We start from the raw sequence: 43,456 nt of genomic DNA on the forward strand, positions 1-43,456 counted from the left end.
GGTGCACCAGCTCCACGGCCTGGGCCAGGAACACCCGCCCCGACGAGGTCGACCGACCGGTCGCCGCCGCGAACTCGACCACAGCGAACTCGGTCACATAGGCACAGCCGTCACCACCGAGCAGCACCTCACCCTCCCCACCCGGCACCCCATCAAGCAACGAGGCGGCGCGGGTCCAGTCATCGACCTCGTGGAAGGAGGCGTACTTCGCGGCGGCCGCGATCTGCAACGCCTCATGGCGCCGTACCTGAATCTGAGAATCCCGAAAGACCTCGAGCACGCTCCCAGGATCGTCGGCCGCGTCGAAAGCGGCTGAGTCTGGAAAGGTCGAAGTCATGAAACCAAGATATCGAGAGGCACCGACAATCTTGACTCGCGTTGTTCACGGCCGGCGACCGAAGGCGTCGAGCAGTTTGGCTTGGTCTGTGGCCTCGGCGGGCACGGTCCCGCTGGGGCCCTGGCCGTATGCCCCGAACGTGAGCATGTCGGGCAGGTGTGGCTCGACCGAGGCCCAAAGGCGTCGAACGACGTCCGGATCGAGCGTCTCGTCGAGGTGGGCGGCGCGCCGGAGATCCCATGCGTGGACGACGAGGTCGACGAGACGGAACCGCAGGAAGGCGCTCGCCGGGATGTCGCCGTTCGGGTGCGGCACAAGCTGATCCGGCCCCGCCGCGCCGAACGCCTCGGACTGGCGAGAAGACGACTCGACGACTGGGTCGTCTCCTAGCTGGTCGGCCTCGAGTTGCGCCTTGGCCGCGTCACGACCCACCCTAGCAAGGAGCAGGGCCGTGAAGCGGTTGCCCACGACGACGTGCTCGACCAACTCCCGGACGGTGACCTCCGACGGTGTCGGACTCGACCAGGAGTCTGGCGGCAACTGTCGTACGGCGCGCTCAAACTCCGCCGCCGCGGCCTCGATCAACTCCACGGCCCTCTTCCTAGTAGGCTGTCGCGGCTAATTCGCTGCTATCGCGGCGCCCGGGCACGCACCTCGCGGCGTTGCCGACGCTCGACAGGCCCACCGGCCTGCCTTCGCGCCGGCGCCTTGCGAGGCACGCACCCGGACACCGCGCTACCACGCGCTTTAGCCGCGACAGCCTACTAGTCACTGAAGGTTTTGACGGTCAATTCGCCTCAAGCACCGCCAAACCTTCAATGACTGCGCGGACGGGATTGAGCGGACGGGATTCGTCAGCACTTCCGTCAAGGGTGCTCGAAGCCGTCCCACCACTCCGCGCGCCGCCGCCAGCACACCGCCCACTTGCCGCCTCGCCCGGTCAGCCGCGAGCCGAGGGCGCGGGCGAGCACGCCCAGCCGCAGCAGCCCCACCACCGCCGACCCCCGGGAGCCGAAGTGGCTGCGGGCGTAGGTGACCTTGCCGGCCAGCACCAGCGGCATACTGCCGCCCGGGCCGCTCGAGGACCGGCCGATCGCGTGGACGACCTCGGCCTCGGGGGTGATGATCGGGCGCAGTCCGAGTCGTCGTGCGCGGGCGCTGAAGTCGGCGTCCTCGCCGTAGACGAAGTAGCGCTCGTCCATCCCGCCGAGGCGGTCCCAGTCCTCCCGGTCCACCAGCAGCAGGCAGCCGGTGATCATGCCGACCTCGCGGACGGTGTCGCGGTCCCAGCGGCCCAGCGACTCGGGGTCGAAGATCCGGGAGTGGTGGAACAGCGTGGTCAGGCCCAGCGCGAAGCAGGTCATGCTCCACAGCGATGGCAGCCCCCAGCACGACGACCGCTCGGTGCGGCCGTCGACGGTCAGGGTGCGGCCGCCGTAGAGGCCATGGCCGGGGTTCTTCTCCGCGAACTCCAGCAGGTTGCGCAGCGCTCGCGGTCGTGCCTCCATGTCCGGGTTGAGGAGCAGCACCCACGGGGCGCGGGAGTGCCGGGCGCCGAGGTTGACGGCGGCCGCGAAGCCGAGGTTGGTCTCGCTGCGGATCAACGTCACCTCCGGATGCTCGGCGGCGACCAGGTCGGCGCTGCCGTCGCGGGAGGCGTTGTCGACCACCACGATCTCCGCCTCGCGGCCGTCGAGCGCGGCCGGCAGCGAGTCCAGGCAGCGGCCGATCCAGTCGGCGCTGTCGTAGGTGACCAGCACGATGCCGACGTCGGCGCTCACCGGACCGAGCCCCGTTGACGCAGGACCCGGGCGGGCACCCCCGCAGCGAGTACGCCGGCCGGCAGGTCGCGGGTGACCACCGACCCGGCCGCCACCACCGTGCCGTCGCCGATCCTCACCCCGGCCACCACCGTGACGCGGGTGCCGAGCCAGGTGTTGGCGCCGATGTGGACGTCGGCCTCGCGCTTGGGCAGGTCCATGACGGGGCCGTCGCCGGCGTCGAAGTCGTAGTCGGAGGCGGTCACGAACACCTCGGGGGCCAGCAGCGCGTGGTCGCCGATGACGATGCGGCCGGTGGAGTCGCCGGCCCACAGGTAGCAGCCCTGACCGATCTGCGCACCCGCACCGAGGGTGATCCGGCCGCCGTTGCGGACCGAGACCGTGGGGGAGAGCCGGCTGGCACCCTGGTAGGTCACCTCGGCGGCCTCCGCGCCGTCGTACCCGAAGAAGTTGCCGACCCGGGCGAGCTGTCGCCAGGTCGCGGTCCGGAGCAGCCGGGACGCCGCGGCGCTGCGGCCGTGGCGCTGGCTCATCGACCGACCCCGGCCGCGAGTGGCGCCACCCGGGTCGTCTCGTCGCGGCTCCAGGCGGGCGCGGCGCCGGTCCGGAGCAGCCGGCGTGCCCGCAGTCTCGCGGCGCCCTGAACCGCCACGAAGACCAGCGCAGCGACCGACAGCCGGGGATCGGCCCGGACGACCTGGCGCCAGGTCGGCGGTGGCGTGTCGAGCAGATGGCCCGCTCGCGCCAGCTGCAGGTTGCCGAGCGCGATCCTGACCTGTCGGTGGTACGTCGAGCGCAGCGTCCGGGGGACCCGGATGGTGAAGGTCGCGCCGGCCGGGTTGACCCGCTCCGCCGGGGCGAAGAGCGCGTAGACGAACCCGTCGTCGGCGATGACCTCGGGGAACCGGCCGAACCGGGCCCGGCCCTGCTCGGAGAGGCCGTAGACGCCGGCGCCGAGGGTGTGGTGCCGCAGATAGCCCAGGTGGGAGCGGAACCGGAAGAACATCCTGCTGCCCGGGCCGCAGCCGGTGGTGTCCAGCACCGGCCGGGGTGCTGCCGCCGCGGCGCCGGCAGCCAGCGCGTCGATCACCGCGCGCAGGCTGGCCAGGTCGATGCCGACGTCGGCATCGAGGTAGATACGTGGGAAGACCGTGGCGGCCTGGTCGCCGGCGTTGAGGGCGGCGATCTTCGACGCGGTGGCGATCTCGACCACTCGGGCGCCGGCGTCTCGCGCCAACTGGGCGGTGCCGTCCTGGCAGCCGTTGCAGACCACCACCACCTCGAGCTCGCCCGGATCGGTCAACAGGACGCGCAGCGTCTCGCCGATCACCGCCGCCTCGTCGTGGGCGGGGATGACGACGCTCGCGCGCGGCCGCGTTGAACTCATCGAGACTCCCGGTGGGCTGGGACCACGAGCCTAGGAAGCACGAGCAGAGGTGCCGCCGGGTCGCCGCTCAGATACCCAACCTGGGGGAGGGGACTACCGGTCCCAGACGATGCGGGCCTGGCGTCAGCCGCCCACCTGCGGCTGGGGGATGCGTGCGCCGCGGCCGTCGACCGCCTGCGGGTTGTAGCGGTAGTTGTTCTCCCACTGCGTCCAGCCCGGCCCGCTCGAGACGTACGTCGCGCCGTGCCCGGTATTGGTGAGCCGGTTGTTGATCGCACGCATGTTGCGGTAGCTGTTGCCGAAGCCGGCCTGCAGGATCAGCTGGTAGCCCTCGCCCTCGAGCAGGTTGCCCTCGATGGTGGTGTTGGTGATGTCGCCGGCGTAGGGCTGGATGAACAGCGCCCCGGTGGCGTTCTCCGTGTCCTCGTCGAACCGGTTGTTGCGGATGACCAGCTGCCGGTCCGCCCGGCCGGTGAAGTCCCTGACGGTGAAGGCGCTGGAGTGGTTGCCGGTGGTAGCGGCGTCGCCGTCGGCGACCAGATCGGTGACGTAGTTCTGCTCGATGAGCGCATCCAGGGTATCGCCGGTGCCGAGCAAGGAGATGCCGCTGCCGAAGCCGTGGATGTAGTTGCGCTGCAGGTCGGCCACGCCCTGGAACGGCCCAACCCAGGCGGCCTCGGCGGGGCCGGCGAGCAGCGAGCCGTCGAACTCGCTGTCGCGGATGGTCACCGTGGTGCTCGCCTCACCACGCCAGTCGGAGGTCGACACCGTCGGGGAGCCCTTGCCGACCGCCCCGGCCTGGGGCTGGATGCAGCTGCGCTCGATGGTGACCCCGCCGTTGGAGAGGTAGAGCTCGCCGGTGATCCGCTTCTCGGAGATCACCGTGCCGGCGTCCGGTCGGTCGGGACCGGTGTAGACCGGCAGGCTGTCGCAGCTGAGCCCGAAGGGCGCCAGCCCGACGTTCTTGGCGTTGAGGGTCCAGCCCGGGCTGGACGTCGAGGTGCTCGCGCCCTGCGTCGAGGCCGGGCCGCCGCCCGCCGTCCGGACGACGACGTCGACGTTGAAGCTGGCTCCCGGCCGGGTCCGCCTCGGGAACTTGCCCGGCTTCATCGCATAGACGGCCGCGCGCCGTCCGGCGGAGAGCGGGCCGCTGGTCACCCGGCCGGTGAAGTAGCCGTCGTCGAGCGAGTAGCGGCCGGTCTTGGTGGCATAGGAGACGACGTACGTCCTGCCCTTGGTCAGCCGCACCGGCTTGTCGAAGCGGGCGGTCTGCAGCCCGGTCGCCGTCTCGTTGGCGAACCTCACCCGGGCCAGTCGCTTCCCCTTCGAGGTCCACAGCGTGGCGCGGTGCGGGCCGTCGTTGCCCGGGGCCTTGTAGATCTGCACGCCGACGGCCTTCACCGACGCCGAGGTCTTGAACCGTAGCCCGAGCTCGCGCGGGTGACCCCGGCCGGCCACCGGCGTCGTCGGCACCTCCTCGTCGGGGAGCAGGCTGACGCGGGCGGCGGCCGCCCGCGGCACCGGCACCACCATCAGGACGGCCACCGTCGCCAGCGCGGTGAGCAGGGTCGCCAGGAGGAGGGCTGGCGCGGACAGGCGTGCGGTAGCAACGCTGAGGTCGCGGCGCGGGATGTGCGGCATGGGGTCGGCACCTCGGGCGTCGGGGCTGGGGTCTTTGCCACGATAGGGGGCCCTCGGCGATCGCGGGGCCCCGTTATCCCCAGTCTTGGGTACGCCGGGCCGGTCGGCGAAAGAACGGGCGCGAGTCGGCAGAAGTGCTGGTCTCAGGAGCGCCGACTCGGCTCAGCGGTCGTGGAGGCTGAAGTGCTGGAGGTCCTGCAGCGAGTGCCAGGCACCGCCCCAGCCCCAGCCGATGCTCGCGAAGGCCTGCACGACCGGGCCGTCGGGCAGGATCATGCCGGGGCGTACGTCGCCGCGGTCGGTGTAGGAGGTGGCCAGCTCGGGCAGCACGACCTGGGACGCGCCGGTGCCCTTGACGTAAGGGTTCTGGAACGGGTTGACGTCGATGGCCTCGCCGTAGGCGTGCTCCGACCAGCTGGTCGCGCCGCGCGCCGGGCGGCAGTTGAACGCCGAGGTGTTGTTGCCGTCGCCGGTGGGCGGCGCATCGCGCTCGGCCACGGTGGTGATCCGCATCTCCTCGATCGGGAAGCGGTCCCGGTAGAGCTGCCGGAACACCGCCACCACGTCATCGGCGACCTCGGTGCGCACCAGCAGCTCGCCGGTGTGGCGGGCGTCATCGAAGCCCCAGAACGTCAGCCGGATCCACGACAGGTCCTCGCCGGCGACCGGGCAGGCCGGATCCCAGGTCGATCGGGCGAGCACCTCGGCCGGCGCCTGCTCGACCCGCGAGGCGAATCCCGTGCCGGGCAGCTCGGGGAGGGAGTCGGGAAGCGTGAAGCGGCGGTCGACCAGCTCCGGCGGAGTCGGCTGCGGCTCGGCGTACCCCGCCGCGGTCGTGGGCAGCACTCGGGTGCCGAGCCATCCGGGAGGCACCGTGCCAGGCTCGGGCCTGGTAGTGGCCGGTGGCGCCGTGGCTGGCGACGCCGAGGTCGCGGGTGCTGTCGTCGAGGTGGGCGTGGCCGGGGCGCTGGCCGGTGGCAGCGTCACGCTCGGCGCCGCGCCACAGCCGGCCAGCAGCAAGGCCGCGGTGCCGAGCGCCCAGGCCCGCCTCACGGCTCGTCGGGGAAGACCCGGCGCACGATGGCGGTGATGTCCTTGTCGAGGTGATCGACCTTCGACTCCAGGATCGTGAAGCGGCTGTCCATCCTGGAATCGAGGCTGTCCATCTTGAACTCGAGGCCGTCCATCCTGCTGTTCAGTTTGGAGTCGATGCTGTCCATCTTGGACTCAAGGCTGTCGATTCTGCTGTTCAACGTGGACTCGAGGCTGTCGATCTTGCCGTCGAGCCTGTGGGCGAGGCTGTCGATCTTGCCGTCGAGCCTGTGCGCCAGGCTGTCGATCTTCCCGTCGAGCCTGTGCGCCAGGCTGTCGATCTTGCCGTCGAGCCTGTGGGCGAGGCCGTCGATCTTCCCGACGAGCTCGCCGCGCAGACCACCGATCTCGGCTCGCAGCGTGCGCAGGAAGAGCGTGGAGGTCAGCGCCATCATGCCGAAGCAACTCGCGGCGAAGACTCCGATCAGGGTCCAGACCTGCGGATCGCTCATGATGGCCACCTCCTCCCGGGTGCTCGGGCCGATGCCGCCAGTCTCCCATGCTGTTCAGCGCCGAGCCAGCGAACTCAAGCGCCCTGTGGATAAGTACGATGGGCCAGTCACCCACCCCCTGTCGTCCCGCGACCGGGGGCTGTCGTCGTGTTCAGGAGCACCCGTGAGTCTTGCCCAGCTGGCCGATGCCGTCCTCGCCGAGCCGACGCTCGCCGGGATCTGCGAGGACGCCCGGAGCGGCGGCGTCGCCACGCTCGACGTGACCGGCCCCGAGGCGCTGCGGCCGTTCCTGGTCACCGGCCTGGCCCGAGCGGGCCGCACCGTGCTGGCGGTCACCGCGACCACCCGCGAGGCCGAGGACCTCACCGCCGAGCTCGCCGACCTGCTGGACCCGGCCAGTGTCGCCTACTACCCGAGCTGGGAGACGCTGCCGCACGAGCGGCTCAGCCCGCGCTCGGACACCGTCGGCCGCCGGCTCGCCGTGCTGCGCCGGCTCACCCACCCCGACGAGACCCCGATCCAGGTCGTGGTCGCTCCGGTTCGGTCGGTGCTGCAGCCGCAGGTCAAGGGCCTCGGCGACCTCGAGCCGGTCGCCCTCCGATCCGGCCAGCAGGCACCGCTCGAGGAGGTCGTACGACGTCTCGCGGACGCCGCCTACAGCAGGGTCGACCTGGTGGAGAAGCGCGGCGAGTTCGCGGTCCGGGGCGGCATCGTCGACGTCTTCCCACCGACCGAGGAGCACCCGCTGCGGGTGGAGTTCTGGGGTGACGAGGTCGAGGAGATCCGCTCCTTCTCGGTCGCCGACCAGCGGGCGATGGAGACCAAGGCGAGGCTGTGGGCGCCGCCCTGCCGCGAGCTGCTGCTCACCGACGAGGTGCGCCGCCGTGCCAGAGCCCTGGGCGAGCGGCACCCACAGCTCATCGAGCTCACCGACAAGATCGCCGACGGCATCGCCGTCGAGGGCATGGAGTCGCTGGCCCCGGTGCTGGTCGAGGAGATGGAGCTGCTCGTCGACCTGATGCCGGCCGGCACCCAGGTGCTCGTGCTGGACCCGGAGCGGGTACGACGCAGGGCGCACGACCTGGTCGCCACCAGTGAGGAGTTCCTGGGAGCCTCCTGGGCGGCGGCCGCGAGTGGTGGCCAGGCGCCGATCGACCTTTCCCAGGCGTCGTACTGGTCCCTCGGCGACGTCCGCGCCCACGCGCTGGAGCGCCGCCAGGGGTGGTGGTCGATGAGCCCGTTCGGCCTCGCCGAGGCTCTGCCCGGCTCGGGGGCGACCGAGCCGTCGGCCGACACCGCGGGCGTCCCGGTCCGCACCCTGCCGCACACGAGCGTCGACCCCTATCGCGGCGACGTCGAGAAGGCCATCGCCGACCTGGACGGCTGGCGGCTGGCCGGCTACCGGACGGTCGTGGTCCACCCCGGCCACGGCCCCGCCCAGCGCACCGTCGAGGTGCTCGGCGAGCACGACGTGCCCGCCCGCCTGGACGACGTACCCGCCGCCGACGTGGTCACGGTGACGACCGGCGCGATCGGGCACGGCCTCGTCGACGAGGTCGCCAAGCTCGCCGTCGTCACCGGCGAGGACATCTCGGGCCAGAAGTCCTCGACCCGCGACATGGCCAAGATGCCGGCCCGGCGCAAGAAGCAGATCGACCCGCTCGAGCTCAAGCCCGGCGACTATGTCGTCCACGAGCAGCACGGTGTGGGCCGGTTCGTGGAGATGAGGCAGCGCGAGGTGGGCGGCGCGGTCCGGGAGTATCTGGTGCTGGAGTACGGCGCCGCCAAGCGCGGCGCCCCGCCGGACCGGCTCTACGTGCCCGCCGACGCGCTCGACCAGGTCACCAGGTACGTCGGCGGCGAGGCGCCCAGCCTGGACCGGCTCGGCGGCGCCGACTGGGCCAAGCGCAAGAGCCGGGCGCGCAAGGCGGTGCGCGAGATCGCCGCCGAGCTGATCAAGCTCTACGCCGCCCGGCAGGCGACCCAGGGCTACGCCTTCGGCCCCGACACGCCCTGGCAGCGCGAGCTCGAGGACGCCTTCCCGTTCACCGAGACCGCCGACCAGCTCTCGACGGTCGAGGAGGTCAAGGCCGACATGCGCAAGTCGATGCCGATGGACCGGCTGGTCTGCGGCGACGTCGGCTACGGCAAGACCGAGATCGCCGTGCGGGCGGCGTTCAAGGCGGTGCAGGACGGCAAGCAGGTCGCCGTACTCGTCCCCACCACGCTGCTGGTCACCCAGCACCTCGCGACGTTCAGCGAGCGGATGAGCGGCTTCCCGGTCAACCTCAAGGGGCTGAGCCGGTTCCAGACCGACAAGGAGGCGCGGGAGGTCCTAGCGGGCCTGGCCGACGGCTCCGTCGACGTCGTCGTGGGCACCCACCGGCTGCTCAACCCGGACATCCGGTTCAAGGACCTCGGCCTGATCGTGGTCGACGAGGAGCAGCGCTTCGGCGTCGAGCACAAGGAGCAGCTCAAGCGGATGCGTACGGCGGTCGACGTGCTCTCCATGAGCGCCACCCCGATCCCGCGGACCCTGGAGATGGCCATCACCGGCATCCGCGAGATGTCGACCATCACCACGCCGCCGGAGGAGCGACACCCGGTGCTGACCTATGTCGGCGGCTACGAGGACCGCCAGGTCGTCGCCGCCATCCGGCGCGAGCTGCTGCGCGAGGGCCAGGTCTTCTACATCCACAACCGGGTGCAGTCGATCGAGAAGGCGGCCGCGAGGATCCGGGAGCTGGTGCCCGAGGCGCGGGTCGCCACCGCCCACGGCCAGATGAACGAGAAGGTGCTCGAGCAGGTGATGCTCGACTTCTGGGAGAAGCGCTTCGACGTGCTGGTCTGCACCACCCTGGTGGAGAGCGGTCTGGACGTCTCCAACGCCAACACCATGATCATCGAGCGCGCCGACACCCTCGGCCTGAGTCAGCTGCACCAGCTGCGCGGCCGGGTCGGCCGCTCCCGTGAGCGGGCCTACGCCTATTTCCTCTATCCCGCCGAGAAGCCGCTCACCGAGACCGCCCACGAGCGGCTCGCCACCCTCGCCCAGCACTCCGACCTCGGCGGCGGCATGGCCATCGCGATGAAGGACCTGGAGATCCGCGGCGCCGGCAACCTGCTCGGCGGCGAGCAGTCCGGCCACATCGCCGACGTCGGCTTCGACCTCTACGTCCGGCTGGTCGGCGAGGCGGTGCAGGACTTCAAGGGTGAGGCGTCCCCGGAGCTCAACGAGGTACGCATCGAGCTGCCGGTCGACGCCCACCTGCCGCACGACTACATCCCCTCGGAGCGGCTGCGGCTGGAGATGTACAAGCGGCTCGCCGAGGTCCGCTCCGACGAGGACGTCGACGCGATCGCCGAGGAGATGACCGACCGGTACGGCGACCTGCCCCAGGAGGTGACCTCGCTGCTGCTGGTCGCGAGGTTCCGGGCCCGGGCTCGGGCTGCCGGGGTGGCCGAGGTGACGATCGCCGGCAAGAACGTCCGGTTCGCGCCGGTCTCTCTTCCGGAGAGCCGCCAGGTCCGGCTGCAGCGGATCTACCCCAAGAGCCTGGTCAAGTCGACTGTCGACACCATCCTGGTGCCACGGCCGGTCTCGGGCAGGCCGCTCGACGGCGTCGCGCTGCTGGAATGGGCGCGTGGCGTGATCGACACCGTGATCGACCCGGTCGACGGATAGGGTCGCGGACATGACGATGGAGGCGTTCGGGGACGAGTTCGGGGACGAGCAGCCGTGGACGCCACCGGCCGAGCGACAGCCCGGCTGGCTCTCGGAGGAGGAGCTTGCCGGGGCTCGCGGCCGGGTGCCGATGCTGTACGTCGAGGCGGTGCCCGTCCGGGTCGATCCCAGTGGCACCATCGCCACTGTCGGGTTGCTGCTGCGCGGCTCACCGACCACCGGCCGGATCACCCGCTCGCTGGTCAGCGGCCGAGTGCTGCACGGTGAGACGGTCCGCGACGCGCTGATGCGCCACCTGGAGAAGGACCTCGGCCCCACCGCCTTCCCGGTGCTGCCGGTCAGCACCGTGCCGGCCGTGGTGGCGGAGTACTTCCCCTGGCCGACCAGCCAAAGAATCGGGCAGAGCTTGACCGACCCGCGCCAGCATGCGGTCTCGCTCGCCTTCGTCGTACCCGTCTCGGGGGAGTGCCAGCCTCGCCAGGACGCCCTGGAGATCACCTGGCTGACCCCGGGCGAGGCAGCCAGCGACACCATCGCCGCCGAGATGGAGGGCGGTCGCGGCACGCTGCTGCGACAACTCCTCCACCACGCGGGCGCGCTGTGAGGTGAGGCGCTAGGTTGGGAGCCATGCGCCGTCTGCTCCTCGCAGCCCCTGTCCTCCTCGCGCTGACTGCCTGCGGCGCCGGCACCGCCGTCTCCGTGGGAGACGAGTCGATCAGCACCGAGCACGTCGACGAGGTCACCCGTGCCTACTGCGACGCCCTCGGCACGGTCAGCAACGGCTCGGCCGTGCCGCTGCAGCTGGTGCGCAGCAGCGTCGTCAACGCCCTCGGCCTGCGCGCCGCCGTGGCCGAGTTCGCGGCGTCGTACGACGTCACGGCCGGCGCCGACTACAAGCAGCAGGTCTCCGCTCTGACCCAGCAGCTGACCCAGTTCGACAGCGCCACCCAGCAGGCCATCATCGACGTCGAGGGCGCCCAGGCCTATATCACCTCGGTGCTGGCCGGCGTCGGCGCCGAGCTGGAGCCCTCCGGCAGCGCCGCCACCCAGACCACGGCGGCGCAGGACGCGCTCAACACCTGGCTGGGCGAGCACGACATCGACCTCAACCCGGTCTACGGCCTCGACGCCGGCGGTGTCCAGCTCGACGAGGACACCGGCGGTCGGTTCGACTCCACCGACGCCAGCGTCTCCCTCGCGGTCAGCGACATCGCCAAGACGGCGCTGGGCGCCGGCGAGGACAGCAGCTCGGCCGCCGCCGCGGCCGCCGACCTGCCCCAGTCGCAGCGCTGTGGCTGATCGCGCCACCGGCGAGGGGCTCGTCGAGTTCCTCGACCTGATGCGGCTGCTACGGGAGCGCTGCGCCTGGAAGGCCTCGCAGTCGCACGCCTCGCTCGCGAAGCATCTGCGCGAGGAAGCGGACGAGGTGCTGGAGGCCATCGACGAGGGCGACCCCGAGCACCTTCGCGACGAGTTGGGCGACCTGCTGCTGCAGGTCTACTTCCATGCCGCCATCGCCGAGGAGGCCGGTGAGTTCACGATGGACGACGTCGTCGCCGGTCTGGCGGCCAAGATGCGCCGCCGCAACCCCCACGTCTTCGACCCGGCCTACGCCGGCCAGCAGTTCACCGTCGAGGAGATCGAGGAGCTCTGGCAGGCCGCCAAGGCGAAGGAGACCCGCTGATGTCTGGAGTGTGAGGCGTACCTGGCGCGCCTCACACTCCAGACATCGAGATCTCAGCCGAGCGCCTTGATCTTCTTCCGTCGTACCGGGCGGTGGCGACCCTGCCCGTTCGGACAGGGTCCCCACCACCGTCAGGCCCAGGCGAGTGCCGCGTCCTCGGGAACGCGGGGGAGCCGGTCGAACCAGGGGTTCTCGCCCGGGTGACCGACGTTGACCACCAGGATCGTCGACCAGTTGCCGTCCGGGAAGAACTCCTTGTCGACGCCGTCCTTGTCGTAGCCCAGGATCGGTCCGGCGGCCAGGCCGGCGGCGCGAGTGGACAGGATGAAGGCGCCCGCCTGCAGTCCGGCGGAGAAGTGGCCGGCGTGGCTGCGAGCCGCCTCGTCGGCCTCGAAGTGGTCCCTCATCTCCGGCCGGATCGGGAAGACGGTCGGGATCTGGTCGTGCCAGCGGTTGTCGACGGCCAGGATCGCGGTCGCGGGGGCGGCCTGGGTCTTGGCGTAGTTGCCCTCGGCGATGTGGGGGAGCAGCCGCTCCTTGCCCTCGGGCGTGCGGACGAAGGCGACTCGCAGGGGCTGGGTGTTGGCCATGGTCGGCGTCCAGCGGGTCAGCTCCCAGATGTCGCGGAGCTCCTCGTCGGTGACAGGAGTGTCGGCGAAGCTGTTGGTGGTGCGGGCGCCGGTGAAGACGAGCTCACGGCCCCGGGCGTCGAGCTTCTCAAGGGTGGTGATGGTCATATCGGCTCTCAACTCCTTTGCAACTAGGATTGTTCCTGTAACTCCTAAAAAAGAAGTAGCACGAGATCGGCATCACTTGCACGTAGGGTTGACGGCATGTCCGCCGTGAGTGACGCCGGTCACGACCGCCGCGAGTGCGCGTCGGGGCTGGCGCGCGCGTTCGGCTTCCTCGGCAAGCGGTGGAACGGCCTGCTCATCAGCGTCCTCATCGAGGGCCCGGCGTCCTACGCCGAGCTCAAGCGGGCGGTGCCCGGCATCAGCGACTCGATGCTCTCCGAGCGGCTCGCCGAGCTCACCGGAGCCGGCCTCTTCGAGCGGACCGTCGACGCCGGCCCGCCGGTCGCGGTCTCCTACCGGCTGACGCCCGCCGGCGAGGCCCTTGCCCCGGCGCTGGAGGCGCTGCGCGCCTGGGCCGACGACAACCTCACTCGCGAGGGCTGCGCCGGGGCGTAGCCGCCGTACGCCGCTCCGCTCGGGAGGCACTAGGCTGGCTCGCGGTCCCAACCCGCCGAAGATGGAGTGCGCCAGTGCCAGCGATCGAAGCCGTCGGAGCCCGCGAGATCCTCGATTCCCGCGGCAACCCCACCGTCGAGGTGGAGGTTCTGTTGGAGGACGGCACGTTCGCCCGCGCCGCCGTCCCGAGTGGTGCCTCGACCGGTGCCTTCGAGGCCGTCGAGTTGCGCGACGGTGACGACAGGTACGGCGGCAAGGGCGTGCGGCACGCCGTCGACGCCGTGATCCAGACGATCGGGCCAGCGATCGAGGGCCTCGACGCCGACGACCAGCGGCTCGTCGACCAGGCGATGATCGACGCCGACGGCACCCCCAACAAGGCCCAGCTCGGCGCCAACGCGATCCTCGGCGTCTCGCTTGCGGTCGCCCGCGCCGCCGCCGACTCCGCAGGCCTGCCGCTCTACCGCTATGTCGGCGGCCCCAACGCCCACCTGCTGCCGGTGCCGATGATGAACATCCTCAACGGCGGCGCGCACGCCGACACCAATGTCGACATCCAGGAGTTCATGATCGCGCCGATCGGTGCGCCGAGCTTCAAGGAGGCGCTGCGCAGCGGTGCCGAGGTCTACCACGCGCTCAAGGCGGTGCTGAAGAGCCGTGGCCTGGCCACCGGCGTCGGCGACGAGGGCGGCTTCGCGCCCGACCTGCCGTCCAACCGAGCGGCGCTCGACCTGATCGCCGAGGCCGTCGGCAAGGCCGGCTACGAGGTCGGCAAGGACATCGTGCTCGCGCTCGACGTGGCCGCCTCGGAGTTCTACCAGGATGGCGCCTACACCTTCGAGGGCGCCGCCAAGAGCGCCGCCGAGATGACCGCCTACTACGCCGATCTGGTGGCGTCGTACCCCATCGTCTCCGTCGAGGACCCCCTCAACGAGGAGGACTGGGACGGCTGGAAGACCATCACCGACGAGCTCGGCTCGAAGGTCCAGCTCGTGGGCGACGACCTGTTCGTCACCAACGTCGAGCGTCTCGGCCGCGGCATCGCCGGCGGCCAGGCCAACGCCCTGCTGGTCAAGGTCAACCAGATCGGCTCGCTCACCGAGACCCTCGACTCGGTCGACCTCGCCCACCGCAGCGGCTACCGCTGCATGATGAGTCACCGCTCCGGCGAGACCGAGGACACCACCATCGCCGACCTGGCCGTGGCCACCAACTGCGGCCAGATCAAGACCGGTGCCCCGGCGCGCTCCGAGCGGGTCGCCAAGTACAACCAGCTGCTCCGCATCGAGGACGAGCTCGCCGAGGCGGCGCGGTACGCCGGCCGGGGCGCGTTCCCGCGCTACACGACGGCCTGACCCTTCCGCAACGTCATGCGGACGGAGCAGCCGGTTGCTCCGTCCGCATGACGTCCCGCGTTTCACTCCCGGGAATCTCACCATCCCTCGGCCAGAATCTGATCGTGGCCGATCAGCGACGCTCCGCACCCCGGTCCGGGGGTGGGCCCCGTGGCCCGGGGCGCCGTACGACGTCCGCGCGTCGCGTCGCCGAGGCCCGTGCGGCCGCCGCAGCGGCTGCCGAGCGGCTGCAGGCCATCAACCCCGCAAGCAATCCCAAGCTCACGGGCCGGGCGGTGGTGCTGGTCCTGGTGATCGCGGTGCTGGTGCTCTCCTTCGCCTCCTCGCTGCAGGCCTATCTCCAGCAGCGCCACAACATCGACTCGCTCAAGGCGACGATCTCCAAGCGAGAGGCGGCCATCGAGGCGCTGCAGCAGGAGAAGGACCGCTGGAACGACCCTGCCTATGTCGAGCAGCAGGCGCGCGTTGACGCCGGCTATGTGATGCCGGGCGAGACGCTGTACGTCGCCCTCGATGCCCAGGGCCACCAGATCGGGGCTGGGGGGGCGCTGAGCGAGCCCGACACGGCCGACGAGCAGACCAAGCAGCCCTGGTGGTCGACGGTCTGGACGTCGGTCGAGCTGGCCGGCGATCCGCCCGCCGAGTCCACCACGGCCTCGGTCAAGAAGATCGACGGGACCAAGGAGTGATCGATCCCGCCGACGAGGCGGCGGTGACCGCGCAGCTCGGCCGGGTGCCGCGTGGCATCCACGAGATCGGCCACCGCTGCCCGTGCTCCCTGCCCGACGTCGTCACCACCGAGCCACGGCTGCCCGACGGCACGCCGTTCCCGACCACCTACTACCTCACCTGCCCGCGGGCCGCCTCTCGGATCGGCACGCTGGAGGGCGAGGGCGCCATGAAGGAGATGGAGGCCCGGCTGCGCGTCGACCCCGAGCTCGCGGCGGCCTACCGCCGGGCTCATGAGTCCTATCTCGCGGCCCGGTACGAGCTCGGCGACCCGCCGGAGATCCACGGCATCTCCGCCGGTGGCATGCCCGATCGGGTCAAGTGCCTGCACGTGCTCGCCGGTCAGTCGCTGGCGCAGGGGCGCGGTGTCAACCCGCTGGGGGACGAGGTGCTCGACCTGCTGGGCGCGTGGTGGGAGGCTGGCCCTTGCGTCGAGGTGCCGGTCTTGCCGCAGGAGAACGAGGAGTGAGCCGAGAATGAGCGCTGTCGCGGCGATCGACTGCGGCACCAACACCATCAAGCTCCTCATCGGCACCTTCCGTGCCGGCATCCTCGATGTCGCCGTCCGGGAGGCGCGCATGGTCCGGCTCGGCCAGGGGCTCGACGCCTCCGGCGTGCTGGCCGAGGAGGCGTTGGCGCGAGCATTCGCGGCCATCGACGAGTACGCCGTGCTCATCGGTGAGCACGGCGCGGACCGGATCCGCTTCGTGGCCACCAGCGCCACCCGTGACGCCGACAATGCCGAGGTTTTCACCGCCGGGGTGCGGCAGCGGCTCGGTGTCGACCCCGAGGTGGTCAGCGGTCAGGAGGAGGCGGCCCTCGCCTTCGACGGCGCCGTCCGCAACCTGCGCTCCACCCCGGACCTGCCGGTCCTGGTCGTCGACATCGGCGGCGGCTCCACCGAGCTGATCAGCGGTTCCGGGAGCGCGCCGGACGCCGCCTTCTCCATGGACATCGGCTCGGTCAGGCTCCACGAGCGGCACCTGCGCTCCGATCCGCCGACCATGGCCGAGATCGCCGCCTGCGCCCGCGATATCGACGACCATCTCGACCAGAGCCTGGTCGACCCTGCCCGGGCGGCCACCGTGGTCGGTGTCGCCGGCACCGTCACCACGGTCGCGGCCGGGGTGCTGGACCTGCCGGCGTACTCCCGTGAGGCCATCGACCAGGCCGTCCTCCCGGTCGCGCAGGTGCACGCACTGGTCGACCGGCTGGTCGCGATGACCGTCAACGAGCGGCTGCAGCTGCCGTGGCTGCATCCCGGCCGGGCCGACGTCATCGACGCCGGCGCGCTGATCCTGAGCCGGGTGCTGCGCCGGGCGCCGGTGGAGTCGCTGGTCGTCTCCGAGAGCGACATCCTCGACGGCATCGCCTGGTCCCTCGCCTGACGCGTTGCCGATGGTGCCGGAGTGCCCCGGGTGGGGGTCGAACCCACACTGTGCCGCTTTTAAGGCGGCTTCCTCTGCCGATTGGGATACCGGGGCGAGCCGACACATCTTCTCAGCCGGGGCCGGGAACGATCGCCGCTGGCCGGGCGTTTCACCCAGTGACGGGGCCTAGGATGACCCCGAACGGGTGAGTCGTCACGGCGGCGGCCACCGTGGCCCCTCCGGAGGAGTGACCAATGCAGAGCAACAACCCGGTGTTCCGTAACGCTGAGGGCTTCAGTCAGAACGCCTACGGCAATGCGACGTACGCCGGCAACGGCCAAGCCCACGCCGGCTTCGGCACCGACCCCAGCAACTGGGGCGTGGGCACGCCCGGCGACACCTACGCGCCGACCGCCCCGACGCGCCGGATGACGATCGACTCGGTCGTGCAGAAGACCGCCATCTCGCTCGGCGTGGTGATCGTCGCAGCGCTGGCGACCTGGATCGTGACCCCCGACGTCGCGACGGCCGTCGACCTCGGCCCGCTCTACACCGCCGCCACCGTCGGCGCGCTGGGTGCATTCGTGCTGTCGCTGGTCAACTCGTTCAAGCGGGTGATCAGCCCGGCGCTGGTGATCGCGTTCTGTGCCTTCGAGGGCGTCGCGCTGGGCGCGCTGAGCAAGTCCTTCGACGCGGCCTTCGGCGGTGGCGTGGTGACCGGCGCGGTGTTCGGCACCTTCGCGGCGTTCGCGGGCACCTTGGCGGCGTACAAGGTCTTCGACATCAAGGTCGGCAACAAGTTCCGGATGTTCGTGACCGCCGCCGTCTTCGGCATGGTCGGCCTGTCGCTGATGGAGCTGGTGCTGAGCCTCTTCGGTGCCGAGCTCGGTCTCTTCGGCTTTGGTGGCCTGGGCCTGCTGACCGCCATCGCCGGTCTGGTGCTGGGCGTGTTCATGCTCGTCATGGACTTCGACTTCGTCGAGCAGGGCATCCGCAACGGTCTGGCCGAGGTCGAGTCGTGGCGCGCCGCGTTCGCGATGACCGTCAGCCTGGTCTGGATCTACACCAACCTGCTGCGCCTCCTGGCAATCTTCAGCCAGGACTGACCGAGCCGCCGACTCGGCTCAGCGGAGGGTGGGGGCCTGGGACTCCACGGGACGGCGCCGACGGTGGCGCAGCGTCACCCACAGGCCGCGTACGCCGGCGCGGGAGCCGGCCACCTCGGTGCCGTCGAGCTCGGTGCCCGCGGTCTCGACCGCCTGAGCGGCAGCCGAGGCCAGCGGCATGACGCCCTCGCCGCGGGCCGGCTCGACGGCCGCCTCCTCGTCGGGGACCAGGCCGAGCGCCGCGAGCGTCGACGGCAGCAGCACCTGGGCCAGCGACCGGTAGCCCTCCACCGAGGGATGGAACTGGTCCGGCCCGAAGAACACATGCGGGAAGTCGCGGAACTCCTGCCCGAGGATCGCGGCGAGCGACACCGTGCGGCCGCCCGCCTCCAGTACGCCGATGGTCTGCGCCGCCGCGAGCCGTCGCGACCAGGTGCGAGCCACCTGCTTGAGCGGCTGCAGGATCGGGCGGACGGTGCCCAGGTCGGGGCAGGTGCCGACGACCACCTCGGTGCCCGACTCCTGCAACCGCTTGACGACGGCGGCGAGGTAGCCGACCGAGCGAGCGGGCGTCATCACGTGCGTGACGTCGTTGGCGCCGATCAGGATGATCGCGACATGGGGCTTGATGTGGAGCGCCAGCCCGGCCTGCCCGTCGAGTTGGGAGGAGCGCGCGCCCACCACGGCGTAGGACCGCAGGTAGACCGGCCGCCCGGACTGCTCGGCCACGCCGGAGGCCAGCACCGCGCCGGGGGTCTCCTCGACCTTGTCCACGCCGTAGCCCGCGGCACTGGAGTCGCCGAGCAGCGCGATCCGCAGCTCCGGACCCTCGTTGTCGCGGCCGTACCATCCGGTCGCGTCATGCACCTGCTTGGTGGCGTTGCCGATCTTGTTGCGGGCCATCTTGGCCTCGGCGAGCAGTACGCCGAAGATGCCGGCTCCGGCGACGCCGAGGCCACCGCCGCCCTTGGCGATACTGCTCACCTTTCCCATGAACACCACTTTACGTAACGGCCGGAACCGAGGTGTCGGACCGGGTCGAAGTGGGCAGGATGGCGGTGTGACAGTGGATCTGCGGCGGCTCTATGTGGACGGCCGCGACGTCGGCACGGTGGAGGTGGCCGCCAGCGCCCGTGCCCGGAGCAAGGGTCTGCTCGGCCGCACCGGCCTCGACGGCGCCCTGTGGCTGGCCCCCGCCAAACAGGTCCACACCTTCGGAATGCGGTTCACCATCGACGTCGCGCACCTCGACAAGGAGGGCCGGGTGCTCGCGGTGACCCGGATGCCGCCGTGGCGGATGGGCGCGGTCCGATGGCGCAGCCGGGGCGTGCTCGAGGCAGCCGAGGGGGCTTTCGCGGAGTGGGGGCTGGCGGTCGGCTCGGTGGTGCAGTGGTGAGATCGACGTACCGTGGAGGTGTAGAAGTGGTCGCCACGGGGTAGGCCCACTCACGACACCCTCGACGTCGTCCCGGGAGGCGCCAGATGTCTGACTCCGTTCGCCGCGTGCTGCTGATCGCCATGCCCCTCAGCTGTGTGCTGGGACTGTTCCTCGCGGTGCCGCCCGGCGCGTCGGCGGCCGAGGCAGACCCGGGCAAGCTGATGCTGGTGTTGGACTCGTCCGGCTCGATGGCGGAGCCGGCTTCCGGCGGCGGCACCAAGATCGACGCTGCCAAGCAAGCACTCGACACGGTCATCGGCCGGCTTCCCGACAATGCGCCGGTCGGGCTGCGGGTCTACGGCTCGAAGGTCTTCAGCCGCACCGACGCCGGCGCCTGCACCGACTCCGAGCGAGTGGTCGACATCGGCACCGGCAACCGTGACCAGCTCAGGTCGGCGGTGGCCAGCTACCAGCCGTACGGCGAGACCCCGATCGGCTACGCGCTGCAGGAGGCCGGCAAGGACCTCGGCGCGGACGGCAAGCGCTCCATCGTGCTGGTCTCCGACGGCGAGCCGACCTGCCCGCCTGACCCGTGCGAGGTCGCCAAGCAGCTCTCCCAACAGGGCGTCGACCTGCGCATCGACGTAGTCGGCCTCGACGTCTCGGGCAACGCGGCGGCCGCGCTGCGCTGCATCGCCAAGGCCGGCCACGGCACCTACTACGACGTCGGCTCGGCCGAGGACCTCGTCGACGCCCTTGCCACCCTCGCCACCCGGGCAGTGCGTCCCTACGAGCCCACCGGGCAGCCGGTCACCGGGGGCACCACCGCCGTCGACGCCGCCACCATCGGGGCAGGCTCCTATGTCGACCAGCTCGGTGGCCCGGGGACCGTCTCGGGGGTGCGGACCTATGCCGTGGAGCGTGCCTATCCCGGCTCAGCCCTGACCGTCTCCGCCAGCATCCGGACGCCCGCGCTCACCAGCGATGAGGCGGGAGTCGGCGACTCGGACGGTCTGAGGATCGAGCTGACCGGTGAGGACGGCTCCTCCTGCGATGCCGACTCTCCGGCGACCATGCGCAGCATGGACAGCTCGTTCGTCGTCGCGACCGTGACGGACGACCGCTGTGCCGACGCCGAGCGGCTGGACCTGGCGGTGTCCCGTGCCGACAGCGGCCAGGCGTTCACCACACCACTGGAGCTCGTCGTCACCGAGGAGTTGCCGGTGGCCGACGAGGACTCCCTGCCGACGCCGACGGCGCCGGCCTGGGTGGCGCCGCCGGGCGGCAAGGCCACCGACAGCGTGGTCGGCGGCACCTCTTTCGCGACCGCCGCCCCGCTCGCCCCCGGGGTCTACCGCGGCACGCTGGTGCCCAACGAGATCCAGGTCTTCAACGTCGACCTCGACTGGGGCCAGCAGCTGACGGCCACGATGACCATCGGCAAGCCCTCCGGAAAGCTGGCTGACGAGCTCAGCCCACACGGCTCGCCGTTCCGGCTCGACCTGTTCAGTCCGGCCCGCAGCGACGCGCGCGCCTTCGCCGAAGATGGGGCGGCGGAGACCTGGTCGCTCTACCCGAGTAGAGGCGGCACCAGCGGCGGGACCACGGCCACCGTCGCCTACCGCAACCGGGCGGAGTTCGGCAATGGCGTCGCCGCCTCCTCCCAGGCGGGTGCCTACGCCGTCACGGTCTCGCTGGTCGACGCCCGCGCCACCGCCTCCTACGAAGTGCCGTTCGTGCTGCGCGTCGGCGTGTCGGGCGAGATCACCGAGGCTCCGACCTTCGTCACCCCCACCCCGTCGCCGACCGCGTCGGCCAGCACCTCCACCGAGCCGTCCGAGTCGGCCAGCCAGACGCCCTCCGCCTCGCCGACGCCCGGCGATGACACGGCGGCCAGCGACGAGAGCTCGGACGACGGCGGCCTCCCTGGCGTGGCGATCGGCCTGGCCGGGGTGGTTCTGCTGGTGGTGCTGGTCGGTGGCTACCTGCTGATACGGCGGACGCGGCCGGCTCAGAAGTAGCGTGATCGATACCAGCGTCGCGCCAGCATCACCGCGCAGCCGAGCAGCAGCACGAGCAGCACCGCGATCACGGGCGTTGCCCAGTCGACGCTGCCCTCGGCGGTCGTTTCGTCGTACTTCGTGGTCGACAGATCGGGGGAGACGAAACCGTCGTCGGGGATCCCCGAGGTCGTGCTGGGGGTCGCGCTGATCAGATCGCCGGCGGCGCCGGACTCGGTCGGCTCCGAGGGTGAGGGAGAGGCCGCCGCCGAAGGCCCGACGGTCATCGAGTCGAGGTCGGGCTGCGCGTTCGGGTCGAGAGTGAGAGTGAAGCGCACGTCGAAGTCCTGGCCGAGCGGCAGATAGTCGGCGCACTTCAGCGTCGAGTGGAGGACCGAGTCGGTGGTGGGCGCCGCGAGTGACAGCGAGAAGGTCCAGGAGCCCGGGAAGTCGATGCCGTCCATGGTCGAGGAGATCGGTTTGCTGCCCTTGGCGCCGACTCCGGCGAAGCCGGTGCCGTCGAAGATGTTCTCGTTGCCGTACGGCGGATAGGTGCCGCCCTCGCCGTACGGGTTGAACAGCTGGATCCGCCAACTCTCACAGCTGCGACCGTAGTAGGGCACCTTGAGGCCGCGCTTGCCCTGGATGGTGGCGAGCACCTCCGGACGCTGACCCTCCTCGGCATCGATCCTGAACCACTCGGTCTGCCCCGGCTTGAGCGTTATCCGGTAGGCGCCCGAGGACACCGGCGGCGCGTCCTCCGGACGCTCGGCGCCGGTCACCTCCGTGCCCGGCGCCAGCCGCAGGATGGTGCTCTCGGCGATCTGGCCCAGTGCCGCCGCCAGGCCCTGGGCATTGTCGGCGGCGTAGAACGAGCCACCCGTCGCCTTGGCGATGCACCTGAGCGCGCTGGTGGCCCGCTGCTGGCCACCCAGCGCCAGTCCGATGGTGTCGACCCGGATGTCCGCGTGCTGTTGGTGGACGGCCTTCGCCGTCTGGCAGGGGGCGGGGTCCGGGGGATGGCAGGTGTCTTCGCCGTCGCTGATCAGCACGATCGCCTTCTGGCCGGTCTCGGCGAAGTCACCGGCGGCCGCCAGCAGCGAACCTCCGATCGGGGTGTCACCGGTCGGGGTCAGCTTCGCGGCGGCCGCGATCACGGCGTCCGCGGAGTCGAGCGCGGGCGGCACCACGAGCTGGGTGTCGGCGCAGGACTTCGACTTGTCGGTGCCGCCGTAGGTCGCGCCGTAGACCCGCAGGCCCAGGGCCACCTCGGGCGGCAGCTTCTCCGAGACCTGTGCCAGCGCCGCCTTGGCTCCGGTCATCAGGCTCTCGGTCGAGCCGTCCACCTTGCGTGCCATCGAGCCCGACACGTCCAGGACGAAGAGCACCTGCAGGCCAGGGGGATCCTCGGCGCGCGCCGGCGTCGTAGAGAGCCCTGCGAAGACGATGGCGCCGGCCACCGTGGGGAGCAGCGCGAGAAGACGCTTCACCACCGGGTCACCGGCTGCCCCATGACTGGCCACTGCGCCGGACGGCCGGGGGAGCGTGGGCGGGGCCGACCAGGCGTGCCGGGTCAGCCCGCCACCACACCACCGCCAACCCTGCCAGGGCACCGATAACGACGGCGCCAGCCAGGCCGGCGCCGAGGGCGCGCTGCAGGTGCAGCAGGACGTAGGCCAGCCACACGCCGAGAAGCCCGAGCGCCAGCAGCAGCCCACAGGCGGCCATGGTGCGCATCCTGCCGGCGCGGGGATCGGAGAAGTCGACGGCGGAGAAGGTCGCGATGGTCGCCGCCGCGATGGCCAGCGCCGCCACCAGGCACTGGGCGCCGATCCAGACCGCCTGGCCGCGCCGGGTGCCGTCGCTCATCACGATGAGCGTGGACTGATGGGTGGCCAGGAAGATGCCCTGCACGATGCCCCCACCCACCAGCCACAGCACCGCCGAGGACAAGACTGCGCGGCCGAAGACCGCGAGCGCGGTGGCCGGCCGGCCCCTCACGACCTCACCGCCACCGTGAGGCTGTTGAGCACGTCCTCCAACCCGGAGTCGTCGAAGGAGCCCGCCGGGGCCTGGAAGCGGACCGAGGACAGTACGTCGTCGGGCATGTCGAGGAAAACCTGGACCAACTCCACCTTCACCGACTGGCCCTGGTAGTTGGACGCCCGCTCGTAGTGGATCTGGTAGGCGTGGTCGACGCCGGGAACGTCGAGCTCGCCCTCGTCGAGCACCTCGAAGTCGGGGCTGATCCCCTCCAGGGTCTTGAGCGCTTCGGGAGCGGCGTCGAATCCGGTGCTGGTCTGCCCGGGGACGCCCATGCTCATGTTGACGAACGGCGGGAAGTCGGTGCCGGAGGTCGGCGCCTGCACCGCCCACTCGTAGGTCCGCCCCTGCGCGTCGAGCTTCTCCTCGGCAGAGGCCGTCCAGTCGGCCGGCACGACCAGCGAGATGCCGTGGCCTGACACTTCCTGTCCGTCGGTGACGGCGTGGAGCTCGAACGGGGTGTCCAACGCCGACTTGCTGGTGTCGCCACCGGAACCGTCCTCACCACAGCCGGTCACGGCCGTGGAGACCACGGCCGTGACCAGGGAGAGGAGCATGAGGCGTTGTAGCCGGTGGGGAATCAGCCGTCGCATACGGAGTTCTCCTGCCAGGACCCCAGAGTGGGGTCGTAGTAGTAAGAGCCGATCAGTGAGTTGTCCACGGTGAGCTCGTGGTACTCCCCGCCGATGTTGACCCAGAGCACCTTGACCTTGCCACCGTACTTGGTCTCCTCCTTGTCGACGGTGTAGTGGTTGAAAGTTATCTGGGAGTGGTTGTTGAGCTGATCGTTGATCGCCTGGGCCTGCTCGGGAGTGAGTCCCTCGCCGGTGGTGATGAAGTTGGCGAGTCCGTCCGAGAGCGCCGTGAGCGCGGAGTCGTCGACGCTGCCGTCGGCCCGGGTGAAGTCGGTGCTGAAGCCGAGGTCGAACTGGTAGCCGCCCTCTGGGCCCTCGCCGAGGACCGGGAGGGTTAGATCCTTGATGGTGGTGTTGCCGCTGATCGGGAGATTCTTGACGGCGCCGGTGTTGAGACCGATGTCGACCTTCCCGGTGACCGTGCCCACCACGTTGCCGGCAATGGCCGTGACCTGGCCGTTCTTGTCGAAGGTGACGGTCGCGGTCACGACCACCTTGGCGTCGCCGCTGGCCGCCAGGGCCGTCACCTCGTCGGGCATCGGGATCCCGAGTTGGGCGGCTGCCGACCTGGTCAGCGCCAGCTTCACCTTGGTGTCGCCGTTCGGGTATTGCTCCGCGCCCAGGGTCACCGCACCGCTGACGTTGCCACTGAGCGGGCCAGCGTCGCCGGAGCCCGTCACCTGGCCCGAGATGTCGAAGTAGGTGTAGTCGGCCTCGGGTGCGTCGGGGCCGGCTCCGACGGCCGCGCCGAACTCGCCGAAGCTGTCCTGGTAGTCGTTGACGAAGGCGTTGGCCTCGTCGAGGGTGTCGAAGGTGTACTGGCTGCCCCAGGCGCCGTCGGCGCCGACGTTGATCGAGAGCGAGGCCTTGGCGTTCTTCTCGCTCTCGCCGGTGTTGACCTCCACGCCGCCGCCACCGCTGAGGGTGTAGTTGGCGCCGACCTTGCCGGAGGTCTTCACCTGATATTGGGTCGAGATGGTGCCGTCGGGGTTGAGTGTCTTGACCTGGGTCAGCGTGTAGCCGGAGTCGCCGGTGACGGTGGCGATGACGGTGACGCTGCCACCGTTAACCTGGTTGTGGCTGGAGACGGTGCACTTGGTCGGGATGTAGCCGGGCACGTCCTCGGAGTTGCAGCCGCCGATGCCGCCGACCAAGCTCGCGAGCCGGCAGTAGGCCCTGTCGACCACGTTTGCCGCGCCGGTTCGCACCGGGGTGGCAACGGTGACGAGCGCGCCGATGATGGCCACGATGACGACGCTGATGCCGATGTACTCGGCAGTAGTGGCGCCGCGCTCTTGGCGCCGGCGGCCGGATCGCTTCTCGAACATGGTGGACGTCCAGTCTCGGGAGGTCATGGTGAACAGGAGTGGCGGATCAGCCTGGCCCGTCGCGCATCACGGTCAGCGCCTTGTCGGTCAGGTCGTTGATCTGGTCGCGGATGTCGGGGACCAGGCCGTAGACGGCGCCGAGGATCGCGCAGATCACCACGAACCCGCCGATGAACTCCACAGTCGTCTGGCCACGGTCATCGCGGCGGCGTCGGCGAGGGTGCATGGCGGGAGTCCTGGTCGGTGGAGGGCTGCCGAGAGGGAGCCCTAGAGGAAGTTGTAGTCGACCAAGGTGCGCTCGGTCTTGAACTTGGCCTTGACGTTGACGGCCTGCGGACATTTCCAATATTCCTCGTTCGGCGTCGTCGGCGTGGGCGGAATGCAGACGATGGCGAGGCTGGCCACGTCGCCACAACTGCCGTCGTTGAGCTCGAAGCCGAGCGAGCCCGCCCAGCACAGGCCACCGGTTGCCTCGACCCTCACCCGGGAGGTGGAGCGGGAGTTGAGGTCGCCGCGGTCGACGAGGTTGTCGCGCTGTCGCACCGTGGCCTGGACCACCCATTTCAGCCCGCCACCGGCGGGGAGCCATTGGTAGCCCTCAAGATCGCCACCGTTGGCCCCGGCGAACTCTGCCGCGGTGGCATAGCCGCCGACCGGCTGGAAGAAGTTCAGGCTGCCGACCGCAGCGGCCAGCGCCGGTGTGCCGGCGGAGGCCTGGAGGAGGGCCAGGGCCTCGACGTGCCACTGTTTGGCCGCCGCGAGGGCGGCGGCGTCGGCGGCGGTGTCGGAGCGGGCGGACTGCTCAGAACCTCGGGCGAGGGTGAACATCCCCACCATGATCGCGAAGGCACCGAGGACCGCGGCGAGAAGGGCCGGGGTGACCTGGCCCCTCTCGCCACGTGAGCGACGCATAGTGCGCACTCTCCTCGATCCTCCGAGACCCTCGTTGCTCAGTCGCCGAAGCTGATGTTGTCGGTGAGGGTCGAGAACACCTTCTCGATCACGCCCTGGGCGCCGCCGAGCACGTCCTCCCTCAGCGCGACGATGGTGCCGATGATGGCGACGATGACGACCATGATGCCGATGTACTCGGCGGTGGTCTGGCCGCGCTCGCTGCGCGGGCGGTTGGCGAGGACGGTGAAGTAGGCGCTGAGCTGGGCGGCGAGGTAGTTCGTCATGGTTTCGTTCCCTTTGGATCGATGTTTTCGGGACCTGGGAAGTCCCCTGCGGACAACTACGAATCTAGGTTCGGGACCGGTCCCGAACGCAGGGCCCGGGGGCCCGATCAAGGGCCCAAGTCGCTCCTGGGCCCAGGGGCCCAGGAGGTCCTAGCGCGCCTATCTCAGTGCTCGGAGGCCGTGCCGAGGAGCAGCGCAATGGCCTGGCCGCGCGAGGTGGCGCCCAGCTTGGCGAAGACGTTGTTGAGGTGGTTCTTGACCGTCTTGGGCTCGATGAACAAGGTGGCCGCGATCTCCGCATTGGTCGCTCCGGTCACCAGTTCACGGCACACCTCGAGCTCACGGGGGCTCAGGTGGTAGGTCGTGGTGGTGCGCTGCCAGCCGTCGGTCTGGGGCGGTGCCGGCGGCGAGAGGGTCGGTGCCGAGTCGGGGGTGACGCCGCGGGCCAACAGCGCCGCCGCGACCGGGCTGAGTCGCATCAGCCCGGCGGCGGCATCACGGACCGCGCGGACGAGCTCCTCGCGGTCGAAGGCGCCGTGCACGAGATAGCCCACGGCGCCGCCGGCGAGGGCGCGCGAGACGATCTCGGGCTCGTCGGAGTGGGTCAGCATCAAGACGTTGGTGAGCCGGACCAGGTCCGGGAGCACGCTCAGACCGTCCACGCCTGGCATCCGAACGTCGAGCAGCGCGACCTGGGGCCGCTCTCTCTCGACCAGTTCGAGCATGGCGGCGCCGTCGGCGGCCTCACCGCACACCTCGATGGCCGGCTCGGCGGTGAGCAGCGCGGTCAGCCCCATTCTCACGATCGGGTTGTCGTCGGCCAGGGCGACCCGGAGCCGTTCCTCAGTCATCCTCGCTCGCCTCCCGGGGGACGCGCAGCGAGACGGTGGTGCCCCGGCCCGGCGCGGAGTCGAGGTCGAACAGGGCGCCCACCCGGGCGGCTCGCTCGCGCATGCCGACCAGACCCAGATGGCCGGAGCGGACGGCCGCGGTGGCGCGGTCGGTGGTCATGCCGGGCCCGGTGTCGCTGACGGTGATCTCGAGCCAGCCGTGCCGGACGGCCCCGGTGATGGTGACGGCGGCCTCGGCGGGAGTGTGGCGGGAGACGTTCTCCAGTGCCTCGTTGACGATGGCGCCCAGCTCGTAGAGCGTGGCCGGGTCGACCCGGCCCAGATGCTCCGATCGCAGGGTGAGGTCACGGCCGGTGGTGGCCTGCCAGCGGTCGCAGGTGGCTCGCAGCAGCTCGTCCACACCCGCGCGGACGTCGGCGCGACGCATCGCCACCAGCAGCTCGCGCGACTCGGCCGTCGCGGTGCGTGCCGCGGTGGCGAGGTCGGCGGCGCGACGCATCGCCAGCTCGGGGGAGGACTCGATCGTGCTCGGCAGGGTGTCGGCCAGCATCGCCATGCCGTAGAGCGACTTGGTGACCGAGTCGTGCAGCTCGCGCGCCAGCCGGGCCCGCTCCTCGGCCACGGCTGCCGTCTCCCGCTCGTGGTGGAGGTTGCTCTCCAGCTCCGCCGCCGCGATGATCGCCGCCCGCATCGCCGCGCCGCCGAACAGCATCGCCACCAGGATCACCGGGGTCACCACCAGGGCCAGGAAGCCCAGGCTCGAGCCGGTCTCGGCCGGCAAACCCCGGGTGACGGCGACCAGCCAGGCCAGCACGTAGCCGGGCGCGAAGAACCAGGCGCCCAATCGGCCCAGACACAACCCGGTGAAGAGGCCGCCGGAGAGCAGCAGGAAGGCCACCGGGCTCAGCGGTCCGGTCGCGCCGAGGAGCCCGGCCACCGCCACCAGGTCGGCCAGGTGCAGCAGCGGGTGGCTGATGGCGGCAGCGGCGAACCGGTGCCAGCGCAGCAGCATGCCCAAGGTGGCCAGCATCCAGCAGGTCATGCACAGCAACAGCACGGGGTGCTGGCCGTCGATCCAGGCCCAAGAGAGCGAGAGCAGGCCGGCCACCAGCCGGACGTCGAGCAGCACCTGGGCCAGGCTCGCGAAGGCGCGGGTACGCAACCAGCCGGGGGTCCGAGCCTGGCCGGCACCGGACCGGGTGGTTGTCCTACGGCGGGCGAGGCGGCTGGGCAGGACGTTCGCGGTCATGTCAGCCCGCCAGTGTGGAGATCGCGATGGAGCCGATCATCAGCATGGCGATGGCCGGCATGATGACCAGGGTCAGCACCAGGCTGATCCGCGGGTTGGCCTTGGCGGCGGCAGTGCGCGCCTTCTGCCCGGCGGTGCGGCGCAGCTCGGTGGCATAGGTGGTCAGGAACTCGGCAATGGGTGCGCCGAGCTCCTCGGCCTGCAGGTAGGAGGTCACGAATTCGTTGAGCGCCTGTGAGGAGGAGCGCTCGCGCAGGTCGCTGAACGCGACCCGGCGAGGGGTGCCGAGGTCGATCTGGCGCAGCACCACCAGCATCTCCTCGCCGACCGCGCCGCCGACCATCGCCGAGACCCGCAACAGCGCGGCCCGGAAGCCGAGGCCGGCGCTGATCGTGACTGCCATGACGTCGAGGAAGTCGGGCAGCTCGCGGTCGATCTCGCCGCCGCGGCGTCTGGCGGCCAGCCACAGCGAGAGCCGGGGGAAGAACCAGCCGAGGATCGGCAGCGGCAACCCGAACACCACGCCCTGGAGCAGCATCAGCACCGCGACGGCACCGCCCAGGAAGGCCCAGGTGGCCTGCCGGGCGATGACCGTCTCGTAGGTCGTCGACTCGGTGGCGCCGGCGGCGGCGATCGCGCGCTGCACGGAGAGGCGGGCCGCCTGGGAGGACCCGGTGACGGCGCGGCTACCGACGACCCGGTCGAGGTAGTGCAGCAGCTTGGCGACCAGGCTGGTGCGCACCCGCTCCTCGGCGAGGGAGAACTCCGCGAACTCGGCGCCCACGCCGGGGTCGCGGGCCAGGGTCCAGCCGCGCAGCGCGATCAGGCACAGCGCCAGGGAGATCAGGGCGAGGACGACACTCATGGCGGCGGCTCCTAGACCTCGACCGCGGCGATCCGGCGGACCAGCCACAGCCCGAAGAGGAAGATGCCGCCGCAGACCAGGAATAGCACCAGGCCGAGGGGGTTCTCCAGCACCGCACGCAGGCCGCCCTCGGAGATGGTGTTGATCAGCAGCAGCATCACAGCGCCCAGGCCGGCCACCGACATCACCGTCGCCTTGGTGCCGGCTAGCAGCGTGGCGACCTCGCGGCGCAGGTCGCGACGGGTCTCCAGCGCCTCGGTGATGCCGCGCAGCGCGGTGACGATCCGGCCACCGGCGCGCAGCTGGATGACCAGCACGTTGAGCAGCACGCTGACCTCGCGGGAGGGCATCCGGCGGCCGAGTCGCTCCAGCGCCTCGTCGAGGGAGGAGCCGACCGCGAGCTCGCGGTTGAGCCGGTCCAGCTCGGACTTCATCGGCTCGTTCGACTCCTGGGCGGCAACGCCGAGCGAGGCGCGCAGCGCCAGCCCGGCCTGGGTGGCATTGGCGAGCAGTCGGGCCAGCTCGGGCAGCTGGTCGATGAAGCGCTGCCGGCGCTTCTCGATCCGGGAGCGGAGATAGCCGCGCAACACGAAGAGCACCACCACCAGCGCGATGACGCTCAACACCGGCCCGGCCAGCTGCCAGGCCGCCAGCCAGACCAGCACCAGTGCCGCCACCAGGCCCACCCCGACCACGCCGACCGTCTGCGAGACGTCGGCCCGGTCGAGCAGGTCACGCAGTCGGCGACCCCAACTGGTGGTGAGCAGGCGACGCTCGGTCCAGGCGGAGATCCGGGCGAAGGCCGAACGCTGGTCGTCGAGGTCCGAGGCGTAGATGACCCGGCGCCGGTCGGACTCGGCCCCGATGATCGCGACTCCGACGACGAAGAGGGCGCCGGTGGCCAGCGCGAGCAGCACGATGGTGGCGATGCTCATCGCGAACTCCTCCAGGCGTCGTACCGCATGGTCACAGGCCTGCCCGGTAGGCGGGCGGCACCGTGGCACCGGCGATGAGGCAGCGCTCCATCAGCTTGGGCGGCAGCGGCTGGGTGACCACCCGGCCGGTCACCTTGCTGGCGCCGTCCCACGGGTCGGCCTCGAACTTCATGAGTGAGTGGCTGCGGTAGTCCTCCCGGTGCTCCGACATCAGCGCCGCGATCTCCACGATCCGGCGGCTGCCGTCGGCGAGGCGGCTCAGCTGCACCACGATGTCGATGGCGGTGTTGATCTGGTCGCGCAGCGTCGCGTCGGGAAGGTCGATCTCGCTCATCGTGCACAGCGTCTCCATGCGCAGCAGCGCGTCGAGGACGCCGTTGGCGTGGATGGTGGCCAGCGAGCCCTCGTGGCCGGTGTTCATCGCCTGCAGCATGTCGAGCGCCTCGCCGCCACGGGTCTCACCGACGATGATCCGGTCGGGCCGCATTCGCAGCGAGTTGCGGACCAGGTCGCGGATGGTGACCTGGCCCTGGCCCTCGACGTTGGGCGGTCGGGCCTCCAACCGGATGACGTGCTGCTGCTGGAGCGACAGCTCGGCGGCGTCCTCGATGGTGACGATCCGCTCGCGCTCGGGGATGAAGGACGACAACGCGTTGAGCATCGTCGTCTTCCCCGAGCCGGTGCCGCCGGAGATGATGATGTTGAGCTTGCCGAGCACCATCGCGCCGAGCAGCGCGGTGGTCTCCTCGTCCAAGGCGCCCATCTCGACGAGCTGCGCCATGGTGTAGGGCTTGGGGAAGCGTCGGATCGTGATCGTCGGCCCGTCCACCGCCAGCGGTGGGACGATCACGTTGACGCGCTCTCCGGTGGCCAGGCGGGCGTCGACCATCGGACTGGACTCGTCGACGCGGCGGTTGACGCCGGCCACGATCCGGTCGATGGCCTGGTAGACCTGATCCTCGGAGGAGAACCGCAGCGGCAGCAGCTGCAGCCTGCCGGCTCGCTCGACGAAGACCTGGTTGGCGCCGTTGACCATGATCTCGGTGATCGTGTCGTCCTTGAGCAGCGGCTCCAGGATGCCCAGGCCGAGCGCCTCGTCGACGGTACGACGCACCAGCGCGGAGCGCTCCCGGTTGGAGAGCAGCGGTCCCTCACGGGTCAGCAGCACCGAGACCACCCGCTCCAGGCGGGCGCGCTTGGACTCCTCGCTCAACGCGGAGAGCTCGCTGAGGTTGACCTCGGTGAGCAGCAGGGTCCGCAGGTGGGCGGCCATGTCGTCGTCGGTGCTGCGCGCCAGTGCGCCGCCGCCGCCGTCGAGAGCGCTGCTGGCGCCTGCCTTCACCCGATTCTTCAGTGACATGGCTCAGAGCCCTCCCCACTCCACGTCGTTGGGCATCGCGGCCGTGCGCCGGACCTGGATGTTGAGCCCGGGGATGCCGATGCCGAGGAAGGGCACCGTGGCGCTGGCCGTGACCGGGGTGGAGTCGGCGGGAGTCGTGGTGTTGAACTCGCCTCCGGTCCAGGAGGTCTCGGTGTCGGGCGCCGGCGGCGGGGCGGAACCCACGTAGACCTTGACCTTGAAGCGCGGATTGGCCTGACGGAGGCCAGCCCCCTCGGCGACGCTGGCCGTGGTGCCCTTGCTGAGTTCGCGAGCGGTCAGCCGGGCGGCCGACTCGGCCTCTACGCCGGCCTGGCCCATGAGATAGAGCTGGAAGATCGCGCCTGCCATGATCGCGGCGATCGGGATGATGCCGATGGTCTCGATCGCGGCGATGGAGCCGCGCTCGTCGCGGTGGCGCCGGGAGACGGGGTTGGTCGAGGAGTGCTGGGTCATGATCACTGGATGCCCCTCAGTTGGTGTAGCGCCCGGTCTGGGTGATGGAGATGTCGCCGAAGGGCACGATCTGCGGCACCTTGACGGTGGCCGCGAAGGTGTCGTCTCCGTGCTCCTCGACCTCGACACGAAGGAATCCGGGCACCCGGTCCTTGGCCGCCTGCTGCGCGCGGGCGAGCCGCGTCGGGCCGTCGTCGTTGCGGCTGCCGATGATCGCCGCGGCATCGGCGGCGCGCCGGCTGCTCACCGTCGCCAGCGCATAGAGGCCGACCTGGAGCATGACCAGCAGCAGCGCCATCGAGATGACGATCCCGAAGACGGTCTCGACGGTGGTCTGGCCGACCTCGTCGAGCCGTCGCCGGCGGGACCGGCCCGCCTTGTCCCGCCGGCTGCGCCTGCCGCGGGCGGCGATCTCGGCGACCGCCTGGTCGGCGTCGGTCCGTGGCCCGGCCGGCGTCGGTGTGACGCTCCTGCCGAGCTGCAGCTCCCGGCCTAGCGCGGTGATCGCCCGCCGGAACGGCGAGTCGCCGAGCTCCAGGGCGGCCGCGGCGTTGGCGATGCTCTCCAGGTGCCTCCAGTCCTCCGGAAGGCCGACCTTGAAGGCGTCGGTGCCGGTGATTCGGCGACCGAGGTCGGGTTGCACCTCGGCCTTGGTGCTGGTGCGGTTGAAGAGGACCTTGACATCGCCGGTCTTGGCGACGTCGAGCCGGGACAGCAGGTCGATCTTCTCGCGGGCCGCGCGCAGCGCCGGCACGTCGGGGGTCACCACCATCACCAGATCGTCGGCCAGGTCCATGGCCACGGCGCTGGCCTCGTTGATCACGCAGCCGGCGTCCACCACGACCAGGTCGAACTGGCTGCGCAGCGCGCCCAGGACGTGGCGGGCGGCGTTGCTGTCCACGTCCTCGGCCTGCTCGCCGTGGTGCGGCGCCAGCAGGATCTTCACTCCGGAGCGGTGGGCGAAGAGCGCCTCTTCGACGTGTCGGGGGGTGAGGCTCTCGGCGACCGGCACCAGGTCGAGGATGGTACGACGGCCGTTCATGTCGAGCAGATGGCGCAGGCCGTGCTGCTGCAGGTCGAGATCGACCAGGCAGACCCGGGATCCCGCGGTGGCCTGGCGAGCCAGCAGTGCCAGGTGGAGCGCCACGGTCGAGACGCCGACGCCGCCCTTGGCCCCGGCGATCACCATGATGCGGCCCTGGGTCTCCGACAGGCCCTGGGAGGCGAGCCCGATGCTGCGCACCCGCCGCTGCCAGTCGTCGAGGGCGGCCAGCTTGGCGTAGACGTCCTCGACGGTCGGGCTGGTCGGCAGCACGCCGCGCACGCCTGCCTCCATCGCGGCGTGCATGAAGTCGGCGGTGGGCTCGTCCTGGAGCAGCACGATGCCCAGGTCGGGGCGGGAGGCGGTGAGCTCGCGGCACAGCGCGAGCACCGAGGAGTCGCCGAGCCCGGCGTCCAGCAACAGGTAGTCCAGCTCCTGGCCAGGGTCGTCGACGACGAGCGAGACGTCGCTGCGGACCTCTACCGCGCCGGCGATCTCCAGGTCGCTGATCTCGGCCAGGGTCGCCACGGTGCGCGCCCGGCGCTCGTCGTCGGCGATGGCTACTAGGACTCTTCCACGCATGATCAGTCGGCTCCTGGGATCTGGAAGGTCTCGGCGTAGGTGCGCTGGTCCGGGGAGACCAGCGACTCGTCGGCGGGTGCCCGCAGCGCCAGCCGCACCTCGGTAGCGAAGGACTCGGCGAAGGTGAGCGCCTTGATCTCGTCGGTGTTGGCCGCGAAGGTGATCGGGATGGCGTCGGTGGGTGCGACCACGCCGTTGGCGAGTGCTCGATTGCGTTGGGTCTGCACGCCGACGTCGATGACCTGCACCCGCTGGGCGACGATCTTGGTCCGGGGGCTGCCAGTGCCGGTGGTGTCTCCCGCAAAGGCGGCCCAGACGTCGACCGTGGCGCCCGGGGTGATCTTGCCGGCCACGCCGGCCTCGGCGTCAACCAGGATGGTGACCGCCCGGGTGCCGCCGGTGATGGATGGCGCCGGGATGACCGTAGAGCTCTGCAGCAGCGTGCCCGACTCGAGCGGCGCGGCGGCGACGGTGCCGCTGAGCTCGGCCGTGGTGCGCATCGCGGTGTCCGGCAGCCACCGAGCCGGCACCTCGATCGTCTCGACGGCGTCGGCGGGGATCGGCTGGTACTGCGCGACGTCCTGGGTCACCACCAACGCCTCGACCTTGTCGCCGACCTGCGTCTCGACGTCGTTGACATAGGACAGCACGGAGAAGAAGACGCCCACCGCGCCCACCGCGGCCAGCCCCATCATCATCGCGCCGCGGCGCTGACGGGGGTTCACGGGCGCCGCCGAGCGGGTCGCGCGGTGCTGGTCACGGGTGTACCTCCTGGGCGGAGCAGAACTGACAGAACTGGTTCATCGCGTCGGCGCACTCGCGGCAGCGACGCCAGGGAAAGGACGTGATCCGGGTGGTGACGGGGGAGAGGTCGGTTGGCACCACGGTCTGCTCGAAGTAGCGGCCGGTGCCCCACCAGCCCTCCATCAACTGGGTCGCCCCGGTCACCTGGAGGGTCTGCGCCAGCGAGGCCGGCGGGGCACCGATCCGCTCCGCCAACCGGCGGTCGCCGGCCTCGAGGAGAGCGACCTGGCCGTTGTCGGGCAGCGCCGCCGCGGCCGCCGTGCCGGTGACCAGCGGCGACCCGAAGCGCATCAGCAGAGTCGAGCTGGGCATCAGCGTCGAGAGCTGGTGACCGAAGCCGATCCCCGGGTAGTCGAGCTTGGCGACCGAGCGGGTCACCCCACGGGTGATCACCGAGTCGAGCACCCAGGGCAGCGCGCTGACGACGGCGCCCGCGTTGAGGCGGGCGGCGGCGAGCGTGCTCAGCACCGTGGCCAGGCCGGCCAGGCCGGTCAGCGGCAGCCGCACCCCGACGGGGAGCAGCCGCGACCGCTGCAGCATCGCCCGCAGCATCCGTAGCCGGCGCTCGCCGGCGGCGCTGCCGTCGTGGAGCAGCAGCACCGTCGCCTCCTCCCACTCCTCGGTGAGGAGCAGGTCGAGTGCACGGTCGAGGAAGTCGTCGGCACGCGGATGCGGCAGCGTGACAGCCTGCCGATGAGCTGGCAGCGACTCCAGCGGCGCTGCCGCGAAGCCACACGTGACGACGTAGAACACGCCACCCCCCGGAAGTGACGACCGTGGACCCGGAACGAGGACCAGCCGGTGTGGCGAAGCCCTCTCGCCGGGGGTACTTCCCAGCGGACCGTGCCGCTACACCTCCCCGGCCGAACATCTCAAGATGTGGACAGCGGGATAGGTTGGCCGCGTGGACTACGTGGACTCGGTTCTGGAACTCGTCGGCGACACCCCGCTGGTGAGGCTCTCGCGCACCCTCGACCGGCCTCCTGGCAGCGACGGGCCGTTGGTGCTGGCGAAGGTGGAGTACCTCAACCCCGGTGGCTCGGTGAAGGACCGGATCGCCACCCGGATGATCGAGGCGGCCGAGGCCTCCGGCGCTCTCAAACCCGGCGGCACCATTGTCGAGCCGACCTCGGGCAACACCGGAGTCGGCCTCGCCATGGTCGCCCAGCAGCGTGGCTACCAGTGCGTCTTCGTCTGCCCCGACAAGGTCAGCGAGGACAAGCGCAACGTCCTCAAGGCGTACGGCGCCGAGGTGGTCGTCTGCCCGACGGCGGTGCCGCCGGAGCACCCGGACTCCTACTACAACGTCTCGGACCGGCTCGCCTCGCAGCCCGGCGCGTGGAAGCCGGACCAGTACTCCAACCCGCACAACCCGCGCTCCCACTACGAGACCACCGGCCCCGAGATCTGGCGGCAGACCGAGGGCCGGATCACTCACTTCGTGGCGGGCGTCGGCACCGGCGGCACCATCTCCGGCATCGGCCGCTACCTCAAGGAGCGCGCGGCGATCGAGGGGAAGGGCGACGTCCAGGTGATCGGCGCCGACCCGGCCGGCTCGGTCTACTCCGGCGGCACCGGCCGGCCCTACCTGGTCGAGGGCGTGGGCGAGGACTTCTGGCCCGAGACCTACGACCGGGAGATCGCCGACCGGATCATCGAGGTCTCCGACGCAGACTCCTTCGCCTTCACCCGCCGGTTGGCCCGCGAGGAGGCGCTGCTGGTCGGCGGCTCGTCCGGCATGGCGGCGTTCGCGGCCAGGCAGCTGGCCGCCGAGCTGGCCGCCGAGGGGCGCACCGACGCCGTCGTCGTGGTGCTGCTGCCGGACTCCGGCCGGGGCTATCTCACCAAGGTCTTCAACGACGCCTGGCTGGCGTCGTACGGCTTCCCGACCGGCACGCCGCGGCCGGCCATGACGGTGGGGGAGGTGCTGCGGGGCAAGGACGGCCGGCTGCCCGATCTGGTGCACACCCACCCGACCGAGACCGTCGCCGAGGCGGTCCAGATCCTGCGGGAGTACGCCGTCAGCCAGATGCCGGTGGTCCGCGCCGAGCCGCCGGTGGTTGCCGCCGAGGTGGCCGGCTCGGTCTCGGAGAAGTCGCTGCTGGACGCGCTCTTCACCGGCGCCGCCAAGCTGACCGACCCGGTCGAGCAGCACATGGACAAGCCGCTGCCGAGCATCGGCTCGACCGAGGACGCCCGGGCAGCGGTCGCGCTCCTGGAGGACGCGGACGCCGTACTGGTGCACGAGGACGGCAAGCCGGTGGGGGTGCTGACCCGGCAGGACCTGCTGGGTCTGCTGGCCACTTTGTGAAGGATTTCACGAGAGTGACCTTGGTCCCGAGATTCGGGGGACCTCGGGCCTTGTGAAAGTTTGCACAAGCGAGCATCGTGGGCTGTCGTGGACAGCATTCTCGACATCGCGCGATGGCAGTTCGGCATCACCACCGTCTACCACTTCCTGTTCGTCCCGCTGACCATCGGCCTGACCGCCCTGGTCGCGGTGATGGAGACGATGTGGCTGCGCTCCAAGCGGCCGGAGTGGCTCCGGCTGACGAAGTTCTTCGGCAAGCTGATGCTGATCAACTTCGCCATCGGGGTGGTCACCGGCATCGTCCAGGAGTTCCAGTTCGGCATGAACTGGAGCGACTACTCCCGGTTCGTCGGCGACGTCTTCGGGGCGCCGCTCGCGGTCGAGGCGCTGCTGGCGTTCTTCCTGGAGTCGACCTTCCTGGGGCTGTGGATCTTCGGCTGGGACAAGCTGCCCCGTGGCCTGCACGCCGGCTGCCTGTGGATCGTCCACCTCGGCACCCTCGCGTCGAGCTGGTTCATCCTGGCGGCCAACTCCTGGATGCAGCACCCGGTCGGCTACGCGTACAACGCCGAGACCGGCCGAGCCGAGATGACCGACTTCTGGGCCGTCATGTTCAACAAGGTCCAGCTGGTCACCTTCCCGCACGTGGTGCTCGCGGCGTACATGACCGCCGGCTTCTTCCTGCTCGGGGTCTGCACCTGGCTCTACGTCCGGCGCCAGGACGACCAGCCGGTCTACCGCACCGGGCTGCGGCTCGGCGCCGTCGTGGCGATCCTCGGCTTCGCCGCCGTCGGCATCACCGGCGACTTCCAGGGCAAGGTCATGACCGAGGTGCAGCCGATGAAGATGGCCGCCGCCGAGGCGCTCTACGAGACCTCCGACTCCTGCGCGCCGTTCTCGGTGCTGACCATCGGCACGCCGGACGGCAAGCACGAGAAGTTCGCCATCACGGTGCCATGCCTGCTCTCCTTCCTCGGCACCGGCACCTTCGACGGCAAGGTGGAAGGCATCAACCAGCTCCGCGAGCAGTACGCCGAGACCTACGGCGTCGACCCGGGCGCCGACTACTACACCGCCGGCGACTACACCCCGATCATCCCGGTCACCTATTGGACCTTCCGCTGGATGATGGGCTTCGGCGCGGTCGCCACCCTCGGCGCCGTCGTGGTGCTGTGGCTGACCCGGCGCGGCCGCACCCCGCGCCCCGGCCGCTGGCTCACCGCGACCGCCGTGGCGCTGCCGCTGTTCGCGCTGCTCGGCAACAGCATGGGCTGGATCTTCACCGAGATGGGCCGCCAGCCGTGGGCGGTCTTCGGGCTGATGACCACCGAGCACGCCGTCTCGCCCGGGGTCTCCCCGTTCGAGGCGTGGGTGTCGATCGTGGCACTGACCCTGGTCTACGGGGTGCTCGCCGTGGTCGAGGTCGGCCTGCTGCTGCGCTTCGTCAAGAAGGGTGCCGACCCCTTCGTCGAACCGCCCGACCCGTCGTTGCGGGGCGCCTCGACCGAGGACGACGACCGCCCGCTCAACTTCGCCTACTAAGAGGACTGGTCATGGAGCTCACCACCGTCTGGTTCATCCTCATCGCCGTGTTGTGGATCGGCTACTTCGTCCTCGAGGGCTTCGACCTCGGCGTCGGCATCCTGCTGCCCGTCATCGCCAAGGGCGACCGGGAGCGGCGCGCCGTCATCAACACCATCGGCCCGGTCTGGGACGGCAACGAGGTCTGGCTGCTGACCGCCGGCGGCGCGACCTTCGCGGCCTTCCCCGAGTGGTACGCCACCCTCTTCTCCGGCTTCTACCTGCCGCTGCTGCTGATCCTGCTCGCGCTGATCCTGCGCGGCGTCGCCTTCGAGTACCGCCACCAGCGGCCCGAGGCCACCTGGAAGGGCTGGTGGGACCGGGCCATCATCGTCGGCTCCTTCGTGCCGGCGCTGCTGTGGGGCGTCGCCTTCGCCAATATCGTCCGCGGTGTGCCGATCGACTCCTCCAAGGACTTCACCGGGACGATCTTCACGCTGCTCAACCCGTTCGGGCTGCTCGGCGGGCTGGTCACGCTGACGCTGTTCCTCACCCACGGTGCGATGTACCTGGCGCTCAAGACCGACGGCGTGCTGCGGGTCCGGGCCCGGGAGATGGCGCTGCGGCTCGGCGTCGTCGCGGCGGTGCTCGCGGTGATCTTCCTGATCTGGACGCAGGTGCTGTCCGGCAACGCCGGCTCGGCGGTCCTCTTCGTGGTGGCGGCGCTGGCGCTGGTCGGCGGGCTGGTCGCGATCTTCGTCGGCCGCGAGGGCTGGGCGTTCGTCGGCACCTTCGCGACGCTGGCGCTCGCCGTCGCGGGGCTGTTCGTGGCGCTCTTCCCCGACGTGATGCCCTCGACCACCTCCGAGCTCTACTCGCTCACCACGACCAACGCGGCCGCGACGTCGTACACGCTGAAGGTGATGACGATCGTCGCCGGCATCTTCACTCCGCTGGTGCTCATCTACCAGGCCTGGACCTACTGGGTCTTCCGCAAGCGGATCTCGGTGCACCACATCCCCGAGGACGACCTCGTTGCGGCCCACTGATCCCGCCGTCCGGCGTGCGCTGGCGGTCGCGCGAGGGCCGCTGGCGGTCGTGGTCGCGCTCGGCGTGGTCGGGGCGCTGCTGCTGGTCGCGCAGGCCTGGCTCGTCACCGAACTGATCCTGGCCGCGCTGCGCGGCTCGGGAGTGCTGCCCTGGGCGCTCGCCGTGGTCGGCCTGTTCCTCGCCCGCGCCGTCGTGGGCTGGGCCGGCGACGTCGCGGCGGCCCGCTCGGCGGTGCGGGTCGGGGCCGGCGTACGGCGCTCGGTGGTCCTCGGCGCGCTCGCCGGCCGGGTCCCCGGCTCCTCGGGCGCGGTGACCGCGCTGGCCACCCGTGGCGCGGCCGCCACCGAGCCCTATCTCACCCGCTACGTCCCAGCGCTGGTCCTGGCCGGGGTGCTGCCGCTCCTGGTCGTCGTCGCGATCGCGGTGCTCGACCCGCTCTCGGCGCTGATCGTGCTGGCGACGCTGCCGCTGATCCCGGTCTTCGGCATCCTGGTCGGCCTGGCCACCCGAGACCGCGCCGAGTCGCAATGGCGCGCCCTGGCCGACCTCGCCGGCCACTTCCTCGACGTGATGCGCGGGCTGCCCACCCTGGTCGCCTTCCGTCGGGCCCGCGCCCAGTCGTCGGTGATCGCGGCGGTGACCGACCGCTATCGCGTCCGGACGCTGGCCACGCTGCGGATCGCGTTCGCCTCCTCGGCGGTGCTGGAGCTGGTCGCCACCCTCTCGGTCGCGCTGGTCGCGGTCACCGTCGGCCTCCGGCTGGCGTCCGGATCGATGGGCCTCGAGACCGCGCTGATCGTGCTGCTGCTCGCCCCTGAGGCCTACTGGCCGCTGCGCAAGGTCGGCGCCGAGTTCCACGCCGCCGCCGAGGGCGCCGCCACCTTCGCCCAGATCTCGGGTGAACAGCCCCAAACTGACACCTCAAACCCTGGTGAACAGCCCCAAACTGACACCTCAAACCCTGGTGAGCGGTCGCAAACTGACATCACCGTGGTGGAGGCGTCGCTGACCTACCCCGGTCGCCTGGTGCCGGCGCTGGCTCCGGTCTCGCTGAGCGTCCCGGCCCACGGCGTGACAGCGGTCGTGGGCCCATCCGGCTGCGGCAAGTCGACACTCCTCGCCGTGCTGGCCGGCCTGCGCGAGCCCAGCAGCGGGTACGTCGTCGGGCCGGCGCGCGACCAGATCGCGCTGCTGCCGCAGCGTCCGGTCTTCGTCGCCGGCACCGTGGCCGACAACCTCCGGCTGGCGCGGCCGAGCGCCGCCGACCAGGAGCTGTGGCGCGTGCTGGACAGCGTTCGACTGACCGGTCGGATCGCCGATCTGGATGCCCCGCTGGGCGAGGACGGCCTCAGCCTCTCCGCCGGTGAGCGGGCGCGGCTCGTGCTGGCGCGGGTGATCCTCTCCGAGCGGCCCTGGGTGCTGCTCGACGAGCCGACCGCCCATCTCGACCAGGCCACTGAGCAGGTGATCGTCGAGGTGGTCGCCGAGCTGGGCCGGACCCGAGGGGTCGTGCTGGTCGCCCACAAGCCGGCTCTGGTCGACTTGGCCGATCAGATCGTGGAGTTGAGTCCGCCGGCGAGCCGTTCGGCACCGGTGTCAGGATGCGTCGGCTCACCGCGATCTGAGCGTCAGTTTGGGACTGCTCACCATGCCCCGGGGCGTCAGTTTGGGACTGCTCACCGCGATTCGGCTGTCAGTTTGGGACCGGTCGCGGGGAGGGGGAGGGGTGGGCTGGGGCTGGGGCTGGGGCTGGCCACCCTGCTGGGTGGGCTGGCGTCGACCTCGGGGGTGGCGCTGACCGCTACCGCCGGCTGGCTGATCGTGCGGGCCTCGGAGGGGCCGGGGGTGCTGATGCTGATGGTCGCCATCGTGGGGGTGCGGACCTTCGGCATCGCCCGGCCGGCGCTGCGCTATGTCGAGCGGCTCCGCTCCCACGACGCCGCGCTGCGGCTGCTGGCCGAGCGCCGGGTACAGGTCTACGACGCCGTGGTGCCGCTCACCCCCGGCCGGCTGGGCAAGCGCCGCGGTGACGTCCTCGCGGCGGTCGTCGACGACGTCGATGCGGTGCTCGACCGCGAGCTGCGGGTCAGGCTCCCGGTCCGCAGCTTCCTGGTCACCGCCGCGATCGCCATCGCCGTGAGCTCACTGCTGGAGCCGCGAGCCGGGCTGATCGTCGCCGCCGTCTGCGCGGCGGGCGCCGTCGCCTACCTGCTGGCCAGGACTGGCGCCCGGCAGGCCCAGGCGACCGCGGTCGCCACCAGGGCGCTGGTCTCCGAGCGGGTCGCCGACGCCGTCCAGGCCGCCGACGAGTTGCGGATGTGGGGCGCGGAGCCAGCCACCATCGCGCGGATCGAGGCCGCCGACGACGGCAGCGCCCAGGTCACCAGCGCCCGCTGGCTGGGCGCCGCCCGGGCGGTGACCCTGCTCGCCGCCGGCGCGGGGGTGACGGCGATGGCGGCGACGATGGCCACCACCGCCACCGGCCCGATCCTGGCCCTCCTCGTCCTCACCCCGCTCGCCCTGGCCGAGCCGCTGGCGAGCCTGGCCGACGCGGGCGCCACCGCCGCCCGCGCCGAGGCGGCCGAGCGACGGCTTCACGAGCTCGAGGCCACGCCGCCGGCGGTCACCGACCCCGCCACCGCCAAGAGCGCCGAGGGCACCGTCATCGAGCTCCACCGCCCCAAGGTCAGGCAGGTCCTCGACGACCTCGACCTCACCGTCGCCGAGGGCGAGCACGTCGCGGTGGTCGGCCCCAGCGGCTCGGGCAAGTCGACGCTGGCGAGCCTGCTGCTGCGGTTCACCGACCCTGACGAGGGCACGGTCAGCCTTGGCGGGGTGCGGATGACCGAGCAGCGGGCCGACGACGTCCGGGAGCACGTCGGGCTGGTCGACGACGACCCGCACGTCTTCGCCTCCACCGTGGCCGAGAACGTCAGGTTCGCCCGGCCCGGCGCCGACGACGACGAGGTCAGGCGGGCGCTGGCCAGGGCCCACCTCGACCAGTGGCTCGACGACCTGCCTGAAGGCATCGACACGCGGCTCGGCGACGGCTACGCCCAGATCTCCGGCGGCGAGCGCGCCCGGCTCGCGATCGCGCGCAGCCTGCTCGCCGACCAGCGGGTGCTGGTGCTCGACGAGCCCACCGCCCACCTCGACGCGGCCACGGCGGCGGCGCTCGCGCGTGAGGTGATGGAGGAGGAAGATCGCAGCGTCGTGTGGATCACCCACGGCACGGCGGGTCTCGACCTGGCTGACCGCCTCGTCACCCTGGAGAGAACATGATCAAGGTCTATCTGCTCGACGACCACGAGGTGGTCCGCGAGGGCCTGCGCGCCCTGCTGGTGGCCTCCGGTGGCATCGAGGTGGTGGGGGAGTCGGGCTCGGCCGTCGAGGCGGTGGCCCGCATCCCCGCCCTCAAGCCGGATGTCGCGGTCCTCGACAACCGGCTCCCCGACGGCTCCGGGATCGAGGTCTGCCGCGACATCCGTGCCGTCGACCCCGGCCTCAAGGCGCTCATCCTGACGTCGTACGACGACGACGAGGCGCTCTTCTCCGCCATCATGGCCGGTGCCTCGGGCTATGTGCTCAAGGAGATCGGCAAGCAGGATCTGGTCGCCGCGATCCGCAATGTCGCCGCCGGCTACTCCCTGATCGACCCCGCGCTGACGCAGAAGGTGCTCGACCGGGTGCGCCACGGCAAGGCCACCGCGCCCGAACTGGCCGACCTCACCCAGCAGGAGCTCAAGCTGCTGGAGCTGATCGCCGAGGGGCTCACCAACCGGCAGATCGGCGAGCGGATGTTCCTGGCGGAGAAGACCGTCAAGAACTACGTCTCGGCGATCCTTGCCAAGCTCGGCCTGGAGCGCCGCACCCAGGCCGCCGTGCTCGCCTCGAGGCTGTTGGGGAGGCGCTGACCTAGATGAATGAGTCCAAGGGTCAGTGGTCGTAGGCGATCAGTGATCGGTGGATGTCCGCGCCGATGTGGTCGTTGTGCCAGATCGCGGTGGTGAGGGCGAGGATGCGGGCGGCGATGCGGGCACA

Annotated in this window: 42 protein-coding genes, 1 tRNA gene and 1 pseudogene; 17 read left to right on the forward strand and 27 right to left on the reverse strand. The window is 70.9% G+C overall.

The features are described from left to right. From QM595_RS12465 to QM595_RS12500, 8 genes and pseudogenes are all read right to left on the reverse strand, one after another. Positions 1-280: pseudogene (locus QM595_RS12465) on the reverse strand (hypothetical protein); the annotation flags it as partial. A 102-nt stretch (positions 281-382) separates the two neighbouring features. Continuing rightward, on the reverse strand, positions 383-928 hold the full coding sequence (locus QM595_RS12470) for a TIGR03086 family metal-binding protein (RefSeq protein ID WP_415171880.1): 546 nt from the start codon (positions 926-928) through the stop codon (positions 383-385). 275 nt (positions 929-1,203) lie between these two features. Further along, complete coding sequence (locus QM595_RS12475) at positions 1,204-2,118, reverse strand: glycosyltransferase family 2 protein (protein ID WP_415171881.1); 915 nt, start codon at positions 2,116-2,118, stop codon at positions 1,204-1,206. After that, on the reverse strand, positions 2,115-2,651 hold the full coding sequence (locus QM595_RS12480) for an acyltransferase (RefSeq protein ID WP_415171882.1): 537 nt from the start codon (positions 2,649-2,651) through the stop codon (positions 2,115-2,117). The genes QM595_RS12475 and QM595_RS12480 overlap by 4 nt, the downstream gene beginning before the upstream one ends. Then, positions 2,648-3,505, reverse strand: coding sequence for a glycosyltransferase (locus tag QM595_RS12485; protein ID WP_415171883.1), 858 nt, complete (start codon positions 3,503-3,505; stop codon positions 2,648-2,650). Before QM595_RS12485 ends, QM595_RS12480 begins: the two co-directional genes overlap by 4 nt. A gap of 123 nt (positions 3,506-3,628) precedes the next feature. Continuing rightward, on the reverse strand, positions 3,629-5,146 hold the full coding sequence (locus tag QM595_RS12490) for a DUF4082 domain-containing protein (RefSeq protein WP_415171884.1): 1,518 nt from the start codon (positions 5,144-5,146) through the stop codon (positions 3,629-3,631). A 162-nt stretch (positions 5,147-5,308) separates the two neighbouring features. Beyond that, positions 5,309-6,199: a M15 family metallopeptidase gene (locus QM595_RS12495; RefSeq protein WP_415171885.1), complete on the reverse strand. Its 891-nt coding sequence runs from the start codon at positions 6,197-6,199 to the stop codon at positions 5,309-5,311. Further along, positions 6,196-6,690, reverse strand: a complete 495-nt coding sequence (locus QM595_RS12500; RefSeq protein WP_415171886.1) for a hypothetical protein — start codon at positions 6,688-6,690, stop codon at positions 6,196-6,198. The genes QM595_RS12495 and QM595_RS12500 overlap by 4 nt, the downstream gene beginning before the upstream one ends. A gap of 163 nt (positions 6,691-6,853) precedes the next feature. Here QM595_RS12500 and mfd point away from each other — a divergent pair, with 163 nt between their 5' ends. Genes mfd through QM595_RS12520 form a run of 4 tightly spaced genes read left to right on the forward strand, consistent with a single transcriptional unit; the run spans position 6,854 to position 12,059 of the window. Further along, positions 6,854-10,375 (forward strand): transcription-repair coupling factor, encoded by a 3,522-nt coding sequence (mfd, locus tag QM595_RS12505; protein ID WP_415171887.1) that lies wholly within the window; start codon positions 6,854-6,856, stop codon positions 10,373-10,375. Positions 10,376-10,385: 10 nt separating this feature from the next. After that, positions 10,386-10,979 (forward strand): DUF4916 domain-containing protein, encoded by a 594-nt coding sequence (locus tag QM595_RS12510; protein WP_415171888.1) that lies wholly within the window; start codon positions 10,386-10,388, stop codon positions 10,977-10,979. Between the two features lie 23 nt (positions 10,980-11,002). After that, a complete protein-coding gene (locus tag QM595_RS12515) occupies positions 11,003-11,674 on the forward strand; it encodes a hypothetical protein (RefSeq protein ID WP_415171889.1) in 672 nt (223 codons plus the stop codon). Then, entirely contained in the window at positions 11,667-12,059 is a 393-nt protein-coding gene (locus QM595_RS12520) for a MazG nucleotide pyrophosphohydrolase domain-containing protein (RefSeq protein ID WP_415171890.1), read from the forward strand. Before QM595_RS12515 ends, QM595_RS12520 begins: the two co-directional genes overlap by 8 nt. Before the next feature lie 131 nt (positions 12,060-12,190). Here the strand turns inward: QM595_RS12520 and QM595_RS12525 are convergent, their stop codons facing one another. Beyond that, positions 12,191-12,796 carry a malonic semialdehyde reductase gene (locus tag QM595_RS12525; RefSeq protein WP_415171891.1) on the reverse strand — a complete coding sequence of 202 codons (606 nt, stop codon included), beginning with the start codon at positions 12,794-12,796 and terminating at the stop codon, positions 12,191-12,193. A gap of 96 nt (positions 12,797-12,892) precedes the next feature. Between QM595_RS12525 and QM595_RS12530 the strand changes: the two genes are divergently transcribed. The 5 genes from QM595_RS12530 to QM595_RS12550 all read left to right on the forward strand — a co-directional run bounded on the left by QM595_RS12530 (position 12,893) and on the right by QM595_RS12550 (position 16,721). Beyond that, the gene (locus QM595_RS12530) at positions 12,893-13,249 is read left to right on the forward strand and encodes a winged helix-turn-helix transcriptional regulator (protein ID WP_415171892.1); all 357 of its coding nucleotides are present in this window, start codon (positions 12,893-12,895) and stop codon (positions 13,247-13,249) included. Positions 13,250-13,323: 74 nt separating this feature from the next. Continuing rightward, on the forward strand, positions 13,324-14,604 hold the full coding sequence (gene eno / locus QM595_RS12535) for a phosphopyruvate hydratase (protein WP_415171893.1): 1,281 nt from the start codon (positions 13,324-13,326) through the stop codon (positions 14,602-14,604). Between the two features lie 104 nt (positions 14,605-14,708). After that, the gene (locus QM595_RS12540; protein ID WP_415171894.1) at positions 14,709-15,293 is read left to right on the forward strand and encodes an FtsB family cell division protein; all 585 of its coding nucleotides are present in this window, start codon (positions 14,709-14,711) and stop codon (positions 15,291-15,293) included. Beyond that, on the forward strand, positions 15,290-15,802 hold the full coding sequence (locus QM595_RS12545) for a DUF501 domain-containing protein (protein ID WP_415171895.1): 513 nt from the start codon (positions 15,290-15,292) through the stop codon (positions 15,800-15,802). The genes QM595_RS12540 and QM595_RS12545 overlap by 4 nt, the downstream gene beginning before the upstream one ends. Positions 15,803-15,809: 7 nt before the next feature. Next, on the forward strand, positions 15,810-16,721 hold the full coding sequence (locus QM595_RS12550) for an exopolyphosphatase (RefSeq protein ID WP_415171896.1): 912 nt from the start codon (positions 15,810-15,812) through the stop codon (positions 16,719-16,721). 22 nt (positions 16,722-16,743) lie between these two features. Here QM595_RS12550 and QM595_RS12555 read toward each other — a convergent pair. After that, positions 16,744-16,817 (reverse strand) — tRNA-Leu (locus QM595_RS12555). A gap of 140 nt (positions 16,818-16,957) precedes the next feature. Here QM595_RS12555 and QM595_RS12560 point away from each other — a divergent pair. Next, a complete protein-coding gene (locus tag QM595_RS12560; protein WP_415171897.1) occupies positions 16,958-17,809 on the forward strand; it encodes a Bax inhibitor-1/YccA family membrane protein in 852 nt (283 codons plus the stop codon). Between the two features lie 18 nt (positions 17,810-17,827). Here the strand turns inward: QM595_RS12560 and QM595_RS12565 are convergent, their stop codons facing one another. Beyond that, entirely contained in the window at positions 17,828-18,802 is a 975-nt protein-coding gene (locus tag QM595_RS12565; protein ID WP_415171898.1) for an SGNH/GDSL hydrolase family protein, read from the reverse strand. Positions 18,803-18,869: 67 nt separating this feature from the next. Here QM595_RS12565 and QM595_RS12570 point away from each other — a divergent pair, with 67 nt between their 5' ends. Continuing rightward, complete coding sequence (locus QM595_RS12570; protein ID WP_415171899.1) at positions 18,870-19,205, forward strand: DUF192 domain-containing protein; 336 nt, start codon at positions 18,870-18,872, stop codon at positions 19,203-19,205. Between the two features lie 86 nt (positions 19,206-19,291). Further along, positions 19,292-21,208 carry a vWA domain-containing protein gene (locus QM595_RS12575; protein WP_415171900.1) on the forward strand — a complete coding sequence of 639 codons (1,917 nt, stop codon included), beginning with the start codon at positions 19,292-19,294 and terminating at the stop codon, positions 21,206-21,208. On the opposite strand, the gene QM595_RS12580 is transcribed toward QM595_RS12575, so the two are convergent. From QM595_RS12580 to QM595_RS12655, 16 genes are all read right to left on the reverse strand, one after another. Continuing rightward, entirely contained in the window at positions 21,199-22,680 is a 1,482-nt protein-coding gene (locus tag QM595_RS12580) for a vWA domain-containing protein (RefSeq protein ID WP_415171901.1), read from the reverse strand. The genes QM595_RS12575 and QM595_RS12580 overlap by 10 nt on opposite strands. A 4-nt stretch (positions 22,681-22,684) precedes the next feature. Further along, positions 22,685-23,188, reverse strand: coding sequence for a hypothetical protein (locus QM595_RS12585; protein WP_415171902.1), 504 nt, complete (start codon positions 23,186-23,188; stop codon positions 22,685-22,687). Continuing rightward, positions 23,185-23,787 carry a hypothetical protein gene (locus QM595_RS12590; RefSeq protein ID WP_415171903.1) on the reverse strand — a complete coding sequence of 201 codons (603 nt, stop codon included), beginning with the start codon at positions 23,785-23,787 and terminating at the stop codon, positions 23,185-23,187. Before QM595_RS12590 ends, QM595_RS12585 begins: the two co-directional genes overlap by 4 nt. Positions 23,788-23,810: 23 nt before the next feature. After that, positions 23,811-25,193, reverse strand: a complete 1,383-nt coding sequence (locus QM595_RS12595; protein ID WP_415171904.1) for a hypothetical protein — start codon at positions 25,191-25,193, stop codon at positions 23,811-23,813. A 46-nt stretch (positions 25,194-25,239) separates the two neighbouring features. Beyond that, a complete protein-coding gene (locus QM595_RS12600; RefSeq protein ID WP_415171905.1) occupies positions 25,240-25,419 on the reverse strand; it encodes a hypothetical protein in 180 nt (59 codons plus the stop codon). A 41-nt stretch (positions 25,420-25,460) separates the two neighbouring features. Then, on the reverse strand, positions 25,461-26,105 hold the full coding sequence (locus QM595_RS12605; RefSeq protein ID WP_415171906.1) for a hypothetical protein: 645 nt from the start codon (positions 26,103-26,105) through the stop codon (positions 25,461-25,463). Between the two features lie 38 nt (positions 26,106-26,143). Then, entirely contained in the window at positions 26,144-26,371 is a 228-nt protein-coding gene (locus tag QM595_RS12610; RefSeq protein WP_415171907.1) for a hypothetical protein, read from the reverse strand. 164 nt (positions 26,372-26,535) lie between these two features. Beyond that, positions 26,536-27,222 (reverse strand): response regulator, encoded by a 687-nt coding sequence (locus QM595_RS12615; RefSeq protein ID WP_415171908.1) that lies wholly within the window; start codon positions 27,220-27,222, stop codon positions 26,536-26,538. Further along, the gene (locus QM595_RS12620; RefSeq protein WP_415171909.1) at positions 27,215-28,471 is read right to left on the reverse strand and encodes a sensor histidine kinase; all 1,257 of its coding nucleotides are present in this window, start codon (positions 28,469-28,471) and stop codon (positions 27,215-27,217) included. Before QM595_RS12620 ends, QM595_RS12615 begins: the two co-directional genes overlap by 8 nt. A gap of 1 nt (position 28,472) precedes the next feature. Further along, complete coding sequence (locus tag QM595_RS12625) at positions 28,473-29,336, reverse strand: type II secretion system F family protein (RefSeq protein WP_415171910.1); 864 nt, start codon at positions 29,334-29,336, stop codon at positions 28,473-28,475. Positions 29,337-29,347: 11 nt separating this feature from the next. Further along, positions 29,348-30,271: a type II secretion system F family protein gene (locus QM595_RS12630; protein WP_415171911.1), complete on the reverse strand. Its 924-nt coding sequence runs from the start codon at positions 30,269-30,271 to the stop codon at positions 29,348-29,350. Between the two features lie 31 nt (positions 30,272-30,302). Further along, complete coding sequence (locus QM595_RS12635; protein ID WP_415171912.1) at positions 30,303-31,631, reverse strand: CpaF family protein; 1,329 nt, start codon at positions 31,629-31,631, stop codon at positions 30,303-30,305. A 3-nt stretch (positions 31,632-31,634) separates the two neighbouring features. Continuing rightward, on the reverse strand, positions 31,635-32,111 hold the full coding sequence (locus tag QM595_RS12640) for a TadE/TadG family type IV pilus assembly protein (RefSeq protein ID WP_415171913.1): 477 nt from the start codon (positions 32,109-32,111) through the stop codon (positions 31,635-31,637). 10 nt (positions 32,112-32,121) lie between these two features. Beyond that, on the reverse strand, positions 32,122-33,729 hold the full coding sequence (locus QM595_RS12645; RefSeq protein ID WP_415171914.1) for an AAA family ATPase: 1,608 nt from the start codon (positions 33,727-33,729) through the stop codon (positions 32,122-32,124). 2 nt (positions 33,730-33,731) lie between these two features. Continuing rightward, positions 33,732-34,454, reverse strand: coding sequence for a Flp pilus assembly protein CpaB (cpaB, locus tag QM595_RS12650; RefSeq protein WP_415171915.1), 723 nt, complete (start codon positions 34,452-34,454; stop codon positions 33,732-33,734). A gap of 31 nt (positions 34,455-34,485) precedes the next feature. After that, positions 34,486-35,286, reverse strand: coding sequence for a hypothetical protein (locus QM595_RS12655; protein WP_415171916.1), 801 nt, complete (start codon positions 35,284-35,286; stop codon positions 34,486-34,488). Positions 35,287-35,437: 151 nt separating this feature from the next. Between QM595_RS12655 and QM595_RS12660 the strand changes: the two genes are divergently transcribed. The 5 genes from QM595_RS12660 (at position 35,438) to QM595_RS12680 (ending at position 43,329) form a co-directional block, all read left to right on the forward strand. Continuing rightward, on the forward strand, positions 35,438-36,844 hold the full coding sequence (locus QM595_RS12660) for a cystathionine beta-synthase (RefSeq protein ID WP_415171917.1): 1,407 nt from the start codon (positions 35,438-35,440) through the stop codon (positions 36,842-36,844). 87 nt (positions 36,845-36,931) lie between these two features. Beyond that, a complete protein-coding gene (locus QM595_RS12665; RefSeq protein ID WP_415171918.1) occupies positions 36,932-38,386 on the forward strand; it encodes a cytochrome ubiquinol oxidase subunit I in 1,455 nt (484 codons plus the stop codon). Positions 38,387-38,397: 11 nt separating this feature from the next. Then, positions 38,398-39,414, forward strand: a complete 1,017-nt coding sequence (gene cydB / locus QM595_RS12670; protein WP_415171919.1) for a cytochrome d ubiquinol oxidase subunit II — start codon at positions 38,398-38,400, stop codon at positions 39,412-39,414. After that, on the forward strand, positions 39,401-42,697 hold the full coding sequence (gene cydD, locus QM595_RS12675; protein WP_415171920.1) for a thiol reductant ABC exporter subunit CydD: 3,297 nt from the start codon (positions 39,401-39,403) through the stop codon (positions 42,695-42,697). The genes cydB and cydD overlap by 14 nt, the downstream gene beginning before the upstream one ends. Beyond that, complete coding sequence (locus QM595_RS12680) at positions 42,694-43,329, forward strand: response regulator (RefSeq protein WP_415171921.1); 636 nt, start codon at positions 42,694-42,696, stop codon at positions 43,327-43,329. The genes cydD and QM595_RS12680 overlap by 4 nt, the downstream gene beginning before the upstream one ends. Positions 43,330-43,456: the final 127 nt, after the last annotated feature.

Source organism: Nocardioides sp. (genome assembly GCF_047607185.1).
Lineage (GTDB): Bacteria > Actinomycetota > Actinomycetes > Propionibacteriales > Nocardioidaceae > Nocardioides.

What these genes read in the sequence shown, in the direction of transcription:
- QM595_RS12480 (WP_415171882.1), bottom strand. Translation starts at nt 2,651, where the DNA reads ATGAGCCAGCGCCACGGCCGCAGCGCCGCGGCGTCCCGGCTGCTCCGG.
- QM595_RS12485 (WP_415171883.1), bottom strand. Translation starts at nt 3,505, where the DNA reads ATGAGTTCAACGCGGCCGCGCGCGAGCGTCGTCATCCCCGCCCACGAC.
- QM595_RS12490 (WP_415171884.1), bottom strand. Translation starts at nt 5,146, where the DNA reads ATGCCGCACATCCCGCGCCGCGACCTCAGCGTTGCTACCGCACGCCTG.
- QM595_RS12500 (WP_415171886.1), bottom strand. Translation starts at nt 6,690, where the DNA reads ATGAGCGATCCGCAGGTCTGGACCCTGATCGGAGTCTTCGCCGCGAGT.
- QM595_RS12510 (WP_415171888.1), top strand. Translation starts at nt 10,386, where the DNA reads ATGACGATGGAGGCGTTCGGGGACGAGTTCGGGGACGAGCAGCCGTGG.
- QM595_RS12515 (WP_415171889.1), top strand. Translation starts at nt 11,003, where the DNA reads ATGCGCCGTCTGCTCCTCGCAGCCCCTGTCCTCCTCGCGCTGACTGCC.
- QM595_RS12525 (WP_415171891.1), bottom strand. Translation starts at nt 12,796, where the DNA reads ATGACCATCACCACCCTTGAGAAGCTCGACGCCCGGGGCCGTGAGCTC.
- QM595_RS12530 (WP_415171892.1), top strand. Translation starts at nt 12,893, where the DNA reads ATGTCCGCCGTGAGTGACGCCGGTCACGACCGCCGCGAGTGCGCGTCG.
- QM595_RS12550 (WP_415171896.1), top strand. Translation starts at nt 15,810, where the DNA reads ATGAGCGCTGTCGCGGCGATCGACTGCGGCACCAACACCATCAAGCTC.
- QM595_RS12560 (WP_415171897.1), top strand. Translation starts at nt 16,958, where the DNA reads ATGCAGAGCAACAACCCGGTGTTCCGTAACGCTGAGGGCTTCAGTCAG.
- QM595_RS12565 (WP_415171898.1), bottom strand. Translation starts at nt 18,802, where the DNA reads ATGGGAAAGGTGAGCAGTATCGCCAAGGGCGGCGGTGGCCTCGGCGTC.
- QM595_RS12575 (WP_415171900.1), top strand. Translation starts at nt 19,292, where the DNA reads ATGTCTGACTCCGTTCGCCGCGTGCTGCTGATCGCCATGCCCCTCAGC.
- QM595_RS12590 (WP_415171903.1), bottom strand. Translation starts at nt 23,787, where the DNA reads ATGCTCCTCTCCCTGGTCACGGCCGTGGTCTCCACGGCCGTGACCGGC.
- QM595_RS12595 (WP_415171904.1), bottom strand. Translation starts at nt 25,193, where the DNA reads ATGTTCGAGAAGCGATCCGGCCGCCGGCGCCAAGAGCGCGGCGCCACT.
- QM595_RS12600 (WP_415171905.1), bottom strand. Translation starts at nt 25,419, where the DNA reads ATGCACCCTCGCCGACGCCGCCGCGATGACCGTGGCCAGACGACTGTG.
- QM595_RS12605 (WP_415171906.1), bottom strand. Translation starts at nt 26,105, where the DNA reads ATGCGTCGCTCACGTGGCGAGAGGGGCCAGGTCACCCCGGCCCTTCTC.
- QM595_RS12610 (WP_415171907.1), bottom strand. Translation starts at nt 26,371, where the DNA reads ATGACGAACTACCTCGCCGCCCAGCTCAGCGCCTACTTCACCGTCCTC.
- QM595_RS12615 (WP_415171908.1), bottom strand. Translation starts at nt 27,222, where the DNA reads ATGACTGAGGAACGGCTCCGGGTCGCCCTGGCCGACGACAACCCGATC.
- QM595_RS12620 (WP_415171909.1), bottom strand. Translation starts at nt 28,471, where the DNA reads ATGACCGCGAACGTCCTGCCCAGCCGCCTCGCCCGCCGTAGGACAACC.
- QM595_RS12625 (WP_415171910.1), bottom strand. Translation starts at nt 29,336, where the DNA reads ATGAGTGTCGTCCTCGCCCTGATCTCCCTGGCGCTGTGCCTGATCGCG.
- QM595_RS12630 (WP_415171911.1), bottom strand. Translation starts at nt 30,271, where the DNA reads ATGAGCATCGCCACCATCGTGCTGCTCGCGCTGGCCACCGGCGCCCTC.
- QM595_RS12635 (WP_415171912.1), bottom strand. Translation starts at nt 31,631, where the DNA reads ATGTCACTGAAGAATCGGGTGAAGGCAGGCGCCAGCAGCGCTCTCGAC.
- QM595_RS12645 (WP_415171914.1), bottom strand. Translation starts at nt 33,729, where the DNA reads ATGCGTGGAAGAGTCCTAGTAGCCATCGCCGACGACGAGCGCCGGGCG.
- cydB (WP_415171919.1), top strand. Translation starts at nt 38,398, where the DNA reads ATGGAGCTCACCACCGTCTGGTTCATCCTCATCGCCGTGTTGTGGATC.
- QM595_RS12680 (WP_415171921.1), top strand. Translation starts at nt 42,694, where the DNA reads ATGATCAAGGTCTATCTGCTCGACGACCACGAGGTGGTCCGCGAGGGC.